Genomic DNA, 41,038 nt, shown 5'->3' with positions numbered 1-41,038 from the left:
ATGCGCCACGTGGGAGACTGGATAACTAGTTATAGACATCTAACGCCTTTAAATAGGCGTTTTTATTTTTTTAAAAAGCTATTTTTCGCCAAAAAATATTATTTTGTTGTCCTCTTGTTGTCCTAGGTTGTCTGTTATTTTCTCGATTTTATCATCAGAACGAACCTTATATTCAGCTATCAAATAAGCGTATTTTTCGGCTGTAATTGACATATTAGAATGTCCTAGCCTTTTACTAATTGCGTAAAGGCTGACACCCTCGAAAAGGAGATAGGCTACATGAGAATGCCTGAGAGAATGGAAGTGAAAGTTATTTTTTTGAATTTCACATTTGTCCATGATCGAATGCAAAGTCTTATTAACCGCATTAGAACTTGGTAACTGCCTAGCCTTATTTTCAAAAACCATTTTTGAATTATTGATTTTTAATTGTTTTAAAAGATTAAGTAGGATAGAGCTTGCTCGGATAATTCGATATGATGATTTAGTTTTAACAGATTTAAAACCTCCACCTGCGTGATAGTCCCAAGACTTATTGATTGATATAGTATGCTGTTTAAAACTAATATCTTCCCATGTAAGAGCCTGTATCTCTCCAAGCCTCATTCCTGTATAGATAGCAGTTAAAATCATGTAGCGACTAGTATATTGAGCATTTAATCCATCTTCAATGCCTTTTATTAATTTATTAATTTCAGCAACTGAAAGATACTCGACTTCGAGTGTTCGTTTCTCATCAAATACGAGTTCGATACCCTGTGTAAAATCTTTTCTGATTATTTCATCAATCATGGCCGCTTTAACACAAGCACGAATTATGTTATTTGTTTTTCTAACAGTATCTTTTGCATGGTTCTTTCCGTATCCATTAATAAAATGTTGGTATTGATTGCGTGTGATTGATTTTAATTTTAAGTTTCCAAAATTTTTTTCAATTATGTGTGATACATAAATGTATCGTTTCAGATTACTAGCTGCTACACGATTCTCTTTATAGGTTTTATACCAGTCGATGTAGTATTGAAGAAAAGCAACATCATGGTGAGCTATGAGTGAACTATCATTTTGTGCTTCAATTTGAGCAGCATAAACTCGGGCATCATTTTTAGTCTTAAATCCCGACTTAGACGTTTGATGAAGATTACCAGATGGATCTCGTTTAGAAACTGTAGCTTTCCATCCGCTATTAAGTTTTCTGAAACTAGCCATTGCCAAAACTCCTTTCTTATTTTAGAATAAACGAATAGGGTATGCTTGCCCTGTATAAACAGTGAGACACATCTTTTACTTTGGCGAGTGGGGGATGTGTTTTTATTAATAAAGTAGTGTATTAATACGCATTTGCAGATTTTCCACTATCTGTTATAGTTTCATTTGCCTCTATTAATGGAACTTCATTTTCTGAACCACTAGCAGTGTCGTATTTTTGTGTTCCATTACCTAATCCATTTATTATAATCTCATCGTCTTCAAGTATGTTTCCGTTAGCAGGCATGTAATCCTCATCTATGTTTACCATAATTAAAGAATTCGAATCATCATTCATCCATAAAAGTACTATTGCGCCACCATCGTCAGAATTTTGAACTTGCATAACTTGACCTTGAACTTTAACACCTTTATATTCGTAATCATCTGGATTTCTAGCTATTTGATCAAATGTAACTGCTTGATAAGATATAGATGAGTCTGCAGATGATGAACTTGAATCATAGCTCGATGAATCCTCCACAGAAGATGATGAATTTTCGACCGAAGATGAGGAATCAGAGGAACTGTCCGAATAAAGATAATCTTCAAGACTTGAGCTATAAGCTTCTTGAGAAGATGTAACCTTAGCAGTGGTTTTTGAAAATTGTTTGTTTACTTTTTTTTGAATATTTTTTGGGACAACAGCGTCTATTGCTTTTTTATATTTAGTAACTGCAAATATGATAAACTTCTTTTTATCTCCTGATTTTAGAGAACCTGAATTTATAGTTGAATCAATATAAACTTTAAATTTTCCGTTCTTAACCCTAGCCCAGCTATTTATGTCGTATGAAGTTGCTGCATTTGCTTTATAGTTTCCAAAAGTTGGTACTGATAAAATTTTAGCTCCATCAGGTGCAGTTGTTGTTCCAGTAACTACCCAAGATCCGCTACTATCAGCTTTAATTTTGTTTATGTCAGTAGAATATAGAGTTTGATTCCCAGCCTTTATACTATCGTTATTACTGCAACCTACTAAAATAAACAAAGATATAGGTAACAGAAATACACAGAACATAATTTTTTTCATTGTTACTCCCCCCAATATTTTCAGCTTTTAAAGTCATCAGATCTGGACCTTAATAATTTCTTAATAATTAAATAATACCATGGAAAATAAATTTTAAAATATAATATATGTAAAAAATATCCAAGATGTGCTAAAATCCATCTTGGATACAAAAGTAAGTCCTAATCTTGACTCCCCCATGAGTTAGAAGGTTAGGGTTTATTTGTGCTAAAAATCAATAACCATCCGGATAACTTTTCCCAAAATTCTTGCCGGATTATCCTTATTAACTAGAATAGGTGAGTATTCAGGGTTATCAGGCATTAAGAATATCGTTCCGTCTGCTCTTTTTATGCGTTTAAGCGTTGCCTCGTTACTATCAGTCATTAGCACTGCTGCTATTTCGTTATCTTCGACATCAGGCTGTTGTCGTATTAAAACTTTAGCACCATTTGGAATAGTAGGTTTCATAGAATTTCCTTTTGCTCTTAAGTAGAAACAAGTCCCACTTGGCAAATAATTAACCGGTTCATCTATATATTCCTCTATGTTTTCCTCAGCAAGTATCGGATCGCCACAAGCGATTTCTCCCAATAACGGAATTTTAACTGTTTTTGTTATAGGAATAATATTACTTGGCTTTCTAATTCCAATAATTTTTTCAGGAGTAGTTCCAAGAGCATTTGCAAATTCCTCTGTCTTATTAAGGGGAAATTCACGTGTTTTATTGAAATACCTAGAAACAGCAGATTTTGCCATTCCAACGCGCCTTGCGATTTCACTAATAGACAAATTCTTTTCATCTTTTAGCTTTGTAAGATAGGAAATGATTTCGTCATTATTGTTCATTTAAACTATCCTCCTTTCAATATCTATATATTATCATTGTTCCCAAACAGTTACAATATATATTTTTAAAAGAACCAAAAAAACTTTTTTTGCTCTTTTTGTTGACATACGAGAACTAGTGGTTTATATTATTGATGTACCCAAATGGGTACGAAAAAGGAGGTGTAATCATGACAGTCGATTTGAACAGATTAAAAGCTGAGCGAATTGCAAAGGGGTACACGCAAAAAGATATAACAAAATTGCTTGGTAAAGAAAACCGTTCGTGGTATGCAAAACGTGAAAATGGCATTGTTTCTCTAGGGGCAAATGAACTTTTAGAAATTGCAGCCGTGCTTGGATATGATAAGAACCATATGGCTATTTTTTTTAAAGACAATGTGCCCGTTCGAGTACGAAAACCAGTCACAGAATAAGAAAGAAGGGAAATTATGAAGACGGAATTATGGAACGGATATCAGATTAGATTTGTTGAGAAAATGGGATACAGATTTGGCTCGGAAGTATTCTTGAAAGACCCATATGTTGAGAGATTAAACATCAATGATGGAAAATTTTTGCTTACACAAAGTGGAGATGTTTATTATGAAACGGATATTTTTGATTGCGATAACGGTACAATCTTAGTTCCTGATGTTGTTATTGAATTAGGCGACTATTTAGACAAATTAGGAAAAATAAAAAGTAAATTCATTTTCGCTTTGAATTCTGGCTTGTCTAAATTATCTTTCTCATTTTTTCCCAAAAAACACCCAAGTGAGATATCTTTACTAGCTGAAAAAATAGCAAACTTATCTGATTTCGATAATTACTTTTTGAATAATTGCAATTTTACAAAAAGATTAAATAAAGTTACTTCTCAAGGATATGTATACTTTTTGAAATCGAAAAACGGATTAGTAAAAATTGGATGTACATCTAATTTAGGCAGAAGAATAAAAGCAATCCAAGCAATGAATCCCGAAAAACTCGTTTTAATTGGAAAGATAAAGACAAGCAAATGGTACCAGCTTGAAAACGAAATTCATAATTTTTTTAAGAAATACTTGATTCATGGCGAATGGTACGACATCAAAGAAAATAACCTGATGGCTTTGCAAGATAAGTACGGATTGAATGTGTCAATCAGCGAGACAATTTACAACTCGGATAAGCAGTTAGTTACAGAATAGAAAGGAATGATTTTATGAAATTATCAATCGAAGGTACACCAGAAGAAATAAAAAATGTGCTCCAAGCTATTAGCGGTAGCAAGGAACACGGGATATTTCAAAAGGTGACTGAGAAAGAATATGAAAAGCCTAAAGATAAAGACATAGATGCACTGTTTGATGTTAGTGATGTACAAAAGAGCCATCAACAGCTAGTGACGAGTCTTAATGACTTAAAAGAATTGGCAAACAATACGCTGGATGATGATGTACTAAGAGTTAGCATCAAAAAAAAGCTTATTGATTAGTTATCAAACTGTTTTATCAAATCAAAATACAATTCACGAATGTTTAGTCTTAGAGAATGAACTAGTTTTATGAGCTGACTATTTATGCTATCGGCATCCATTTTAAAACAATCAATAAATTTTTTTACTTCTTTCAAAAATGGAAAATAGAGAAATGGATAAAGTGCTGTTGGATGATCTGTTAAATCACAGCATGAAAGATAATTTCTTTTTATTATTGAGTACTTTTTGGATATTAGCTCTAAGATTTCTTCTGAACATTTATTTTGAGAAAGTTCAATCATATGGTTATCAAGAAACTTAACATGGTTAGTAATTAATTTACAGTAACAAATTACCTCAGGAATTTCTTCATAGTGTTTCATGAGAGTTACCGCCTTTCAATAGATAACCAAATTATACTACTAAAAAAATAAAAGGAGTTGTAAAAATTGAATGAAGTTGTATTGCCGAATGACTTAACACAACTTACTACTGAAATTAAGACTTACCAGTCGATTGGTGGTCAAGCAATCTTCGAAATTGGCCGCCGACTGAAATGGGTTAAAGACCATGATTTGGCTCATGGCGAGTTTGGTAAGTGGTTGGAATCAATTCAGATGAATCATAGGACTGCTAATCGTTTTATGAAAATTACAACTGAACTTGCAAATTGGGCCCCGGGGTCCAATTTAGGATGGAAGCCTCTTTACTTAATCGCAACTATGCCACCAGATGAACGAGAGAAACCACAGCAACTCGATTCTGGTGAAGTGAAGAAGCCTGACGAAATGACTGTGCGAGAGTTGCAAGAAGTCAACCGTAAGCTTAAAGAAAAAGAGGAGTCCTTAAAAGCCAAGGATAGGCAGATTAACCAACAGGCTGAAATGATTGACCGCTTGAATGAGCGTGAGCCAAAGGTTGTTGAAAAGACTGTAACAGTCGAAAAAACTCCTGATGATTATGAATCAGTTAAGCAGAAAGCACAGCAAGCTGATTCAATCAAAGAACAATTAGAAAAGGCACAAAAGCAAGCTGATTATTTCAAAAAAGAATCAGAATCAGCGAAACAGCTTATCAAAATTCAAGATGATGAGGCTGAACAAAAAAGGCTGGAAAGGCTAAAAAGAAAAGCTGATATCAATATCTACACTTTGTCTTACAACATTAAAAACTTTTTGAATGAAAATATGTTGCTTGATGATGACTTGAACCATCTTTCCGAAATGAGCAATGAAGCAAAAGAAAACATTAGCAGTCGGTTAAATGAATTACAAAAATTTATTGATTTAATTCGTCAAACAACAGCAGGGAGAAAAATCATTGAAGGGAGTTTTAAATAATGAAACAAAACAATTTAGTAATAAAAGAACCTGATAGCAAGCTTTTAGCAGGCCTAATTAACCAGCAGGCACTTCAAACAGAAATTAATAAGCAAATTTATTTGTCAATGAACTCTGCTAAAAAGGAAATTAAAGCATATGCAGACAAAGGAATTAAAGAGCTAACAACATTAGTTAACCGTGTAGAAGAAAGTGTGACTCTGACTTATGAAGAACAGCAAGTGTTCAAAACAGTTGTAAGCAAAAAAGCGGCTATTCTAACCAACCTTTATCTCGAAGAAAAATTCAACTCCAACCAGTACGGTGGAACTAATTTGCACATGAAAAAGTTAGGCCAGTTTAGAGCAAACGTTTATCGCAGAATAAAAAGGGCTTTTAACGTCCCACGTTACTCATCACTAAGAAGAATTGATTTAAATGAAGCAATCACTTTAGTCAATCATCTTTCACTCAGTAGCTTTGAAGGCTATGAAACTCGTATGACAGATACGCAGCTTGAAGCTATTGAAAACTGGAAGAAAAACAAATAGGAGATGGAATGTAAATGAAATTAACAGTCATTTCAAAAACGCCAGTTCAGATTTGGAGAGATTCATCTGTAAAAATCGCAGATATTTGGAAGAAAAAAGGTTTCCTCACTACTGAAGAAACACAAAAGCTTCTTCTTGCAAGCTTGAAATCATTTGATGAAGACGATTTTGACAATCTTTCACTAAAGTTCAGAACGTCTTACATGTTTACCATTACTGACCTTATTGAGCAACTTACACCAAAACAATTTTGCCAGATTATTCCAATTAAGAAAGACTTTAGCGGCCATAAATGGGGATGCAAAGATTATTTCTACACAAGGGATTGGATTGAGAAAAACATCGGTTGGGATAGCAAAATTCCTGATGGATTTCAATTCTTAATGGAATACTGGGCTGATGATATTTTTAATCTAAGCTCTTGGATGATGACAGTTATTAGCGATAACCAGCGCAGACAATCAGGAAAATCATTGTTTAAAAAGTTTGCTGAAGAAAACGGGATTAAGTTTCATACTCTCGAAGAATTTGGCTCAGAGTAACCAACTTAGCAAATAGAAAGGAAGTGTAAATATGCCGGCATTGATCAACGAGAAAGCAATTACTGATCTAGTAAAAGAACAGGTTAGCGAGATTGCTGATCACGAGTTACTAAAAAAACTAGACGGAATAACATGGAACATTAACCAATTCCGTAAGGCTTGCTGTGGTGGTAAAGAAAGTACTTGGGTCACTACTTTTGTGCTAGACAAGTTTCTTGATGAAATAGATTACTACCACGGTGGATGGCTTATTCGTGGCTATCAAGGGAAAGCACATATTATTTTTGCTAAAAAAGCTTGCGAGTGGATGGAAGAAAATCGCAAGCGCATAGACTGGGAATCCAAGATTCCAAAATGAAAGGAAGTGAGTGAATGAGCTTCTTGATTGGCGTAACAATAGGTGCATTTATCGGCGTGTTGATGATGTGCATAGTGAAAGCAGGTGACAGGAAATGAATGCAATAGTAATTGTGGCTGTTGCAATTGCAGCCTATGAGGCAGGAAGATACGAGGCTAAAAATGAAAGAAGATAAGCTGCTGCAATTGGTCAAATTAGCAACATGGACGGCAATTATAACTACTTACGCATTATGTATCGAGGTTGTGGTTAGTTGGTTTGTAAAGGGGTGAGATAAATGAATTTAAATGGAGAAAGTTTTGGAAAAGGTTTGAGAATAAAAATGGCTGAATTAGATATAAGTACTACTAAATTGTCAAAAATTACGAGTGTTAGCAGAAATACAATTACGAACGCAAAAAGTGGAAGAACTAAAATGCTACAGTTTGAAACACTCAATACTTTATGTAAGTCACTAGAATGTACGCCAAATGACTTATTCAAATAGAAAAAGAGCATACAGCAATATGCTCCATATCAAAAACATCTACGGAAAGTATAACACAAAGGAGAATGATTTACATGTTTGATGAAGAACGTCCTAGAAATAACGATTCATTTGAGCCATGGAATGACCCAATGTTAAGAAATGATCCGTTTGCTCCTTGGAACGACATTATGAAGAAAAACGATCCTTTTGCATGTTGGAATGATCCATTCGGGCAGGGCAATTATCGTTATGAAAGTGACAATTACAGATAAGGGGGATTAAGCATGAATAACGAACAAGCACAACTAGCACTAGAAAACATTGGTAGCAAGATAAAGCTTGTACTAGCCGAAGAAGAGCCAACATTCAGCATTAAAAATGAGCGAATGGGTTATGTAGCCTATGAATTTATCGAGTTCTTGACAACCGGTAGCTATCTGAAATATAGGCTTTCAGATGAAGAGTTTGCTATTTTAACTCAATTGTCTAAAACACGTAAAAGAGATCGTGTACCTGAAAAACAATTTAACAAGTTTGTTGACAACCTAAGCAAAGCTGATGAACCAACACGCACGAAAATAATTAATTACGTTAAGGAGCTGATTTCAAATGATAACAGGAGGGAAAGCTGATGGAAACTAAAATTGGTGCATTGTTGCCGAATGGCACTCGTGTATATGAAGACTGGGAGTCGAATGATTTAACCAACGAGAGCTATTTTCTGATTGAGTTTGGTTCACAGTCGGCAGACCTAGTTAAAGCTGAGGGCTTGCATAAATGGATAGAATATGTATTCGAGACAAAGCTACCTAATATAGACGAAGAGTTCTGTGAGGGCTGGCTATTTGCCAATGAAATTAACTACATGAGAATTAATGAATTGGAGGAATTGGAATGAATCTATTTGAGCTAACAGTTAAATATAAAGAGCTGGCTGACCGAGATGATTTAGATCCTGAAATGATCAAGGACACGCTAGACAGCATTGAAGATACATTCAATAGCAAAGTTGATAATATTGCGACCTGGATAGAACGAAATCAGATGAATGTTGATTGGCTTACTAAAAAGATTCAAGAACTGCGAGAATTGCAAACCAGCTTGAAAAATAAGAATAAGCAACTTAATCAGTATCTAACAGAAGCAATTGATAACGCTGGGTACAAGGAAGTTAAAACAGATAATCATTTCTTAAAGCCTAGAAATTATCGTCCAAGTGTGATTGTTAGTGATGAAAGTGTAGTCCCTGACAGCTATAAGAATGTCGAACAGGTTACTAAAATTGACAAGAAGTTGCTATATGAAGATTTGAAAAATGGCAAAGATATTGACGGGGTTGAGTTAAAGCCTAGTCGAAAGGTGGTAATTAAATGACTGAGGAAAAGCAGAGTGCATTAGTTACTATTCAAAGCACGTTGAAAGCTCCTAAAGGCCAATTCAACAAGTTTGGAAAGTATAACTACCGAAGTACAGAAGATATTTTAACTGCCTTAAAACCTATTCTAAGAGCTTTAAATTCTACCCTTACTATTACTGATGAACCAACATTAATTGGAGAGTGGCACTATATCAAAGCCACAGCAACACTCACAACTCCTGATGGTGAATTTAAGACAACAGGATATGCACGAGAGAGTGTTTCTAAGAAAGGGTTTGACGAATCACAGATAACAGGTACAGCAAGCTCATATGCACGCAAATATGCTTTGAATGGACTGTTTTTAATTGATGATACGAAGGATGCTGACACTGATGAACATTACAATCAAACGAATCGTGAAACAAAGAAAACTACTAATCAGAGTGCTAAAAAGTCATACCAAAAAAATGATCCGTTAATTCAGAAAAAAGCATTAATTAATGGATATTCAAAAGCGATTGCTCTTGCCACTCAATCAGATGTAGGAACAGTTCAACGAGAAGCGGTAAAGCAAGCTGAAACTAAGCCTGAATGGAAAATGGCAGATAAGAATGAAAAGGCAAATATTACTTGCGGAATTTTGGAAGAAATGAAGAATAGACTCGGTAAAGACAAAGTATTTAAGGAAGTCTAATCATGTGGTTACCTGCATTTGTTAGAAAAATAAGTGGTAATCAGTTAATTATTCAACTTGAAAAATCATTAAATATCGAACGACTAAAGACTATGTATTCTAACCACTTAGAAAACATCAATTTGAGAATTGAAATAGTCGACCCACGCAAAGCTAGACCAAAGCAGAGAGCATTATTCTTTGCCTTGATTGGTGATATTTGGAATTGGAGCGGACAACCTGTTGAGGAGTTGAAGGAATATTTTTATATCCAATATGCTATCAAGACAGCAGGCAGAATGATAAGTCTAGCAGATGATACAAAGAACACTGTTTCAGACGCAAATCGGCTTTTAGAAATAGTAATCGACTTTATGTTTGAGTATAGGGTTCCTTTCAAACAGGGATACGAACTACTGCCAAAAAGTGAAGAATATTACCTATACCAATGTTGCAAGCATCGTGTATGTATGATTTGTGGAAAGCACTCTGACTTACACCATTTGGAAACAATTGGCATGGGTGGTAATAGAACTAAGGTTGATCACACGAAGCGAGGCTTAGTTGCACTTTGCAGAGTGCACCACATGGAAATTGAACAAATTGGAATTAATGCTTTCGAACAGAAATATCACATAAAAGTCAAAGGAATCAAGTTAGATGTTGACACCCTAAGAAGCTTAGGAGTGCAGGGAAAATACGAGGAGGAAACGAAATGAATAGAACGGTATTAGTTGGAAGATTAACAAAAGACCCTGACTTACGTTACACATCAAGTGGAACAGCAGTAGCAAGTTTCTTACTGGCAGTTAATCGTCCATTTAAGAATCAAAGTGGAGAACGAGAAGCAGACTTCATCAATTGCATTATTTGGAGAAAGGCTGCAGAGAATTTCGCAAACTTTACGCACAAAGGATCACTAGTAGGTGTGGATGGACGTATTCAGACTAGAAACTATGAAAATAAAGATGGCAACAGAGTTTATGTAACAGAAGTCATCGTTGAAAACTTTGATTTATTGGAATCAAAAAGCAGTAATCAGAACGCTCAATCTAATCAGCAGAATAATCAATATTCAAAGGGCAAAGAGATTGATATTGGGTCAGACGACCTTCCCTTCTAAGAGATTAAAGGAGTGATAACAGTGGTTATATATAAATCAATTCCACATTATGAACATTTGTACGAAGCTGGAGATGATGGAACTATTTGGAGTTGTGATGGCAAACAAACCTATAGAATCCTAATGGGGGAGAAACAATCTAGGACTTGGAAAAGAAGACAGATCAAACCAAAGAAAGAAAAAAGAAATAAAAGCAAAAATAGTGATTTAAGAGTTGAGCTTTGGAAGGAAGGATCACATAAGACTTGGCTGGTATCTAGGCTAATTGCCCTTGCTTTTGTCCCAAATAAAGACAATAAGCCATGTATTAATCATATTGATGGCAATTCTTTAAACAATAATCCAAAAAATCTTGAGTGGTGTACTTATAAAGAAAACCAAGTCCATGCATTTAAAAATGGATTAAATAAAAATAGTACAAAAGTTGTGCTAAAGAGCTATAGAAACAATTTTGAAAAAAGCTTCTATAGTATGGCTGAAGCAAGTAAGTGGTTAGGCTATAATCATGGATTTGTTAGTTCTCTTATCAGTAAAGGAATAACTCATATTGGCGAATATGAAATACTGATTGGGAGGTATACCAATTATGGCTCAAAGAAGAATGCTGAGTAAAAAGATAACTGATACAGATACATTTTTGGATATGCCGTTGTCAACACAAGCGCTGTACTTTCATTTAAACATGCATGCTGATGATGATGGATTTGTATCGAATGTAAGAACAATCAATCGCATGGTTGGTGGAAGTGAAGATGATTTAAAAATATTAATTGCCAAACAATTTATTTTCACTTTTGATTCTGGAGTAGTTGTTATAAGAGATTGGAAAATACACAACTATATCCGAAAAGACACCTATAATTCAACAATTTATGGCAATGAAAAGTCACAGCTAAGTGAAGATGAAAATGGCTCGTATACATTACGTGGACGTATCGTCGACGAACCGTCACCACAGGTTAGGTTAGGTAAGGATAGGTTAGGTAAGGATAGTAAAACATATAGTCCTGCTAAAGCAGAACCACGTCTCCCTTATCAAGAAATAGTCGAATACTTGAATGAAAAAGCAGGAACAAGTTATCGATCAACTACTAAAAAAACTCAAGCTCTAATCAAAGCTAGGTTCAACGAGAAGTTTAACCTAGATGATTTTAGAAGAGTTATTGATAACAAAGTAGCTGAATGGAAGAACGATACAGCTATGAACAAGTTTTTGCGACCTGAAACGCTATTTGGAACTAAGTTTGAAGGCTATCTTAATCAAGAAAAAATCAACAAAGGGAATACGCCAACTGGAAAGGAGTGGTTCTAATGGCAGAAGGATTAATCAGTCAGCAGCAGATTGATCGAGTTAAAGAAATTGCCAAAGAAAAAGGCGTTGATGTTGAGCATTTAACACCTGCTGAACAATTTGAAAGAGACAATATTGAGCAATTTAACCGAGCTTTGAGAATTAAAAAAGGCCGTAAATATTTTTCAATGTCTGTATGGCCTGGAAATATCCCTTTGAAGTTTGACTTTTCAAAATGGAAACCTGACTTGCAACCTAATGTCGAAAAAGCTAAGCAACTAGGCAATCAAGCGTATAAGGCTGCTAAGTCAATAGTGAGCCACCCTAATAACTATGTGCTTGCAGGAATTAGGGGGACGGGCAAAACATCTTTAGCCCTAGCAATCATGTATCAAGCTAAACAAGAAGGCTTAGGAGTGATGTTTGTTTCAACTGACGAGCTTAGTTCTTTGATAGGCAAGCAATACGACCTGACTGATGTTAAAAACCGTCTGAGCGACATTGAGAGGGCAATGAAAGAAACTGACGTACTCATACTTGACGATTTTGGAACTGAGGGTGGAATGAAGGGTGCTATTAAACCAGTCAGAACTGATATGCAGGAATTCATGTATCGAGTTGCTAATGCACGAGTTGATTTTGAAAACAACAAAGCTAAGAGATCAACGATTATAACGACAAATAATTCAAGGCAGCAGCTTGAATCAATGTACAACGAAAAACTAATCAGTAGATTAATGACTAGCAATCCCGAAAGACAGCTGGCATTTGATTTGAAAGATGTAAGAGGTATCTAACATGGAATATATCGTAACTGGCTCAGTAGTCGAAATAGTGCCAACTGAGGTACACAGGCACGAACAGGGATACTGGCGAAATATGATTGACAGGAAGATTGAGGAGGCAAGGGAAAATGAGAGAAATTAAGTTCAGAGTATGGAGTAACGATTTAATGGAATATCGGCGACTTAATGATATAAATACAAACCGTGGTTTAGGAATGGGATTCGAGGTTGTCAATGGTATTGGAAGTAAAACAACGACCGTTTATCATTCTGTCAATGATGTTGTTGAGCAGTATACAGGTTTAAAAGATAAGAATGGCAAAAGTATTTATGAAGGCGACATTATCAAATATTATGGGTCAAATAAACGTGTGAAAGTTAAAACTACTTATGGAATTGTTTTTTATGATTCAGAACATGGATGTTTTAATTCTCGTATTCAGAATGGGGAACATAACAAAGGTGGAATTAATCCTGGAGATGATTTGGTTGTTGGTAATATTCACGAGAATGCGGACTTATTGGAGGTGCCTGAATGATTAAAAAAGGAACGGTAGTGAGATATAAGCGACACCTGTATTCAGTTAACTGTCTGAAACGTAAAGGTGCCTATGTAGCTGCACTGATTAGGCTAGGAAACAACAGGCACGAAGAGGTGCCACTCGAACAGCTAGAGGAGTTGGGAGTATGAGTAAGACAAAAATTGAATTGTTCAACGACCATTTTCAAAATTTCAAGCGTTATGCGATTCCTAAAGCACAGTTAGTAATTGCTGATATTCCTTACAACATTGGAAATAATGCTTACGCTTCAAGCCCTGAATGGTACAAGGACGGAGATAACAAAAATGGTGAGAGTAATAAGGCTAATGCAACATTTTTCAATACTGATGTTGATTTCAGAGTTGCAGAGTTCATGCATTTTTGCTCACACATGTTGATTAAAGAACCTAAGCAAACAGGTAAAGCACCAGCAATGATTGTATTCTGCTCATTCCAACAAATGCAAATGGTTGTTGATTATGGGAAAAAATATGGTTTCAATAATTCTTACCCGCTTGTATTTGTTAAAAAGTCAAGCTCACAAGTTTTAAAAGCAAACATGAAAATAGTTGGTGCTTGCGAGTATGCAGTAGTTCTATATCGGGATAAGTTACCAAAGTTTAATAATGACGGTCGAATGATAATGAACTGGTTCAAGTGGGAAACAGATAACGGCTATCCGAAGATACATCCGACACAGAAACCAATACCAGTTTTAAAAAGGCTGATTGAAATATTTACAGATGTCGGAGATGTAGTGATTGACCCATGCGCAGGAAGTGGCAGTACGTTAAGGGCTGCAATGGAACTTAATAGGTCTGCATATGGCTTTGAGATTATGAAAGATATGTACAAGCAAGCAAAAGAACAAATGATTGACCATGCAGAAATATCATTGTTGAGCTTATGAGAGGGTGACATCATGAAAAAATTGAGAGAAATTAGGCAGAAGATGTGTATGACACAAGCAATGCTAGCTGACAAAGTTGGACTAACCAGACAGGCAATTACTGCTTACGAAAACGGCAATAACTTTCCTGGTGAAAATGAACTTAACAAGTTAGCAGATGTACTGTGTGTGAGCGTAGACGAGCTTATGGGGAGGAAGACAAATGAAAACTAGAGAACGGCTTATTGATATAGCTGTTGATACTTGGTCTGATATGAAGATGGATTTGCTAATGAACATTTTAGAAACTCCAACAGAAGAACAGCTGAAATGTGAATATTGCCACAAAGGCAAACATATTAAGCTTTGCAATGGCTCTTATTTAATCTGTAGAAAACGTGATTTTGATTATGAAGAATGGCAACTTAGGAAAGTAAACTTCAAATATTGCCCAATGTGTGGAAGAAGATTGTCTGATGAATAAGGCTGGAACACATTTCAACAAAAAGATTGAATATGACGGATATAAGTTTGATTCAAAGAAAGAGTTAGACTTCTATCTCACATTCGTACGAGAATGCCCCTATCGTTTCGATATACAGCGTTCATTCACATTACAGGGTAATTGTGCCATAGGTGGTCTAAAACTGCGCAGAATTGATTACAGAGCTGATTTTGTAATATACAACGGTGATAACTCAATTCGACATGTGATTGACATTAAAAATGGATATTCAGCATATGCGGTAGATGCAAAGTCAAGACTGAAATTCAAAATGTTTGGTGCGAAAACAGGTATACCAATTGAAGTTATTGTGCCGAGAAAACATGATTTCAGATTGCGAGTTTTGGGATTAACAACGAAATTTGAAGAGCAAGTATTTAACAATTTTGATTACACGGTTATGGATTTGATTGGAGGATAGTATGAATGCTGCTAAGAAAGCGAGAACTGCCTATCTTTTGGCTGAAATGGGTAGTGACTTAACACTGCTAGATGATGACGATGAAAGACTGGTTGAATATAGAAAGCTTCTCGGAATAAATTACACGAAGCCTATCAAGCTAAAAAGAATCTTAATTAGCAAAGAGGCATTCGCTAACGAAATCAAGAAATATCGCACAGCTAGAGAAATGATGGAAATATTTTCAATAAATAATAACAAGCTGTATTACTTGATTAATAAATTTGAATTGCGTGATTTGTGGAATGAATATGTAATTTTAAAAGACAGATACATTGTTATTCAAAATGGAGTGGAACATGTGATCAATGGCGGTGGTCGAGGCATAGCAGAATATTTTAGAGTTTCGATTTATACGGCAAGAAACAAAATTATGCCTGACAAAGAATATAAAGGCGCGAAGCTGATTAGGTACAGAGATTACATTAAGGAGTGACAAAAATGACAGAATATAAAAAAGGTGACAGGGTAGTTGTTGAAATTGATGAAATCGACGCTGATAAGTTAAAAGAAAACTACGATCTTGACATTTATAACAATCAGGTTTTAGGAAAGTTAGAAGACTTTCAGCCTGCACAAGAAAAAATCAAAATGACGGTTGAAGAAAAGAAAGAATTTGATGACTTAGGAGATATGACTCCACATCTTGTATTAGACATGATTAATACAGATGATTATCCTAATCTGTATAGAAGAATATTTGTAAGAAAAGATTCTATTCATATGCAAGCTGAACTAGCTAAAGCACTAGAACATCCTGAATTAATTGAAGTTGTTAAACCTAAACATGAATTTAAAGCTGGAGATTTAGTTAAATTTGATGATGGAATAAAAGGGATTGTTCTTAATATTGATGACAGTGACTTTAATTTAGAAATTTTGGTGTTCTTTGAAGATGGGGTTTCTAAATGGGTTGGCAAAGAAGAATTAACATTCATTAAAAATGGTGCGATTGATTGGGGAGACTAAATAATGATTGAAGAACGATTATCAAGTAAAGAAATGCAAGGCCTCGAAGCTGATTATGAGAAAATAGCCAATATTGATAAATTGATTAGTCAGCGTGAAATGGAAATTGAATGGCCGTATCGAGAATTTAAAGACGAGAATGTCAATGGTAGCAGAAGTACAACAGTATCATTCAAAGCACAAGAACTGATTGAGAAGAAAGAACAAGACCCATATTTGCAACGGCTGTACAGATTGAGAAAGATAAAAGATGATTTATTGCTTGATATGACTAAACAGCAGAAACAAATATATGAGTTACGTTGGTGTACTGATGATTATTATGACTGGTTGCTAGTTGGCGAATTGTTAGAACCAAGATTAAGTAAAGCACAAATATACCGCAAACGCGAAAAATTATTGGAGCTTTTAGCAAAAAAAGAGGGAATATTACGAAAATGAGACTATATAGCAAAAAGTCTCATTGAAAAAATTTTATTATGATAGAGTGGTATTTGTGTGAGTGACATGATTTACTTCGATTAGTCGCGTTATAGACTAGCCTATTCGGGAGAGTAGGCACATACATATTGGGTTATTGCTAATCCCGAAGCTTTAAAAAGCATGTTGGCTACTAAAGGAGGCCATTGAACTGTCAACAATGTTGATGGTTCTTTTTTTAGTGGTTGTCATCTAATAGTTGACAGCTTTTTTTACATAAAATTAAAGGAGTGAACAAGTTGAGAAAAATATTAGTAGTGTGCAAAAACGCAGAAGATGTTCAAGCTTCAAAACAAGATTACGCAGAATTATTACATGATGCTGATTATCAATTTGTTGATGTGAATAAAGTGGAGAAGCTTAATGGAGAACAAGCTGTGTTCATGAGCAATCAATTGCTAAGAACTGGATTGCAAAGAGAGAAAGAATTAGTCGTAAGTTTAAGAAATCAAATTAAGTAACAAATAATTAACAAGACGATAAATTTCAGATAGTTGACAGCTTTTTTTACATAAAATTAAAGGAGTGACATATATGTACGATATAAAGAAATTAAAAAAGGCTTTGTTGTATCACCGCATTGCTAAATGGACTAAAGATTATTTAATTTTAGATGATGGTACAAAAGTCACTATCGAATGTTCAGAACAGGACTGTTGCGCATCTGCTGGTGGAGAGTTTAAAGACGTAAAACTTGATGCAGTCATTACTGATGTCAAGCTAGAAAATGGTAAGCACTATCCATCATTTGATGATGAATGGTGTGATGAGACAGAATCATCTGTTGACGTAGTTATTTATCACAATCGTAATCAGATAGCTAAAGCAGAGTGCCAAGCTGACAACGGTAATGGAGATTACTATTACAGTATTTGTGCTTTAAAAGTTGGCAAAGTTGAGTACAACGTTTTGGGTAGCAGTGATTATGTGAAAGAGTAGTTAATCAATACTGGCTTGATGCATGATTTAACAAGACGATAAATTTCAGGAGGTGGTACAGACGAAGTGGAACAATGAACATATCCAGTATATTAAAGAATTACAAGGAAAAGGGTACAGTTCAGAAAAAGCTGTGAAAGTGTTTAACAAGCATTTCAATTGTAAAACAAGTGGTAGATATTTGAGACAAAAAGCACGTAAAGCAGGTTATCCTTTTAGTAATCTTGATCGCAAGTCTGTATCGCCGCGTACTGATATTTCTAAAAAGACAATTAAACACGTGCAAAACAAAGACGGATCAATTACATCAACAATTGAAACTGTGATTAATAGTGAGCCTAATATGAGTCCTGAGTTCTTACTTGAAGCACATAACTACGATCCAGCTAAATGGAAAGTAAAACAGTCAGTTAGCAATCAATGGTCAGTTATCAGTACCAAAAAAGGCAAACAATTTAATTTTCAAAGCAAAATAGTTGTTGAGCCGATTGGCAATGAAATAGATACTGATGAACTGATTAATCTAATAGTGTCACATAAGGAGCCTTACAAACGTGAGACTCCTATTTTATTGCCGTCAGATAGTTATTTAGTTGTTCCAGCATTTGATACTCATTTCAATGGTGAAACACTTAAAACTTATACTAAGTCGCTCAATAAAGAACTCAATTTAATTAATTCAAAGCGTTGGCAAGATACGTGCTTAATTCTAGGCGGAGATGTAGCTCATGTTGACAGCTTCAATTCAACTACTACAAAAGGCACACAGTTAGAAACGACTGATGTAGCTAAAACAGTAAATGAAATGGAAATCTACTTTGAAACATTAATATCAGCAATTTTGAAACACAGCAATCATTTACAATTAATAAGCACATTTGGCAATCATGATAAAACAGTTGGATATTTGTTTGCTAGATTATTAGAGTGTGCATACAGAAACCAGCCGAATATGGGCTTTGATATAGAGCCATCGCAATTCAAGGCATATATGTTAGGCAAGAATTTTATTGGCGCAACGCATGGGAATAAAGGTCAAAAGAATTATGTTGCTAACTTTGCTAGTCGTTTTGCTGAAATGTGGGGACGAGCTAAAAACAGAGAACTGTTTACAGGACATCTACATACTGAAATGAGTAAAGACTTAGGTGGCTTTGTACAACGCCAAGTGTCGACCAGAAAGCCAACAGATACTTGGACAGATGAATTAGGTGTCGTTGCTACTAAAAACTTTGAATTAGTTCAATACAGCAAAGAAGAAACCGAGGCAGTTTATTACGTGTAGGAGTGATTATATGTGAAACGAGATAGTGAGTATGGACTAGTGAGTAGCAATGAAGAACTACAATTACTACGTGAGCTAGATAGAGAATTGAAGTGTGATGAATTTAAAGTGACGATTGGTGAGATTGTTAAAGCAAAGCGTGATAATGATGCCTAGGTATAGAAGATGCAGATATATCAATTGCCATGCAATGGTTCAGTATCCTAATCATTATTGTGAGAAACACTTTGAACATGAGGCGGAGTATCTAGCAAGCAGACAGAAGTGGACACGTGGCAATGAGGATAAGTGTAAGACACAGAGCTGCTTTTTTTGTACACAAATTCAAAGGAGTGACATCAATGGAACGAGAGATACTAACTGCTAAGGCCACCGACATAAACAACGATGAACAGTTTAACATTCACATAAATGGTAGAGCTAAACAGAATGAAGTAGAGTTCATACTTGTTCGGTCAATGTATATGTTGCTAACTCATTATACTAAGACTAATCACATTCCATTTGAGAAAGCATTGCATGAATATAGTGAAGCGATATATGCACAGATTGGAGCCATGCATGACAATGAAATGAGAGCGATGAGTCATGAAGAAGATACAGACTGAAACACACCAAAAACGTGCGATGTTCTACAACTCACAAGAGTGGCGTGAGCTAAGAGAACAGGCATTGGCTAGAGATAACTATGAATGTCAATGGTGTAAAGCCGAGGGACGTGTGACTACAACTGATACTATCTTAGAAGTAGATCACATTAAAGAACTTGAGTATCATCCTGAGTTAGCAATGGAGTTAGACAATCTTAGAACATTGTGCAAAGACTGTCACAACAAGCGACATCAACGAATGAATTACAGTACACACAAGTTCAAGAGGAAGCACAACAGATGGGAGAGTGATGAACGATGGGATTGAAGATAGATGATGTTAGTTATCGTATCAGTAATGATAGTGCTGTACCTGAGATATACATCAAGGGAGAACGTGCAATAGTAGTTAGTTGTACTACTCAATACATCACTATGAGTGAACTGGCAGGCACGAAGCTTTTGATTGCGGCAATTTATCTTAAATCGGAACAAAAACCTAGAAAAGCACCTGTTCTGCACCATATTTCTATCAATGAGATTTTTCAGGAAATTTTATATCAATAATTTATACCCCCGGATCAAAAAATTGTGGCGGTTTGCGACGAAATGGGAACCGGTGGGTAGGAGTCAACTTTCCAAAAAAATGTGTTTTTTCACGCGAAGGGGGGTGGGTGTCTTGAATCAAAAAAAGATGCGTGAAGAATTGCTGTCAAAAATTAATTCAGATTCGCAAATCGAGATTGAAAAAGTGGAGCGTTATTGTTTATTGGTAAAACATTTTGCAGCTATTGAACGCAAGGTTGGAAATAACAACCTGGTCGTTGTCAAAAATGGGAGCCAGGAATACTGGAAAGTTAATCCTGGAATTTCCGAAATGAATAAGATAAATGCACAGTTAATTAATCTTGGAAAAGATATGGGATTATCTGCCCCTCCTGGTTCAATTCAGGGTGATGATTATGGGGCTGGTGACCTTGTATGATACATCAGAAATACGTTGATGAATATTTAAATCTTTATCAGCAACATAAAATTTTATTGAACCAAAAAAGAATTAAATTGCTAAAGTTGCTTTCCGAGGTAGTCCTGCAAGATGATTCTTTGTATTTTGATGAAAAACAAATAGATCTATGTATTCGATTTATTGAAAAGTGGTATTTCGAATTAAAGCCGTTTCAGAAATTTCTGACGGCTTTTATTTTTCTCAGACATAAGGAAAATGATTTACTTTACTACAATTCATTTCTTTGGTTAATGGGGCGTGGTGCTGGTAAGAATGGGTACATTTCAGGATTGTCTAATTACTTTATTTCAGAGTTGCATGGAATACCTGCATATAATGTTTCAGTTGTTGCTAACTCAGAAGAGCAAGCAATGACTTCTGTCACTGAAGTTTATAACACAATTGAATCGAGACCAATTTTAAAAAGGTCATTTAAACCGACTAAAACTCAGATCACGTCTAAAGCGACTAAGGCAGTATTCAAATTCAGAACATCTAATGGTAATACCAAAGATGGTTTGCGTGATGGGTGTGTTATTTTTGATGAAATTCATCAATATGAAGATGATGCTAATGTTAAAGTTCATATTTCTGGGTTAGGTAAGATTAAGGACCCGCGTCAGTTTTACATTGGGTCCGATGGCTATGTTAGGGATGGATTTCTGGATAAGAAGAAAGAAATTGCGGACAAGGTACTTGATAGATTAGCACCTCCAAATTTGATTTTCCCCTGGTGGTGTTGCTTGGACAATAGAGAAGAAGTTGATGAGCCTGATAATTGGGAGAAAGCTAATCCGATGTTGACCAAGCCGATTAAGGGATATGCAATTACACTTCATGCTGAAGTTGAAAGACAGTATCAGGAACTAGTATTTGAGCCTTCAAAAACAGAAGAGTTCATGACAAAACGAATGGATATGCCATCACAGGAGTTAGAAAAGACGGTGGCACCATATGAAGAAATCAAAGCGACTAATCAAAAAATCGATGAGAAAATGCTTGAAGGTCGAGAATGTATCGGTGCAGTTGATTTTGCAAGTATTCGGGACTTTGCAGCATGTACTTTACTATTTCGTCATGGTGAGACTTATTATTCAAAACACCATTCATTTGTCCGGAAAGAATTTGTAGACAAGTTTTATGGATATTCACGAAAAACTGATGATCAGTTGAAAAGAATTGTTGCTCCTATTAAGGATTGGGAAAAACAAGGACTTCTATCAGTTTTAGATGAACCCACAATTAATCCACAAACAGTAGTTGATTGGTTTGTCGAAAAACGCGAGAAATATAATATCAAAAAAATAATCATGGATAATTTTAGAGCGGATTTGCTAAGAAAGTTCTTTGAAGATGCAGGCTTTGAAGTAGAAGTTATCAGAAGCCCTACGGCAATTAGTGCTTTACTTGCACCACGTGTCGAAGATGGATTCGCTAACCATCATTTTGCCTGGGGTGATGATCCCATGATGCGCTGGTATACGAACAATGTTTTAGTGGTGATTGATAAGCGAGGCAATAAATCGTATGAGAAGAAAGAACCTGTCAGACGAAAGACTGATGGCTTTATGGCTTTTGTATATACGCTGTATCGTGCTGATGAAATATCAGATATTGATATGGGTGCAGAACTGGATATGTTGGCCAGCATTAATTTTTAGTCAGAAAGGAGGTGAGTATTATTGTTTGATTGGATCGCAAATATTTTTAGTAAACGTCAAGATATGTCCTACATTTTCGATGGTGAATATTTCACTGGTGATGATACTTCCCAAAAAGCGTACTTAAAGCGTACTGCACTGGAGACTTGCATTGATTTTATTGCTAAGAATTTCGCTCAGGCAAAATTTCAGCATATTAAGAATTACAAGCGATTGAATGATATTGTCGATTATAAGCTGAATGTTATGCCAAATCAGAATGAGAATGCAACAGAGTTTTGGCGACATTTCTTGCGTAAGTTAATTTATGAAGGTGAAGTTCTGGTCATTCAATCACAGACTAATGACCTACTGATTGCAGATAGTTTTGTAAAAAATGAATCGGCTTATTATCCGGACACCTTTTCTGGAGTTTCAATTAAAGGCTATTTGAATCAGAGTACATTTTCTGCAAATGATGTAATTTATTGTAAATACAATAATAATCGGTTAGAAGCATTTACAGATTCATTGTTTGCAGATTATGGCCAGATTTTTGGACGCATGATTGAAGTTCAAATGAGAAATAATCAGATTCGTGGGACTGTTAAGGCTAACTTGACACAGGGAACCCAAGATCAAAAACAAAAGACGTTGGAAACATATCTAGAAAAGATTTTTAATTCATTTCGTGAAAAAACAGTTGCAGTTGTCCCACTAACACAAGGTTTTGAGTATGAGGAACTTGGTGGAACGAAAAGTAATACAGCACAATCTATTGATCAGTTGACAAAATTAAGAAATGACACAATTGATATTATTGCTGAGATGATGGGCATACCACCTAAACTAATATATGATCAACCAGCTGACACCGAGAAACTGCAAGTACAGTTCAATGAAGGGACGTTGGCTTTTTTTTATGAACTTGTTTCTAGTGAGATAAATGCAAAACTAATTTCAAGTTCAGCTTATAAAAATGGCGAAAGAATAACATTAGTTGGAAAGAATACCAAGGATATTTTTGCAATATCTGATTCAATTGATAAGCTGGTAGCTTCCGGAACATTTAACAGGAATGAAATTCGGATTAAGTTGGGTGAAGAACCTGTCACTGGTCTTGATGATTTTGTAATTACTAAAAACTATACAACTTCAATTGGTGGAGAAAAAGATAAATCAGTAATGACGATCAATGAGGTTCGTAAAGATCAAGGGCAGGAACCGATTGAAGGTGGGGATGCAATCTACATGCCTAGTTCAGATATTCCTTCAATTGATGTTAATGACGAAGGAGGTGATATGAGTGACAGTTAAACCTCTTTTTGGTTCTTTGAATAACACAATTGCTAAAACAATAGCATTGAATAATCCTAATTATTCGAAAATTGTTGAACCTTTTGGTGATAGTGGTACTTATGCACTTTTTGCTGAGAAAAAGCCAGCGAAGCAGCATATTGTAAATATCGTTGATGAAGAGTTACTCGCATTATTACAATTTGCACAATCATATAGCAATTCAGACTTTACAACTTTGAAGAATGAAAATTGGAACAGTGATGAAGATACATTTAATCAAGTTCAAACTATTTCGGATATTGAAGGCGAGAAGTTGATGTATAAATTTCTCTATAACAAATGGTATGGAATGAGTATGGTTGGAAGTGATGAAGTAAGTTGGGATGTTTTAACGCTTGATGAAAATAATAAGAACAAACTTTTTGCATTTCCACTCATGAAAGCACTTCTGAAAAAAGTTGAGTTTTTGAATGTAGAGCCAACGAGTTTGATTCCAAGTGATGGATTTATGATCCTAATACCTGACACCGAGAATATTGAGACTGTCAAGAATAAATTACCAGGTCTTTCTGGACAGTTCTTTTTTGCCGGTAAAGCAAATGACGGAATGGCAGTCGTTAATGATGCGCAATCAATGAGTAATCTAAATGTGCATGGTCAAAGTGTTGCTTCAATCATGATGAATACCTACTCTTTTGTTACCAATTACGATTCAAGAATGACTAAGATTGACCCAATGGCTTATCAGATGAAAGGAGGTGATTAGATGAAAGTGCTAAACGTAAAGGGACCTATTATTTCGAATGACTCAAAGTGGATTTATGATTTATTTGATATGGATTCGACGGCACCTAAAGATATTTTGAATGAGTTAGATGGTCAAGATATTCAAATTGATATTAATTCGAATGGTGGATTAGTAACAGCCGGCAATGAAATTTATTCAGCGTTACTAGCCTATCAAGGTAAAGTCACTGTCAATGTAGTGGGAATGGCTGCAAGTGCTGCTTCAATTATTGCGATGGCTGGAAATGTTGTTCGGATGAGTCCGGTTGCTCAAATTATGATTCATAATGTATCTGCAGTAGGAGAGGGTGACTATCATGATATGGATGATATGAGTTCAATGTTGCAGCTAATGAACGATTCTCTTTCAAATGCTTATACCGCTAAGACAGGGATGACTAAAGAGGATGTATTATCATTGATGGATAAGACAACGTTCTTAACTGCGGAACAAGCAGTTGAAAATGGATTTGCTGATGAAATAATACAAGCTGACAATAATTTACAACTAGTAGCTTCTGCTGATACTTTTATTCCGGACAAGCTAATCAATGCTTTCAAAGAACTCAAACAGGAAAATGAAGAATTGAAGAAATCGCATGCGACAATCAACATTGATGCTGAAGCAATTGCGAATAGTATCATGAAAAAAATAAAAGCACAAAAAGAGGAACCGGCAATTCAAAATGGATTTGGTCGATTCCTTTTTTAATACGGAAAGAAGGAAAAATTAATGACAATTAATCTTAACAAGTTAACTAACTTTCAAGATGCAAAAGCAAAATTTGCAGAACTTGTAAAAAATAATGCTGGTAGTGAGGAACAAGCTTCTGCATATTCAGAAATGATGGACAGTTTAGGCACTGATATGACTGATTACATTAAGGATGAGGTCAAAGCACAAACTGAAACAGTTTTAAATGCTCGAAATAGTGATCCTTCAATTACTCAAGATGAAGTTAAATTCTTCAATGAATTAGCAAGCGGTGATTTGTCACATAGCACTAAAGAAGAAGTAACACTTCCTGAAACAGTAATCACAAAGATTTTCGAAGATATTGCAACTGAACATCCATTTTTAGATTTGATTGGTTTACAGAACACGGGACTACGTTTGAAATTCTTGAAGTCTGATGCTGAAGGTGCTGCTGTTTGGGGTAAAGTCTTTGGCGATATTCAAGGTCAGTTAACAGCAACTTTCGATGATGAAGACGCGACACAATCGAAGTTAACTGCATTTGTGGCTATTCCCAACGATGTTGCAGAATATGGTGTCACATGGATTAAAACATTTGTGATGACACAGATTCAAGAAGCTTTTGCGGTTGCAGCTGAATCAGCATTCATCGCTGGAGATGGCAATAACAAACCTATTGGATTGAATCGTCAAGTGCAAAAAGATGTAGTTGTAACTGGTGGCGTATATCCTGAAAAAGCTTCTTCTGGTTCAATCACTTTAGCAGACGTAGAAACAGCAAAGAAAGAATTAGGAGCAGTTGTTAAAGCTCTGTCTAAGAAGGAAAATGGTAAACCTTTTGCAGCACGTGGAAAGGTCGTTCTTGTTGTAGAGCCTGGGGCTTCAATTGATTTAGAGGTGGCAATGACAATGCAGAATGTCAACGGTCAATGGGTCTTGGCATTTCCATTCGGTCTGCAGGTTGTTGAATCTGTGTATGCACCTACTGGAAAAGTAATTGCTTTTGTACCTCAGCGTTACGATGCATATTGCGCTGGCCCTGTTGCAATTAAGACATTTGATCAGACTCTTGCTTTACAAGACGGTCTTTTGTATACAGCAAAACGATTCTTCTATGGTAAAGCAGAAGATGATAATGTTGCTAAAGTTTACGATTTAACATTAACAACTGCTGATGCAGGAAGTGGTGTATAGAAAGAGGTGTAGTGTATGGCTTTAATTGATGAATTTAAAGCAAGAATGCACATCTTTCATTCTGTCGAAGATACAAATCTTCAACGAATTATTGATAGCTCAACCGCTGCTATTTCACGAATGACTGGGATTGAATCTGATACAGATAATCTTGAATTTCAGGAGTTAGTATTGGAACGTTCCCGATATGTCTACAATGACCAAGTTGAGTTTTTTGAACAAAATTTTCAATCACAAATTTTAGGGCTTTCAGCTTCAACATTGACTGATGATGGTTCTTCAGAAAGTGGTGATACTGATGTCGGGTCCTGGTTATGAATTCGAAAAGAAGAGTTTAAAAACGAGTGATTTTAAAACACCAGTAACTTTTTTTGCCCAGGGAAATAATGATTCACCTGAACCAGACTCTTCTGGTAAGGTTGAAGTTTTTTCATGTTTCTGTCATGCATATAGTCCTTCTAACAAAGATTTGACAGTGCTAGATGCACATGGAGTCAAGCGTGGAATAACAATTGATATTCCGTCAACACAAGGTCAGTTTATCGCAGATAATTCTATGACTGCTGTTATTAGTGATTTTCGATATGTGAAAAACGGTCAGTATATTGAGTGGAATGTCATAGATCCACGTTTAGATATTGAAGATAACTTTGCAGACAAAATTGTACTGGGGGTATCAGAATGACAGAGAGTGTAAAGATAACAGGTGTCGAAGAAACACTTGCTAAACTTGAACAGAAGTTTTCTAAACGTAAATTAGCTATGGTTGAAAACCAAGCCTTGACTGTTGCTGGTAGATATATGGCCGTTACTGTTAAGAAAGCAGTCCAGGGCTATGCTGATACTGGGGCAACGGTTAAAGAAGTCACAGATACGAAGCCAAGAATAATTGGTGGAGAACGTATTTTGAAAGTCGGTTGGGAAGGCGACGGTTCTAAACAACGCTGGCGTTTAGTTCATTTGAATGAATTTGGTTATACTCGTTTCGGTAGAACGTACGCACCACGTGGGCTGGGAAAGATTCAAGGTGCATATAATACTGGAAGTGTTGGCGCTATGGCGCTACAGGCTAAGCAACTGAGAAAGCTGGTGGAGTAATGAAAGATATGATGACAACAATTTATAATGCATTAATGGGTAACGATGCAATTAAGACTGCAGTCTATGATAGCAGTAAAGAAGTTCATAATATCAAATTCTTTGATACACCAGACGGAACTCTGCCAGACACTTTTATCTTGATTAGACCAATGCGGCCTCCTCAATCTGCAATTGAGGGTAGTGATGAAAGTTTAGCCACTGATTTTTTGTACCAACTAGATGTTCAATCAACAGTTAGAATGACTTGTAAAACCCTACAATCAGAAATTAGTAAGTCATTGAAGTCGTTAGGCTTTATCCGTTATGGAACGGATGAACTTGACGACTATTTTAGTGACACAAAACATTATGTTGATGCTCGCAGATATTATGCTGCAAGTAAATTGTATGACACGGACTATTAAGAAAGAAGGAATTTAAATGTCAATGTATATTGGTTTTAATCGGTTAACTATTCAACCATTTGATGATAAGTTAGCAAAAGCGGGAGATCCGATTATTATTCAAGGTGATCCTAATAAAGGAGCAACAGTTAAGGCAGAAATTAAAGGATTATCTAAGGATGCAGTTAAGGTTTCTGGCTCGAATATTGGTTATTACATTTCCAGAAAAGGTGTTGGGGATGTCACTGTAGATTTCGATCTACTTGATATTCAAAATGCGGATCAAACACGAATTTTAGGACGCGAAGAATCTACTGCAGGTGTTCAGTACACTGGTGATAAAACTGAAGCACCATTCTGTGCAATTATGATGGAATCAGAAGATGGTCAAGGGAACACTGCCTTAGTTGGAATGTTTTACGGTGTATTCTCTCAAGATGGAGAAACTTTGAATACTAAGGAAGAAGGTTCGACATTTACACCAGATGCTGAATCATATACTTTCACTGCTTCAGGATCGAAACAAACTGCAACAAAAGGCAAATACATGGCTAAGTATGCAGGTAATGATGAAGCAGCTATCACTGAGATTCGTAGTAATGTGTTGCTTGAAGGAACAACACCTGATGTCGGCTAAGGCTAGTTTAATTAATGATTAATAAGGGGATGTACTTTAAGTGCAATCCTCTTATTTTTTTAGGAGGAAATTATATATGTCAAGATTAGAAATAAAGATTCGTCAAAAAAATGGGGAATACAAGAAGTACGAACAAAACTGGGTGCCTACTCGAAAATTGCTTGAGGCATTAGACATCGGTCCCGAGACTTACCCAGAAATAAAAGAAATGAATGAAAAACAGGCTGAATTCATTGCCTCGGTGTTTGACGATAAAGAAGTTACTAAAGACGCAATCTTAGATGGGGTAGCAGCATGGGAATTTGCTCCGTTTGTTGATGGCTTTTTGGATAAATTAATGGGTGTTGACCCAAACTTAGAGGCGGAGGAACAGTAACTCCGCAACAAGTAAAACAAGCAATGTTTTCGTTTATTAGGTCAATTGTGACTAATTTACCTGGTTATACCATAAACGATATTTTAGATACTGATTATGAAACACTAGTTAACGTAGTCGCACCTTCTGATGGCTCGGATAAACATGATAATAAGCAACCAATGTCATTGTTTGACTTTATCGAAAAAACGTAAGAAAGGAGGAAAATTGAATGGCAGATGAAGTTCTGGGACGTATGGTCATTGAGCTTGGTTTAAAAGATTCTGCATTTAGCAAAGGAATTACGGGTGCTAATAAGATGGTCCGTAGTTCAATGGCAGAAATGAAAGCCTCCATGGCAGTTGTTGGACAAGCTGGAAGCAAATATGATTTGTTAGCTACAAAACAGCGCGGACTCACTAAAGTTCTCGAAGCACAAAAAGCTCAGATGGAACTCCTTAGAAAAAGCTATCAAGGTTCATTAACTGAAACAGGTCAAGCAACTAAAAAGACAGCTGATTATGCACGTCAATTTAATAATGCTTCTGCAAAAGTTTCTGCTTTAAATTCGCAATTAATTGCGAATGCTAAAGCAATGGCAGCAGCTCGTATTGAAACTACTGGTTTTACTGGAAAGTTAAATGCTTTTGGTAAGTCGGCTCAAACTGTTGGCGACAAAATGAAGAGTATAGGTAGTAGTGCAACTACAAAATTAACTGCGCCGATTGCACTTGGATTTGGATATGCGATTAAGAAAAGCATTGATTTGCAAAATGAAATGGTCACTATCAAGAACTTATTAGTTACAGGTGGTGAATCAGCAAGTGAGGCCATTAGTGGTGTTAAGCAAATGCAAAAGGATGCACTGACTTATTCAAATAAGTATGGTGTTTCACAACAAGAAATTGCAAAAGGTTATACCGAACTTGTAAAGCGTGGTTACACCTCAAAGCAAGCACTTGGTGCAATGAAATCAGAATTAGAAGCTTCAAAAGCTTCAGGTGATGATTTTAGCGATGTTGTTACAGTTGCTTCACAAACGCTTGAATCTTTTGGTATGAAGGCTAAAACTACAGCTGGTATGACGAAAAATACTAAAACTGTAGTTAATGATTTAGCATATGCTGCGGATATGACTTCATCAAGCTTTTCAGATTTAGGAATAGGAATGTCCTACGTTGGTTCAACAGCTCATCAAGCAGGATTTAGCTTATCTGAAACAGCAAGTGCTTTGGGAATTCTTAGCAATAATGGTATTGAGGCGGAGCAGGGTGGTACAGCTTTAAGAAAAGTGATTAATAGTCTTAATTCACCAACATCTTCTGCTACGAGTGCGTTAAAAGGCCTAGGTTTATCTACAAAAGATTTTGTTGACAAATCAGGAAAAATGAAAAGTATGTCAGATATATTCAGCACTTTGAATGAGCATATGAAAGGTTTGAACGCAACACAGAAAACAGATATTTTTCATAAAATTTTCGGAACAACAGGTCAAAATGCGGCTGCGGTTCTTGCCAATAACGCAAAGCAACTTGGTGAACTAAATAAGAAAGTTGCTGATTCTGCAAAGAACAATTATGTGCAGTCACTTGCTGAGAAAAATATGAAATCAGCCCAAAATCAGTTAAAGATATTAAAAGAGAGTTTGACAAACTTAGGTATTACAGCAGCTAATGATGTTTTACCTGCTATTCAACCTGTTATTAAGGATGTTACTAAGTTAGTACAAAAATTTGGTGATCTAGATTCTGGTACTCAAAAGAATATCGTCAAAGCAGCATTATTGGCAGCTGCCTTTGGACCTGTTGTAAGTATCCTGGGACGTACTGTTTCAATTACGGGTAAATTAGCAAGTGGAACTGTAAGTATTGCTAGTTGGATTGCACAAATAAGTGCTGGTAAAACAGCAATGAAAGAATTTGGTACAGCTTCAAAAATTGCTAGTATTGGGACAGAGACGATTGCAACTGGAGCTACAGGAGCAACTGGAGCTCTAAGTTTGTTAAATCCTTGGGTACTTGGTATTGCTGGAACTGTCGCTGTTGGTGCACTTGCTTGGGAATCATTTGGAAAGAAGATGTATGATTCTAGTCAGCGTACTCAGCGATGGGGTGCAAATGTTGGTAGTTCTGCAGATCAAGCAGCAACTAAGTTTAAGGATTATTCAACTAAAGCATCTGTCGCATTGAGTGATACTGCTTCAAGTGCTAAAACGAATGGAAAGCAAATTGAGTCTGCTTTTAAGGGGATGGCAAAATCAGCTGAAGATGCAGCAAAAAAGCAAAAAACAGCTGCGGAGAAATTTGCTGAATCAGTTGGAGGAAGTGCTGGTGCAGCGATTGAGGCAGAGGCCGAAAAAGAAGATAAGAATAATCAAACTCATATTAGTAAGATTAAGAAATACTACAACCAAGTACAAACCATTACGAAGCAAGCTAGAGATAATAATGTTGCATTGACTGAGGACCAACGATCACAGTTATATAATTTGCAACAAAAAATGGCTCAAGAGCAGGTTAAGGTTTTAGGATTGTCAGCTAAGAATCAACGTTTAGTTTTGAAAGCAGAGCTTAATCAAACGAATAATATGACCACCAGCCAATTAACTTCTATGGCCAATGCTGCTTCAGAAGCAGCGAACAAAGAGTTAGATAACTACAATACAACTTACGGAAAGATTAAGTCGAGTACGGTGTTGACAACCAAGGAAAAGAATAAAGCTCTTGAAGCTTTAGAAACAGAACATAATAATGCTATGAATCAATTAGGGATTGCTTATATTAATGCAGAACGAGCTAAAGGTTACAACGAAAAAGCAATTCTACAAGATATGCAAGATAGTTATGGGTGGACTGCAAAACAGGCTCAAAGTGCCTATGATGCATTCAATACAGCTCAAAAGAAAACGTCTGCAACTGTCATTAAGGTTAGTGACGACATGAAAAAAGGAGTTGCTGATGCTGCAAATAAATGGAATAACCTTGTTTTTGATAAGAAAACAGGGACATTGAAAACCAACGCACAAGAAGAAGTCAAAAAAGCACTCCAAAGCACCAAGGGATGGAATAATATTCAGCTTCTTGAGAAAAAAGGATTGATGTCTACCAATGCCAATGCAATGGTAGCACAAGGTCTTATTGCAAATAAAGATTGGAATAATCTAAATTGGCTTGTAAAACATGCAAAGTTAAATGATGATACCAAAGTAGCTACAATGTCAGCATTGATTAGTGCTAATCAATGGAATACGAAGGATTGGAAAACCGCCAAAATGTTGGCTACTGATAATACTAATTCGTCAGTTATTTCAGCATTGAATAGCATGGGACGTTGGCAAAATTTAACACCTAAGCAACAACAGATGATTGCACAAGCACAAACCGGACCAGCATTAACTAAAGCATTACAAGATGTAGGAGTCTGGAATTCGTTAAGTGCACATGAAAAATATTTAATTGCTCATGATAAAGCTTCTGGTGTTGCTAGCGCAGCTGGTAGAGCATTGCAATACTATTACGATCATTCACCAGATAAGAAAACGACATTAACTACAGAGTATATTTCTATTCATAAGACATATGCTCAAGCAGTTGGTGGAAAGGTTTTGAGTAATGCAAAAGGAACTAACTATCACCCTGGTGGAGCAATGATGGTTAATGATCAAAAAGGTTCTACTTATCAGGAATTAGTTAGTTTGCCCAATGGTGAGTCATTTGTACCTCAAGGCCGTAATGTTATTTTCGATGCACCACGTGGTACTAAAGTTTTGAAGGCCTCGTTAACTGAAAAATTAATGAGTGCACTTCCCAAATATGCTACAGGTGTGGGTATTCCTTCAACTGCTAAAGTATTGAGTTCAGCTATTGATGTAACTAACAGATTAAATTCGGCTAAACAAAGATCAAATAATGTTAATAGTGTTGATATGTCAGGAGTTGAAAGCAAGCTTGATTTAGTTGCAAAGCTATTGTTGACACTAACTCAAAAGGACACAACGTTGAACATTGATGGCAAAGCTATTGCAAAAACTGTTTCTGATATGCAGATGAACACCGTTAATTTAGTGGGAAGGAGAGTTTTTACAAATGGATGAAAGATTCATTAATTTTGATTCTAAAAGTAGCCTAGATGATTTCAATTGTGTGATTAATGAAGCTAATGTGGGACTTCCTGAAAAAAGTAAGACTCGTATTCAGATACCTAATACAAGTCTTTATTATGATTACGCAAAGATTTTTGGAGATGTGTATTCCGAACGAACGCTTGAGTATACTTTTCTAATTTGTGATATTAATGCTCTTGATACCGTCGAACTGGAACACAGAAAAGGGATGATTGCAAATTGGTTGATACCAGGGTCACAGCATTTACTTCAAGACTCTGCAATTCCTGGTTATTACTTCAAAGCGGAAGTTCAATCTGCTCCGGAATACACAGATAATATTGATTATGCATTCTTCAAAGTAAGTTTTACTTGTTATCCATTTCGAATCCGTAATTTTGAAGAGGGTGAAGATATTTGGGACACATTTGATTTTGATAACGATGTCGCACAAGATACTTCATTTAATGTATCAGGTAGTCAGCAAATTTTATTGATCAATACTGGTGCAACAGTATTAAGTCCTGAAATAGATGTAACCGGTAGCGTGACCGTTGCGATGAATAATGAAACAAAGTCATTTTCAACGGGAAGCTACACCGATACTGGTTTAGTGTTAGAACGTTGCGAAAATGTTGTTACTTTGAACGGTAATGGAACAGTTAAATTTCATTTTACAAAAGAGGTGATCTGATTGTATCGCGTAACAATCGGGAATAACGGAATTGAAACGATTATACATGATGATTACTTTACTAAGTATCGTTTGACTGACACAACGATTGCTCAGGGCATTAATGCAGCTGATTCATTTCAGTTCAACATATTGCCTAGCAATCCTGGATACTCACTACTTCAAGAATGGATAACTTACATTGAAGTTATAAATATGACAAGTTCGAAACTAATATTTAAAGGAAGAGTAGCAAGTATCCAAATACAATTGAATTCAGATGGAACATTTTATAAACAAGTCATTTGCGAATCGCAGATGGCTTCTTTAAATGATTCAATTCAAACGTATAAAAAAGTGCAAATGAAGCCGTATGATTTCTTCAAGTATTTAATTGATACACATAACGCCCAGGTTGACTCGAAAAGACAATTTCAATTGGGAAATGTGACTGTAACTAACTCAACTAATTACTTGTATTGTTACGTTGAGGATGGGCTTAACACATTTGATGAAATAGATACTGACTTAATTTCTAATGATGATTTGGGTGGAGAGTTAAAGATTCGTAATGAAAATGGTGTTGCATATATTGACTGGACACTAGATCAAAATATCAAAGGCAAGCAAGAAATAAAATTAAATAAGAACCTAATATCGTTGTACACAAAACCTAACCTATCAGGAATATTGACAGTACTATATCCTTTTGGTGCAACAATTGAGAGTGATTCGACGGATAGTTCTACAGATACATCAGGTGATGTTGCAAGTCCTAGATTGGACATCTCAAGTGTAAATGGCGGGAAGAAATATATTGAGTCAGCCGAATTAATTAATAGATATGGCCGTATTTCAGGAACAAAGTCTTGGGATGATGTGACAGTTGCAAGCAATCTTCTGACTAAGGCAAAGGCATACCTAGAAACATTTAAATCAGTCATGATTGGATATGAACTCGAAGCAGTCGATTTGTTTCAGTTAGGATTGGCAGTAGATGATTTTGAAGTAGGTAATTATTACCATGTGATCAATCAGCTTGAGGGTATAGATGATTATTTTCGAATAATTAGTATTTCATTGGATATAAATAATCCTTTGCAATCTTCATTGACAATTGGAGATAAATCAGTTAGCTGGGCTGAATTTCAAAATCAAATACAGCGAAGTAATGCAATTGTTTCTGGTCTGCAAATAAAAGCTGCACAACTTGAAGCAAGGACCTTAGCAGCACAAAAGAAATTGAATGCATTACAAGAAACGGTTGATTTTATACCTGATAATTTGCAATCAGTAAAAGATGAATTACAAAAGCAGATTGATGAATTGAAAGATAGTACCTGGGTTTCAGGTTCAATTTTCATTGATGTTTCGCAATACCAATCAGACACATCAGTCACCTGGTTTACAAAGTGTGTTAATGCAGGTGCAAAAGGTGTAATGGTTAAGCTTTCTGATGGTTCAAGCGGAAATGAAAATAATACTTTGGCAAGTACACAATTAGCTAATAGTACGACTGCAGGTTTAAAGCTGGTCGGTTGTTATCACTATTTTGAAAGTATTGCTAATGCAACTGCCGAGGCTAATAACTTTTTAGCACAGTTGCAAGCCAACAATATAGATAAGGCGAAGGTAGTTGCACTTGATGTTGAAGGAAATGTATTGAGTAATTCAAAAACTGATTTAGATTCAGCAATTACGACATTTTTAGAGGTATTGACTGGTGCTGGATATACAAACACTTGCCTGTATGGCAGTGAAAGCTCATTTACTAATAATGTTTTTGATGGAAGTTTGGCCAAATATAAATGGATTGCCAGTTGGGATTCAAGTACGAAACCTGATGGTGCAGAGGGATGGCAGTTTAGTAATGACTGGCAGGGGTACGGAGTTGATGCTAGTTATTCATATAGTAAGGCATTTGTTTAGAAAGGAGAATGGAGATGGCGAGTGATACAACAACGAACAACTTTCCTTCTGACTACAATACAGCTGAAGTAGATTCACGCGTATTGTTGCGATCTAAGTCAGTCAGAAATAAAACATATGGTAAAGATGTCCGTGAAGCTTTAGCACAAGGAATTGAAATTGGTTCAGCAGTTTCAAGTGAAGCAAACAATACTGCAAATAGTGCAAAGAAACAATCTCAAAATATTGATGACCGATTTAATGATCAAATAGCTGGTTCAACTAACGATAACGAAACCATTGATTTCAGGCATTCTGATTTACTTTCAAAGTCATTTATTACAGCAAAATTAAGAGGTGATTTTTGGGATATTGAATTTCAGCAACGTGCCGTGAATGTAAAATGGTTCGGTGCCGCTGGTGATGGTACAACAGATGATTCGGGTGCATTTCAAGAAGCAATTGATTCAGGCTATCAAATTTTTGTACCAATTGGAAACTATAAATTTGGAAAAACAGTCAATGTCACAGATACAACATATGCACGTATTGTTGGAGCAACACAAACCTCGTTTTGGAATAATTCTATTAATAAGTCCGTTATTATATCTCCTGATGACGACTATGCCTTCACAGGCACAACTGATGATGGAGGGAAAAGTGCTATTGAATTTAGCCATATAGTTTTCAAGGGGAAAGGCCTTAATGGTCTTAATGGCTCAATTCTTGACACATGCGAGTTCACAGGTGACACAGGTATAGAAAATGGTAAAACGTTAGTTATTGATAAGTGTACATTTCAGAATTGCACCACGGCCGGAATAGTTCAATTAACTGATACCCGAGTAGTCAATTCGGACTTTTATTCGAATGGGACTGGTCTTCAATTAGACTCTTCTAACGATAATATTATTTCTAACAATAGAATTGAATGGAATAACATAGGTATGTCTATTCAAGGAAACTATAATTTGATTTTTGGAAACAATTTTGATAGGAATACACAATATGGGCTTTATATTAATCAACTTAAATATACTAAATTCTATGGTAATCACTTTGAAAGAAACTTGGAAGCACATGTCTATTTCTATTATGGTTCACAAATATCTTTCAAAGATAATAACTTAGTTTCAAAGCATACTGATGATAATGATACCTCAGGAATTGGTCCAAACGTGGCAATTAAAATACATTATCTTGAAAACTCAATTCTTAGTGATAATGAAGTTACATTGCCAGCTAACGGCCAAGTATTTGAAAAAGATGGTGATACTGCTGATGTTAACTTAACTGTAAAAGATTTCATTGTAAATGGAATGGATCTAGAAAATATTAATATTGAATTTAGCAGTTCTATCATAGTTCCTGCTCAAACAACAGGTACTTTTTCAGCGACAATTTCCGACATTGAGAATAGCTATAAATTATCAAATGTTGATAAGACATATATTGAATTAGGAAAATATGCAATAAGCCTTAACAATAACAGCTATTCTGAGAACTTGAAGGTTTCTGTTGGAATTAATAGTAATGGAGACGTGTTCTTATCGTACAAGAATGATACAGATGCTTCTGTTACCCTAAACTCCGCAGAGGTAAGCCTGCGATTAAATTATTTAGGCCTGCTAAATGTTAAGTTCGTTGAAGGAGGAATCTAAATATGTACTATATTTATGATAGTAATTTCTATTTAATGGAAGTAGTTAGTTCAACAGTTCAACCTGAAAATTCAACTACCGTAATTCCTGCAAGCACATTAAAGAAACCTAAATGGGATAGTCAAAACAATGTGTGGGTTGAAGGAGCTGAGGCGTCAGCTCAGCAGGAATTCAACGCGCAAGTTTTGCTTCAATTAGCAACACTAGCGGCAAAGGTTGGTGATACAAATGCTTGATTTTATCAAAGAATATTATATTTTAGGGCTGTATACGGATAATGATTTGCAAACTTTTTTCAACGCTGGAATGTTAACTAGCGATGAAGAAACGACTATTAAAGAATCTAAGGCAACGAGCACATCATAAAAATGAAGTGCTTTTTTATTGTAAAATTTGGGTGGGCGGTTGGCAAAGGGGTGATAAAAATGCTGAAACATTTGTTAAAGAATAGATTTTGGTTTTTTAAGGCACTAGAAACATATGGGCTTGGGATTTACTTCATTATCAGGCACAGTACAGGAACGTTTGACCCACCGCCCAATTCAGTGCTTGATTTACTAGATGATCCACCTTTTATTTTTGTTCTTGCTGTTGTGGGAACTTTTGTCCTGGTGTATTCATTGTGGGATTTAAATACGTTTTTATATAAACCAATTATGACAGGATTGCTTACTTCTGTATGGCTTATTTTTATGCTCGGATTTGTATTTCATGATTTTGCGACTGGTGCTTATGTTAGTTTTCAGGCGATGTATGCAGGTTTTGTGCTGGTGACAATGATATCTGAAATAACATTGAAAGAGTGATGACCATTGAGCGATCAAATTGTAGTCGCACTGATCACCACGTTTGGGTCAATAATGGTTGCTTTTATAACCAATCGTGAAACTAAGCGCAGAGAGGGAAAAGAAGTAGATGAGACCTTAGAAACGGAGAGATTAAAGGCGAAATTAAAAAAGTTGAAAAAAGAAAATGATGAGTTGAAAAACAATGGGAATAAAACGGAGGATGATTAGTAATGAATATACAAAATATAGCGGAAGCAGTTGTGACTTTAGTAGTAGCAGTAATCGGTGTTGCAGTACCTTATGTAGCGAAGTTTCTAAAATCTAACAAAACAGCAGAGACATTAGTTTCTATTTTACCAACTTTGGCTAAAGATGCAGTTGTTGCTTTACAAAAATTAGGTGTCACAACCTACATTGAGGGCGAATTGAAGAAGTCTAAGGCAGTCACATACGTTGAAACGGCACTAAAAAATTTAGGCTTCAAGGAAACTGATGCAACAACTATTCAGAATGCGGTTGAAAGTGCATATGCAAATTTGACTCAAGATGGAACGTTAGCAACATATACTCAAAAGACAGTGGAAGAGGCAAATGCTGAAACTGATGCAGAAAAATTAGCATCGGCAAAGAAGGCCTTAGCAGAAGCACAAACAACCGTAACGGAATTAGAGAGTAAAACAACAACTACATCAGTAGCAAAATAGGAGGTTCATATGAAACTCAAAAATAAAATATTGTTAGGAGTAATTTCACTGATTGCTCCTTTTTTTATTGCATTAAATGCTAATGCGAGCACCTCTACCAAAGGAGACTATGGGGTTGATAACAGCAAGTATCAGGGAACTTTAGGAAACCTAGGCTCAGCTGATACAAAGTTCAATATTGTACAAATTGGTGGTATATATAATAATTCAGTTATATATCAATCGACGTATGCTACACAGGTTCAATATACTATCGCACAAGGGCGGAGAGCACACTCGTATATATTTCTAGCTGACGGCTCTAATCAAACTAGGACTAAGCAATATGTAGCAGATATGCTTTCCAAGATTCAAACACCTAAAAACTCTATTGTGGCCATTGATTATGAAATGAATGCCACGCCTGATATAGAGGCTAACACAGCTAATATTAAAGTTGCTATGCAATTAGTTAAAGATGCTGGTTATACCCCAGTATTGTATAGCTACAGGCCATATTTAAAGTCATATGTTAACACTAATGAAATTGCTACTAGCTTTGGGACTAACAAAATTTGGATTGCAAGTTATAAGACAACAGCACGTCAAACGTCAGCAGATTTTAATTATTTTCCCACTTTTGACAATGTAGCTATCTGGCAGTTTGCAGATAATTATGGTACTAATAATAGTGGTGTTGACGGTAATATTGATTTAACTGGTATCACAGGGAACGGATATGATGGTACTACAACTGCATCTAAAACGGGTGCCACAACGGTTAAAACTGATTCAACTACTACAGCTATTAAAGCAGGTCAAAGCGCTAACAATACAACTAAATCATCAATTGCAGTTGATTATGTTGTTAAAGTAAATTATTCTGCCACAAATTGGAGTAACGGGACAAGTATTCCATCATGGGTTAAAGGTAATTCATATACTGTTCAGCAAGTTTCAGGTAATAATGTATTGCTTAAAGGAATATTAAGTTGGATCGATAAGTCTAATGTTGAAATTTTAAGTACGGGTAAAGTAGCCACGACTACTTCTACAGGTAGCACTGTTAAAACTTCTACTACAGGATATAATCTAGTTGTTGATGGTAAATGGCCTACATCTTCAAAAGTAAAGACTAAAACAACTCTAGCACTTCAAAAAATTTACAACATGAAGTATCAAGATAGTAAAATTAGTAAACCTAGTTCGCTAATTAAGATACTTCAAAAGCATTTAGGTGTGACACAAGACGGATACATGGGTCCGCAAACAATTAGAGCTATGCAACGTAAATTAGGAACACCAGTAGATGGTAAAATTTCAAGTGGATATTCTAATATGGTTGCTGCCATGCAAAAGAAATTAAATGCTGGTGTTAAACCATTCTAGTTACAAACATTCATGATCCTTAAAATCGAATATTGTTCGTATATTAAAAGCCCTGCTTTCTCAATTGGAAGTGGGGCTATTTTTGTTTAAAAAATTTCATTCTGTTTTTCAAGCAATTTAAGTAGATGTTTGGCTTTCAATACTTCAAACTGTTCACCATTTTCATGCGCAGTATTAACTTCGTCTTTCGTTAATTGTGTAGCATTATCCTTGAAGTCGTAGTTCGTATATATCTTTACACCGTCAATTTTTTTAATCCACGCCCAGCACTCAAAATCTCCAAAACTAGCAATGTCTTCTTTCAATTCAGTGATCATCTCACCTGAGTCGTAGCTGATAGTTTGTTTAATATAGTTTTCGTCATAGAATTCCTGTAGCTTTAGAGCGACTCTAATTGTCATATTTTCAAGTTTGGTTTCGCCAGTTCGATACCGGTTAATCACTGCACGTGTTAAATTAGTGTTTTTTGAAATGGAGTATGCCGATACATCACTGTTGAGAAGATCTTCGATTTTTCCTAAATCAACTATTTTTTTCATTTTTTCCTCCATATACACAAATAGGGCCTAATGCCCTAAATAGTTTCAATTAGATTAGATATTCACGTTCAATATAGTCAATATCATTGAATTTAGTATCGCTATCTTCTGTTTCTTCGATCTCCTTAACGGTAGCTTTGAATGCGTCTAAATCCTTGCTAAGAATCGTGAATGTTTCATTTTTACCTTGAACGTTTGAATGAAATACTTTCTTGAACTCGTTCTCTGATACCTGAACCAAATCGTAATCTCCAAAGTTTGCATTAATCATATTTATTATCCCCTTTATTTTTTTGAATTTCTTTCTATGTTTATATAATACCGTATCTTTTAAGATACGTCAATAGGAAAATCAAACTTTTTTAGAAATAAAAAAAGCAGACAAACTTTACAATCAAGTTCATCTGCTTTAATGGCCAAAGGTAGCATAGCAATGATACAGAGATAAGGTAGACGGTACAACTTGCCTACAAACCATGTTATAATTTACGTAAGTTAAATCAGTTGTCCTCTTGTT

64 protein-coding genes and 1 pseudogene are annotated in these 41,038 nt (G+C 35.7%); 59 read left to right on the top strand and 6 right to left on the bottom strand.

Translation table 11 applies throughout. The features are described from left to right. Positions 1-78: 78 nt before the first annotated feature. The 3 genes from IV36_RS03885 to IV36_RS03875 form a co-directional block, all read right to left on the bottom strand. Complete coding sequence (locus IV36_RS03885) at positions 79-1,209, bottom strand: tyrosine-type recombinase/integrase (protein ID WP_056990884.1); 1,131 nt, start codon at positions 1,207-1,209, stop codon at positions 79-81. Positions 1,210-1,330: 121 nt separating this feature from the next. Next, entirely contained in the window at positions 1,331-2,281 is a 951-nt protein-coding gene (locus tag IV36_RS03880) for a hypothetical protein (protein WP_056990883.1), read from the bottom strand. Positions 2,282-2,488: 207 nt separating this feature from the next. Continuing rightward, positions 2,489-3,109: a LexA family protein gene (locus tag IV36_RS03875; RefSeq protein WP_056990882.1), complete on the bottom strand. Its 621-nt coding sequence runs from the start codon at positions 3,107-3,109 to the stop codon at positions 2,489-2,491. Positions 3,110-3,279: 170 nt separating this feature from the next. Here IV36_RS03875 and IV36_RS03870 point away from each other — a divergent pair, with 170 nt between their 5' ends. The 3 genes from IV36_RS03870 to IV36_RS03860 are packed head-to-tail and all read left to right on the top strand — an operon-like array spanning position 3,280 to position 4,568. Beyond that, the gene (locus IV36_RS03870; RefSeq protein ID WP_056990881.1) at positions 3,280-3,525 is read left to right on the top strand and encodes a helix-turn-helix domain-containing protein; all 246 of its coding nucleotides are present in this window, start codon (positions 3,280-3,282) and stop codon (positions 3,523-3,525) included. A 15-nt stretch (positions 3,526-3,540) separates the two neighbouring features. After that, the gene (locus IV36_RS03865) at positions 3,541-4,281 is read left to right on the top strand and encodes a GIY-YIG nuclease family protein (protein ID WP_056990880.1); all 741 of its coding nucleotides are present in this window, start codon (positions 3,541-3,543) and stop codon (positions 4,279-4,281) included. A gap of 14 nt (positions 4,282-4,295) precedes the next feature. Next, positions 4,296-4,568: a hypothetical protein gene (locus IV36_RS03860; RefSeq protein ID WP_056990879.1), complete on the top strand. Its 273-nt coding sequence runs from the start codon at positions 4,296-4,298 to the stop codon at positions 4,566-4,568. Here IV36_RS03860 and IV36_RS03855 read toward each other — a convergent pair. Continuing rightward, on the bottom strand, positions 4,565-4,933 hold the full coding sequence (locus tag IV36_RS03855; RefSeq protein WP_056990878.1) for a hypothetical protein: 369 nt from the start codon (positions 4,931-4,933) through the stop codon (positions 4,565-4,567). The two genes, IV36_RS03860 and IV36_RS03855, sit on opposite strands and share 4 nt — an antisense overlap. A 66-nt stretch (positions 4,934-4,999) precedes the next feature. On the opposite strand from IV36_RS03855, the gene IV36_RS03850 reads away from it, so the two are divergent. The 56 genes and pseudogenes from IV36_RS03850 to IV36_RS03605 all read left to right on the top strand — a co-directional run bounded on the left by IV36_RS03850 (position 5,000) and on the right by IV36_RS03605 (position 39,982). Next, on the top strand, positions 5,000-5,890 hold the full coding sequence (locus tag IV36_RS03850; RefSeq protein WP_056990877.1) for a DUF3102 domain-containing protein: 891 nt from the start codon (positions 5,000-5,002) through the stop codon (positions 5,888-5,890). Next, entirely contained in the window at positions 5,890-6,420 is a 531-nt protein-coding gene (locus tag IV36_RS03845; RefSeq protein WP_056990876.1) for an ORF6C domain-containing protein, read from the top strand. Before IV36_RS03850 ends, IV36_RS03845 begins: the two co-directional genes overlap by 1 nt. Positions 6,421-6,434: 14 nt before the next feature. Then, the gene (locus IV36_RS03840) at positions 6,435-6,962 is read left to right on the top strand and encodes a hypothetical protein (protein ID WP_056990875.1); all 528 of its coding nucleotides are present in this window, start codon (positions 6,435-6,437) and stop codon (positions 6,960-6,962) included. 31 nt (positions 6,963-6,993) lie between these two features. Beyond that, the gene (locus IV36_RS03835) at positions 6,994-7,320 is read left to right on the top strand and encodes a DUF771 domain-containing protein (RefSeq protein WP_056990874.1); all 327 of its coding nucleotides are present in this window, start codon (positions 6,994-6,996) and stop codon (positions 7,318-7,320) included. 14 nt (positions 7,321-7,334) lie between these two features. Beyond that, positions 7,335-7,418 (top strand): DUF3789 domain-containing protein, encoded by an 84-nt coding sequence (locus tag IV36_RS12585; RefSeq protein WP_082623704.1) that lies wholly within the window; start codon positions 7,335-7,337, stop codon positions 7,416-7,418. 179 nt (positions 7,419-7,597) lie between these two features. After that, on the top strand, positions 7,598-7,807 hold the full coding sequence (locus IV36_RS03830) for a helix-turn-helix domain-containing protein (protein WP_056990873.1): 210 nt from the start codon (positions 7,598-7,600) through the stop codon (positions 7,805-7,807). 65 nt (positions 7,808-7,872) lie between these two features. Next, the gene (locus IV36_RS03825) at positions 7,873-8,061 is read left to right on the top strand and encodes a hypothetical protein (RefSeq protein WP_156648629.1); all 189 of its coding nucleotides are present in this window, start codon (positions 7,873-7,875) and stop codon (positions 8,059-8,061) included. A 12-nt stretch (positions 8,062-8,073) separates the two neighbouring features. Beyond that, on the top strand, positions 8,074-8,421 hold the full coding sequence (locus IV36_RS03820) for a hypothetical protein (RefSeq protein ID WP_056990871.1): 348 nt from the start codon (positions 8,074-8,076) through the stop codon (positions 8,419-8,421). Further along, entirely contained in the window at positions 8,421-8,687 is a 267-nt protein-coding gene (locus IV36_RS03815) for a hypothetical protein (RefSeq protein ID WP_056990870.1), read from the top strand. The genes IV36_RS03820 and IV36_RS03815 overlap by 1 nt, the downstream gene beginning before the upstream one ends. Continuing rightward, entirely contained in the window at positions 8,684-9,163 is a 480-nt protein-coding gene (locus IV36_RS03810; RefSeq protein WP_056990869.1) for a siphovirus Gp157 family protein, read from the top strand. The genes IV36_RS03815 and IV36_RS03810 overlap by 4 nt, the downstream gene beginning before the upstream one ends. Next, entirely contained in the window at positions 9,160-9,843 is a 684-nt protein-coding gene (locus IV36_RS03805) for an ERF family protein (RefSeq protein ID WP_056990868.1), read from the top strand. Before IV36_RS03810 ends, IV36_RS03805 begins: the two co-directional genes overlap by 4 nt. Positions 9,844-9,845: 2 nt before the next feature. Beyond that, positions 9,846-10,541 (top strand): putative HNHc nuclease, encoded by a 696-nt coding sequence (locus IV36_RS03800; RefSeq protein WP_056990867.1) that lies wholly within the window; start codon positions 9,846-9,848, stop codon positions 10,539-10,541. Then, positions 10,538-10,945 carry a single-stranded DNA-binding protein gene (gene ssb / locus IV36_RS03795; protein ID WP_056990866.1) on the top strand — a complete coding sequence of 136 codons (408 nt, stop codon included), beginning with the start codon at positions 10,538-10,540 and terminating at the stop codon, positions 10,943-10,945. The genes IV36_RS03800 and ssb overlap by 4 nt, the downstream gene beginning before the upstream one ends. A gap of 21 nt (positions 10,946-10,966) precedes the next feature. Then, positions 10,967-11,557, top strand: a complete 591-nt coding sequence (locus IV36_RS03790) for an HNH endonuclease (RefSeq protein ID WP_056990865.1) — start codon at positions 10,967-10,969, stop codon at positions 11,555-11,557. Beyond that, positions 11,532-12,257, top strand: a complete 726-nt coding sequence (locus tag IV36_RS03785; RefSeq protein WP_056990864.1) for a conserved phage C-terminal domain-containing protein — start codon at positions 11,532-11,534, stop codon at positions 12,255-12,257. The genes IV36_RS03790 and IV36_RS03785 overlap by 26 nt, the downstream gene beginning before the upstream one ends. Continuing rightward, complete coding sequence (locus IV36_RS03780) at positions 12,257-13,033, top strand: ATP-binding protein (protein ID WP_056990863.1); 777 nt, start codon at positions 12,257-12,259, stop codon at positions 13,031-13,033. Before IV36_RS03785 ends, IV36_RS03780 begins: the two co-directional genes overlap by 1 nt. A gap of 116 nt (positions 13,034-13,149) precedes the next feature. After that, complete coding sequence (locus IV36_RS11865) at positions 13,150-13,560, top strand: YopX family protein (protein WP_082623703.1); 411 nt, start codon at positions 13,150-13,152, stop codon at positions 13,558-13,560. Then, positions 13,557-13,712, top strand: a complete 156-nt coding sequence (locus IV36_RS12190) for a hypothetical protein (protein ID WP_155820731.1) — start codon at positions 13,557-13,559, stop codon at positions 13,710-13,712. Before IV36_RS11865 ends, IV36_RS12190 begins: the two co-directional genes overlap by 4 nt. Continuing rightward, on the top strand, positions 13,709-14,473 hold the full coding sequence (locus IV36_RS03770; protein ID WP_056990862.1) for a DNA-methyltransferase: 765 nt from the start codon (positions 13,709-13,711) through the stop codon (positions 14,471-14,473). The genes IV36_RS12190 and IV36_RS03770 overlap by 4 nt, the downstream gene beginning before the upstream one ends. Positions 14,474-14,485: 12 nt before the next feature. Further along, positions 14,486-14,686 (top strand): helix-turn-helix domain-containing protein, encoded by a 201-nt coding sequence (locus IV36_RS03765; RefSeq protein WP_056990861.1) that lies wholly within the window; start codon positions 14,486-14,488, stop codon positions 14,684-14,686. Next, on the top strand, positions 14,676-14,936 hold the full coding sequence (locus tag IV36_RS03760; protein ID WP_056990860.1) for a hypothetical protein: 261 nt from the start codon (positions 14,676-14,678) through the stop codon (positions 14,934-14,936). Before IV36_RS03765 ends, IV36_RS03760 begins: the two co-directional genes overlap by 11 nt. Further along, complete coding sequence (locus IV36_RS03755; protein ID WP_056990859.1) at positions 14,929-15,378, top strand: DUF1064 domain-containing protein; 450 nt, start codon at positions 14,929-14,931, stop codon at positions 15,376-15,378. Before IV36_RS03760 ends, IV36_RS03755 begins: the two co-directional genes overlap by 8 nt. 1 nt (position 15,379) lies before the next feature. Beyond that, on the top strand, positions 15,380-15,853 hold the full coding sequence (locus tag IV36_RS03750; RefSeq protein ID WP_056990858.1) for a hypothetical protein: 474 nt from the start codon (positions 15,380-15,382) through the stop codon (positions 15,851-15,853). A 5-nt stretch (positions 15,854-15,858) separates the two neighbouring features. Further along, positions 15,859-16,386, top strand: coding sequence for a hypothetical protein (locus IV36_RS12325; protein WP_056990857.1), 528 nt, complete (start codon positions 15,859-15,861; stop codon positions 16,384-16,386). Positions 16,387-16,389: 3 nt separating this feature from the next. Beyond that, complete coding sequence (locus IV36_RS03740) at positions 16,390-16,827, top strand: hypothetical protein (RefSeq protein ID WP_056990856.1); 438 nt, start codon at positions 16,390-16,392, stop codon at positions 16,825-16,827. A 278-nt stretch (positions 16,828-17,105) separates the two neighbouring features. Beyond that, entirely contained in the window at positions 17,106-17,327 is a 222-nt protein-coding gene (locus IV36_RS03735) for a hypothetical protein (RefSeq protein ID WP_056990855.1), read from the top strand. Positions 17,328-17,400: 73 nt separating this feature from the next. Continuing rightward, on the top strand, positions 17,401-17,805 hold the full coding sequence (locus IV36_RS03730) for a DUF7448 domain-containing protein (RefSeq protein ID WP_056990854.1): 405 nt from the start codon (positions 17,401-17,403) through the stop codon (positions 17,803-17,805). Between the two features lie 181 nt (positions 17,806-17,986). Further along, positions 17,987-19,090 carry a hypothetical protein gene (locus tag IV36_RS12370; protein ID WP_235810232.1) on the top strand — a complete coding sequence of 368 codons (1,104 nt, stop codon included), beginning with the start codon at positions 17,987-17,989 and terminating at the stop codon, positions 19,088-19,090. A 12-nt stretch (positions 19,091-19,102) separates the two neighbouring features. Beyond that, on the top strand, positions 19,103-19,246 hold the full coding sequence (locus IV36_RS12035) for a hypothetical protein (protein ID WP_156648628.1): 144 nt from the start codon (positions 19,103-19,105) through the stop codon (positions 19,244-19,246). Further along, positions 19,239-19,365 (top strand): annotated as a pseudogene (locus tag IV36_RS12365) (HNH endonuclease); the annotation flags it as partial. The gene IV36_RS12035 and the pseudogene IV36_RS12365, both read left to right, overlap by 8 nt. Before the next feature lie 66 nt (positions 19,366-19,431). After that, a complete protein-coding gene (locus IV36_RS03720) occupies positions 19,432-19,698 on the top strand; it encodes a hypothetical protein (protein ID WP_056990853.1) in 267 nt (88 codons plus the stop codon). After that, positions 19,679-20,008: an HNH endonuclease gene (locus IV36_RS03715; protein WP_056990852.1), complete on the top strand. Its 330-nt coding sequence runs from the start codon at positions 19,679-19,681 to the stop codon at positions 20,006-20,008. The genes IV36_RS03720 and IV36_RS03715 overlap by 20 nt, the downstream gene beginning before the upstream one ends. Next, on the top strand, positions 19,999-20,247 hold the full coding sequence (locus IV36_RS03710) for a hypothetical protein (RefSeq protein WP_056990851.1): 249 nt from the start codon (positions 19,999-20,001) through the stop codon (positions 20,245-20,247). The genes IV36_RS03715 and IV36_RS03710 overlap by 10 nt, the downstream gene beginning before the upstream one ends. 112 nt (positions 20,248-20,359) lie before the next feature. Then, positions 20,360-20,665 carry a P27 family phage terminase small subunit gene (locus IV36_RS03705; RefSeq protein ID WP_056990850.1) on the top strand — a complete coding sequence of 102 codons (306 nt, stop codon included), beginning with the start codon at positions 20,360-20,362 and terminating at the stop codon, positions 20,663-20,665. Further along, positions 20,662-22,347 carry a terminase TerL endonuclease subunit gene (locus IV36_RS03700; RefSeq protein WP_056990849.1) on the top strand — a complete coding sequence of 562 codons (1,686 nt, stop codon included), beginning with the start codon at positions 20,662-20,664 and terminating at the stop codon, positions 22,345-22,347. The genes IV36_RS03705 and IV36_RS03700 overlap by 4 nt, the downstream gene beginning before the upstream one ends. 21 nt (positions 22,348-22,368) lie before the next feature. Further along, a complete protein-coding gene (locus IV36_RS03695; RefSeq protein WP_056990848.1) occupies positions 22,369-23,643 on the top strand; it encodes a phage portal protein in 1,275 nt (424 codons plus the stop codon). Beyond that, the gene (locus IV36_RS03690; protein WP_056990847.1) at positions 23,633-24,391 is read left to right on the top strand and encodes a hypothetical protein; all 759 of its coding nucleotides are present in this window, start codon (positions 23,633-23,635) and stop codon (positions 24,389-24,391) included. Before IV36_RS03695 ends, IV36_RS03690 begins: the two co-directional genes overlap by 11 nt. Further along, positions 24,392-25,123, top strand: a complete 732-nt coding sequence (locus tag IV36_RS03685) for a head maturation protease, ClpP-related (protein ID WP_056990846.1) — start codon at positions 24,392-24,394, stop codon at positions 25,121-25,123. 21 nt (positions 25,124-25,144) lie between these two features. After that, positions 25,145-26,302 (top strand): phage major capsid protein, encoded by a 1,158-nt coding sequence (locus tag IV36_RS03680; protein WP_056990845.1) that lies wholly within the window; start codon positions 25,145-25,147, stop codon positions 26,300-26,302. A 15-nt stretch (positions 26,303-26,317) separates the two neighbouring features. Next, the gene (locus IV36_RS03675; RefSeq protein ID WP_056990844.1) at positions 26,318-26,620 is read left to right on the top strand and encodes a head-tail connector protein; all 303 of its coding nucleotides are present in this window, start codon (positions 26,318-26,320) and stop codon (positions 26,618-26,620) included. Then, positions 26,601-26,987: a hypothetical protein gene (locus IV36_RS03670; protein WP_056990843.1), complete on the top strand. Its 387-nt coding sequence runs from the start codon at positions 26,601-26,603 to the stop codon at positions 26,985-26,987. The genes IV36_RS03675 and IV36_RS03670 overlap by 20 nt, the downstream gene beginning before the upstream one ends. Then, positions 26,984-27,400 carry a hypothetical protein gene (locus IV36_RS03665; protein WP_056990842.1) on the top strand — a complete coding sequence of 139 codons (417 nt, stop codon included), beginning with the start codon at positions 26,984-26,986 and terminating at the stop codon, positions 27,398-27,400. Before IV36_RS03670 ends, IV36_RS03665 begins: the two co-directional genes overlap by 4 nt. An 8-nt stretch (positions 27,401-27,408) precedes the next feature. Beyond that, a complete protein-coding gene (locus tag IV36_RS03660; protein WP_156648627.1) occupies positions 27,409-27,807 on the top strand; it encodes a hypothetical protein in 399 nt (132 codons plus the stop codon). A gap of 16 nt (positions 27,808-27,823) precedes the next feature. Then, the gene (locus IV36_RS03655; protein WP_056990840.1) at positions 27,824-28,423 is read left to right on the top strand and encodes a major tail protein; all 600 of its coding nucleotides are present in this window, start codon (positions 27,824-27,826) and stop codon (positions 28,421-28,423) included. A gap of 76 nt (positions 28,424-28,499) precedes the next feature. Next, a complete protein-coding gene (gene gpG / locus IV36_RS03650) occupies positions 28,500-28,799 on the top strand; it encodes a phage tail assembly chaperone G (protein ID WP_056990839.1) in 300 nt (99 codons plus the stop codon). Between the two features lie 23 nt (positions 28,800-28,822). Next, complete coding sequence (locus tag IV36_RS12185) at positions 28,823-28,993, top strand: hypothetical protein (protein WP_235810231.1); 171 nt, start codon at positions 28,823-28,825, stop codon at positions 28,991-28,993. Positions 28,994-29,010: 17 nt separating this feature from the next. Beyond that, positions 29,011-32,871 (top strand): phage tail tape measure protein, encoded by a 3,861-nt coding sequence (locus IV36_RS03645; RefSeq protein ID WP_056990838.1) that lies wholly within the window; start codon positions 29,011-29,013, stop codon positions 32,869-32,871. After that, positions 32,864-33,574 (top strand): phage tail family protein, encoded by a 711-nt coding sequence (locus IV36_RS03640; protein ID WP_056990837.1) that lies wholly within the window; start codon positions 32,864-32,866, stop codon positions 33,572-33,574. The genes IV36_RS03645 and IV36_RS03640 overlap by 8 nt, the downstream gene beginning before the upstream one ends. Continuing rightward, positions 33,575-35,482: a GH25 family lysozyme gene (locus tag IV36_RS03635; protein WP_056990836.1), complete on the top strand. Its 1,908-nt coding sequence runs from the start codon at positions 33,575-33,577 to the stop codon at positions 35,480-35,482. 14 nt (positions 35,483-35,496) lie between these two features. Beyond that, on the top strand, positions 35,497-37,122 hold the full coding sequence (locus tag IV36_RS03630; protein WP_056990835.1) for a right-handed parallel beta-helix repeat-containing protein: 1,626 nt from the start codon (positions 35,497-35,499) through the stop codon (positions 37,120-37,122). Positions 37,123-37,124: 2 nt separating this feature from the next. Further along, complete coding sequence (locus tag IV36_RS03625; protein ID WP_056990834.1) at positions 37,125-37,358, top strand: hypothetical protein; 234 nt, start codon at positions 37,125-37,127, stop codon at positions 37,356-37,358. After that, the gene (locus IV36_RS11850) at positions 37,351-37,488 is read left to right on the top strand and encodes an XkdX family protein (RefSeq protein ID WP_082623701.1); all 138 of its coding nucleotides are present in this window, start codon (positions 37,351-37,353) and stop codon (positions 37,486-37,488) included. The genes IV36_RS03625 and IV36_RS11850 overlap by 8 nt, the downstream gene beginning before the upstream one ends. 59 nt (positions 37,489-37,547) lie before the next feature. Then, on the top strand, positions 37,548-37,928 hold the full coding sequence (locus IV36_RS03620) for a hypothetical protein (protein ID WP_056990833.1): 381 nt from the start codon (positions 37,548-37,550) through the stop codon (positions 37,926-37,928). 6 nt (positions 37,929-37,934) lie between these two features. Beyond that, positions 37,935-38,138 (top strand): hypothetical protein, encoded by a 204-nt coding sequence (locus IV36_RS03615; RefSeq protein WP_056990832.1) that lies wholly within the window; start codon positions 37,935-37,937, stop codon positions 38,136-38,138. Positions 38,139-38,140: 2 nt separating this feature from the next. Continuing rightward, a complete protein-coding gene (locus IV36_RS03610) occupies positions 38,141-38,614 on the top strand; it encodes a phage holin, LLH family (RefSeq protein WP_056990831.1) in 474 nt (157 codons plus the stop codon). Positions 38,615-38,623: 9 nt separating this feature from the next. Continuing rightward, entirely contained in the window at positions 38,624-39,982 is a 1,359-nt protein-coding gene (locus tag IV36_RS03605) for a GH25 family lysozyme (RefSeq protein ID WP_056990830.1), read from the top strand. 86 nt (positions 39,983-40,068) lie between these two features. On the opposite strand, the gene IV36_RS03600 is transcribed toward IV36_RS03605, so the two are convergent. After that, a complete protein-coding gene (locus IV36_RS03600; RefSeq protein ID WP_056990829.1) occupies positions 40,069-40,521 on the bottom strand; it encodes a hypothetical protein in 453 nt (150 codons plus the stop codon). Between the two features lie 49 nt (positions 40,522-40,570). Beyond that, positions 40,571-40,792, bottom strand: coding sequence for a hypothetical protein (locus IV36_RS03595; RefSeq protein WP_056990828.1), 222 nt, complete (start codon positions 40,790-40,792; stop codon positions 40,571-40,573). Positions 40,793-41,038: the final 246 nt, after the last annotated feature.

This window comes from Liquorilactobacillus mali, assembly GCF_001437155.1.
Classification (GTDB): domain Bacteria; phylum Bacillota; class Bacilli; order Lactobacillales; family Lactobacillaceae; genus Liquorilactobacillus; species Liquorilactobacillus mali_A.
This window is presented reverse-complemented; position numbering and strand designations above follow the sequence as displayed.

Coding starts and splice junctions, on each gene's coding strand:
- IV36_RS03885 (WP_056990884.1), bottom strand. CDS start 1,209: ATGGCTAGTTTCAGAAAACTTAATAGCGGATGGAAAGCTACAGTTTCT.
- IV36_RS03880 (WP_056990883.1), bottom strand. CDS start 2,281: ATGAAAAAAATTATGTTCTGTGTATTTCTGTTACCTATATCTTTGTTT.
- IV36_RS03875 (WP_056990882.1), bottom strand. CDS start 3,109: ATGAACAATAATGACGAAATCATTTCCTATCTTACAAAGCTAAAAGAT.
- IV36_RS03870 (WP_056990881.1), top strand. CDS start 3,280: ATGACAGTCGATTTGAACAGATTAAAAGCTGAGCGAATTGCAAAGGGG.
- IV36_RS03865 (WP_056990880.1), top strand. CDS start 3,541: ATGAAGACGGAATTATGGAACGGATATCAGATTAGATTTGTTGAGAAA.
- IV36_RS03860 (WP_056990879.1), top strand. CDS start 4,296: ATGAAATTATCAATCGAAGGTACACCAGAAGAAATAAAAAATGTGCTC.
- IV36_RS03855 (WP_056990878.1), bottom strand. CDS start 4,933: ATGAAACACTATGAAGAAATTCCTGAGGTAATTTGTTACTGTAAATTA.
- IV36_RS03845 (WP_056990876.1), top strand. CDS start 5,890: ATGAAACAAAACAATTTAGTAATAAAAGAACCTGATAGCAAGCTTTTA.
- IV36_RS03840 (WP_056990875.1), top strand. CDS start 6,435: ATGAAATTAACAGTCATTTCAAAAACGCCAGTTCAGATTTGGAGAGAT.
- IV36_RS03835 (WP_056990874.1), top strand. CDS start 6,994: ATGCCGGCATTGATCAACGAGAAAGCAATTACTGATCTAGTAAAAGAA.
- IV36_RS12585 (WP_082623704.1), top strand. CDS start 7,335: ATGAGCTTCTTGATTGGCGTAACAATAGGTGCATTTATCGGCGTGTTG.
- IV36_RS03830 (WP_056990873.1), top strand. CDS start 7,598: ATGAATTTAAATGGAGAAAGTTTTGGAAAAGGTTTGAGAATAAAAATG.
- IV36_RS03825 (WP_156648629.1), top strand. CDS start 7,873: ATGATTTACATGTTTGATGAAGAACGTCCTAGAAATAACGATTCATTT.
- IV36_RS03820 (WP_056990871.1), top strand. CDS start 8,074: ATGAATAACGAACAAGCACAACTAGCACTAGAAAACATTGGTAGCAAG.
- IV36_RS03815 (WP_056990870.1), top strand. CDS start 8,421: ATGGAAACTAAAATTGGTGCATTGTTGCCGAATGGCACTCGTGTATAT.
- IV36_RS03810 (WP_056990869.1), top strand. CDS start 8,684: ATGAATCTATTTGAGCTAACAGTTAAATATAAAGAGCTGGCTGACCGA.
- IV36_RS03805 (WP_056990868.1), top strand. CDS start 9,160: ATGACTGAGGAAAAGCAGAGTGCATTAGTTACTATTCAAAGCACGTTG.
- IV36_RS03800 (WP_056990867.1), top strand. CDS start 9,846: ATGTGGTTACCTGCATTTGTTAGAAAAATAAGTGGTAATCAGTTAATT.
- ssb (WP_056990866.1), top strand. CDS start 10,538: ATGAATAGAACGGTATTAGTTGGAAGATTAACAAAAGACCCTGACTTA.
- IV36_RS03785 (WP_056990864.1), top strand. CDS start 11,532: ATGGCTCAAAGAAGAATGCTGAGTAAAAAGATAACTGATACAGATACA.
- IV36_RS03780 (WP_056990863.1), top strand. CDS start 12,257: ATGGCAGAAGGATTAATCAGTCAGCAGCAGATTGATCGAGTTAAAGAA.
- IV36_RS11865 (WP_082623703.1), top strand. CDS start 13,150: ATGAGAGAAATTAAGTTCAGAGTATGGAGTAACGATTTAATGGAATAT.
- IV36_RS12190 (WP_155820731.1), top strand. CDS start 13,557: ATGATTAAAAAAGGAACGGTAGTGAGATATAAGCGACACCTGTATTCA.
- IV36_RS03770 (WP_056990862.1), top strand. CDS start 13,709: ATGAGTAAGACAAAAATTGAATTGTTCAACGACCATTTTCAAAATTTC.
- IV36_RS03765 (WP_056990861.1), top strand. CDS start 14,486: ATGAAAAAATTGAGAGAAATTAGGCAGAAGATGTGTATGACACAAGCA.
- IV36_RS03760 (WP_056990860.1), top strand. CDS start 14,676: ATGAAAACTAGAGAACGGCTTATTGATATAGCTGTTGATACTTGGTCT.
- IV36_RS03755 (WP_056990859.1), top strand. CDS start 14,929: ATGAATAAGGCTGGAACACATTTCAACAAAAAGATTGAATATGACGGA.
- IV36_RS03750 (WP_056990858.1), top strand. CDS start 15,380: ATGAATGCTGCTAAGAAAGCGAGAACTGCCTATCTTTTGGCTGAAATG.
- IV36_RS12325 (WP_056990857.1), top strand. CDS start 15,859: ATGACAGAATATAAAAAAGGTGACAGGGTAGTTGTTGAAATTGATGAA.
- IV36_RS03740 (WP_056990856.1), top strand. CDS start 16,390: ATGATTGAAGAACGATTATCAAGTAAAGAAATGCAAGGCCTCGAAGCT.
- IV36_RS03730 (WP_056990854.1), top strand. CDS start 17,401: ATGTACGATATAAAGAAATTAAAAAAGGCTTTGTTGTATCACCGCATT.
- IV36_RS03720 (WP_056990853.1), top strand. CDS start 19,432: ATGGAACGAGAGATACTAACTGCTAAGGCCACCGACATAAACAACGAT.
- IV36_RS03715 (WP_056990852.1), top strand. CDS start 19,679: ATGAAGAAGATACAGACTGAAACACACCAAAAACGTGCGATGTTCTAC.
- IV36_RS03710 (WP_056990851.1), top strand. CDS start 19,999: ATGGGATTGAAGATAGATGATGTTAGTTATCGTATCAGTAATGATAGT.
- IV36_RS03700 (WP_056990849.1), top strand. CDS start 20,662: ATGATACATCAGAAATACGTTGATGAATATTTAAATCTTTATCAGCAA.
- IV36_RS03685 (WP_056990846.1), top strand. CDS start 24,392: ATGAAAGTGCTAAACGTAAAGGGACCTATTATTTCGAATGACTCAAAG.
- IV36_RS03680 (WP_056990845.1), top strand. CDS start 25,145: ATGACAATTAATCTTAACAAGTTAACTAACTTTCAAGATGCAAAAGCA.
- IV36_RS03675 (WP_056990844.1), top strand. CDS start 26,318: ATGGCTTTAATTGATGAATTTAAAGCAAGAATGCACATCTTTCATTCT.
- IV36_RS03670 (WP_056990843.1), top strand. CDS start 26,601: ATGTCGGGTCCTGGTTATGAATTCGAAAAGAAGAGTTTAAAAACGAGT.
- IV36_RS03665 (WP_056990842.1), top strand. CDS start 26,984: ATGACAGAGAGTGTAAAGATAACAGGTGTCGAAGAAACACTTGCTAAA.
- IV36_RS03660 (WP_156648627.1), top strand. CDS start 27,409: ATGATGACAACAATTTATAATGCATTAATGGGTAACGATGCAATTAAG.
- IV36_RS03655 (WP_056990840.1), top strand. CDS start 27,824: ATGTCAATGTATATTGGTTTTAATCGGTTAACTATTCAACCATTTGAT.
- gpG (WP_056990839.1), top strand. CDS start 28,500: ATGTCAAGATTAGAAATAAAGATTCGTCAAAAAAATGGGGAATACAAG.
- IV36_RS12185 (WP_235810231.1), top strand. CDS start 28,823: ATGTTTTCGTTTATTAGGTCAATTGTGACTAATTTACCTGGTTATACC.
- IV36_RS03645 (WP_056990838.1), top strand. CDS start 29,011: ATGGCAGATGAAGTTCTGGGACGTATGGTCATTGAGCTTGGTTTAAAA.
- IV36_RS03640 (WP_056990837.1), top strand. CDS start 32,864: ATGGATGAAAGATTCATTAATTTTGATTCTAAAAGTAGCCTAGATGAT.
- IV36_RS03630 (WP_056990835.1), top strand. CDS start 35,497: ATGGCGAGTGATACAACAACGAACAACTTTCCTTCTGACTACAATACA.
- IV36_RS03625 (WP_056990834.1), top strand. CDS start 37,125: ATGTACTATATTTATGATAGTAATTTCTATTTAATGGAAGTAGTTAGT.
- IV36_RS11850 (WP_082623701.1), top strand. CDS start 37,351: ATGCTTGATTTTATCAAAGAATATTATATTTTAGGGCTGTATACGGAT.
- IV36_RS03620 (WP_056990833.1), top strand. CDS start 37,548: ATGCTGAAACATTTGTTAAAGAATAGATTTTGGTTTTTTAAGGCACTA.
- IV36_RS03610 (WP_056990831.1), top strand. CDS start 38,141: ATGAATATACAAAATATAGCGGAAGCAGTTGTGACTTTAGTAGTAGCA.
- IV36_RS03605 (WP_056990830.1), top strand. CDS start 38,624: ATGAAACTCAAAAATAAAATATTGTTAGGAGTAATTTCACTGATTGCT.
- IV36_RS03600 (WP_056990829.1), bottom strand. CDS start 40,521: ATGAAAAAAATAGTTGATTTAGGAAAAATCGAAGATCTTCTCAACAGT.
- IV36_RS03595 (WP_056990828.1), bottom strand. CDS start 40,792: ATGATTAATGCAAACTTTGGAGATTACGATTTGGTTCAGGTATCAGAG.